This window comes from Flavobacterium sp. GQ95 (assembly GCF_059758655.1).
The window spans coordinates 1-57,671 of the sequence record NZ_JCAXEB010000017.1; the positions used below are offsets into that span (position 1 = coordinate 1).

32 protein-coding genes (1 of these 32 running past the window's edge) are annotated in these 57,671 nt (G+C 35.4%); 7 read left to right on the forward strand and 25 right to left on the reverse strand.

All coding sequences use genetic code 11. The annotated features are described in order from the left end of the window. Positions 1–2,028 precede the first annotated feature (2,028 nt). Both AC6CH4_RS23435 and AC6CH4_RS23440 read left to right on the forward strand, forming a co-directional pair. Positions 2,029–2,484, forward strand: coding sequence for a response regulator (locus tag AC6CH4_RS23435; protein ID WP_498107307.1), 456 nt, complete (start codon positions 2,029–2,031; stop codon positions 2,482–2,484). A gap of 69 nt (positions 2,485–2,553) precedes the next feature. Continuing rightward, positions 2,554–5,919, forward strand: coding sequence for a CheR family methyltransferase (locus AC6CH4_RS23440; protein ID WP_498107309.1), 3,366 nt, complete (start codon positions 2,554–2,556; stop codon positions 5,917–5,919). A 359-nt stretch (positions 5,920–6,278) separates the two neighbouring features. Here the strand turns inward: AC6CH4_RS23440 and AC6CH4_RS23445 are convergent, their stop codons facing one another. After that, entirely contained in the window at positions 6,279–6,470 is a 192-nt protein-coding gene (locus AC6CH4_RS23445) for a cold-shock protein (protein WP_498107311.1), read from the reverse strand. A gap of 316 nt (positions 6,471–6,786) precedes the next feature. On the opposite strand from AC6CH4_RS23445, the gene AC6CH4_RS23450 reads away from it, so the two are divergent. From AC6CH4_RS23450 to AC6CH4_RS23465, 4 genes are all read left to right on the forward strand, one after another. After that, positions 6,787–7,740, forward strand: a complete 954-nt coding sequence (locus tag AC6CH4_RS23450) for a hypothetical protein (protein ID WP_498107313.1) — start codon at positions 6,787–6,789, stop codon at positions 7,738–7,740. Positions 7,741–7,881: 141 nt separating this feature from the next. Continuing rightward, a complete protein-coding gene (locus AC6CH4_RS23455) occupies positions 7,882–8,067 on the forward strand; it encodes a hypothetical protein (protein ID WP_498107315.1) in 186 nt (61 codons plus the stop codon). Positions 8,068–8,576: 509 nt separating this feature from the next. Then, positions 8,577–9,059, forward strand: coding sequence for a CAP domain-containing protein (locus tag AC6CH4_RS23460; protein ID WP_498107317.1), 483 nt, complete (start codon positions 8,577–8,579; stop codon positions 9,057–9,059). 331 nt (positions 9,060–9,390) lie between these two features. Further along, entirely contained in the window at positions 9,391–10,149 is a 759-nt protein-coding gene (locus AC6CH4_RS23465; protein ID WP_498107319.1) for a GH12 family glycosyl hydrolase domain-containing protein, read from the forward strand. A gap of 197 nt (positions 10,150–10,346) precedes the next feature. Here the strand turns inward: AC6CH4_RS23465 and AC6CH4_RS23470 are convergent, their stop codons facing one another. The 19 genes from AC6CH4_RS23470 to AC6CH4_RS23560 form a co-directional block, all read right to left on the reverse strand. Further along, on the reverse strand, positions 10,347–12,170 hold the full coding sequence (locus tag AC6CH4_RS23470; protein ID WP_498107321.1) for an alkaline phosphatase: 1,824 nt from the start codon (positions 12,168–12,170) through the stop codon (positions 10,347–10,349). A 229-nt stretch (positions 12,171–12,399) separates the two neighbouring features. Next, positions 12,400–13,935 (reverse strand): RagB/SusD family nutrient uptake outer membrane protein, encoded by a 1,536-nt coding sequence (locus AC6CH4_RS23475; RefSeq protein ID WP_498107323.1) that lies wholly within the window; start codon positions 13,933–13,935, stop codon positions 12,400–12,402. A 19-nt stretch (positions 13,936–13,954) separates the two neighbouring features. Continuing rightward, complete coding sequence (locus AC6CH4_RS23480; protein WP_498107325.1) at positions 13,955–17,344, reverse strand: SusC/RagA family TonB-linked outer membrane protein; 3,390 nt, start codon at positions 17,342–17,344, stop codon at positions 13,955–13,957. A 71-nt stretch (positions 17,345–17,415) separates the two neighbouring features. After that, positions 17,416–18,336 carry a FecR family protein gene (locus AC6CH4_RS23485; protein ID WP_498107327.1) on the reverse strand — a complete coding sequence of 307 codons (921 nt, stop codon included), beginning with the start codon at positions 18,334–18,336 and terminating at the stop codon, positions 17,416–17,418. A gap of 114 nt (positions 18,337–18,450) precedes the next feature. Continuing rightward, positions 18,451–19,008 (reverse strand): RNA polymerase sigma-70 factor, encoded by a 558-nt coding sequence (locus AC6CH4_RS23490; RefSeq protein ID WP_498107329.1) that lies wholly within the window; start codon positions 19,006–19,008, stop codon positions 18,451–18,453. Positions 19,009–19,475: 467 nt separating this feature from the next. Continuing rightward, complete coding sequence (locus AC6CH4_RS23495) at positions 19,476–21,707, reverse strand: DUF6055 domain-containing protein (RefSeq protein ID WP_498107331.1); 2,232 nt, start codon at positions 21,705–21,707, stop codon at positions 19,476–19,478. A 185-nt stretch (positions 21,708–21,892) separates the two neighbouring features. After that, positions 21,893–24,103 carry an alpha-galactosidase gene (locus tag AC6CH4_RS23500; protein WP_498107333.1) on the reverse strand — a complete coding sequence of 737 codons (2,211 nt, stop codon included), beginning with the start codon at positions 24,101–24,103 and terminating at the stop codon, positions 21,893–21,895. Positions 24,104–24,124: 21 nt separating this feature from the next. Then, positions 24,125–25,336: a M24 family metallopeptidase gene (locus AC6CH4_RS23505; RefSeq protein WP_498107335.1), complete on the reverse strand. Its 1,212-nt coding sequence runs from the start codon at positions 25,334–25,336 to the stop codon at positions 24,125–24,127. Positions 25,337–25,380: 44 nt separating this feature from the next. Beyond that, positions 25,381–27,582, reverse strand: coding sequence for a family 43 glycosylhydrolase (locus AC6CH4_RS23510; protein ID WP_498107337.1), 2,202 nt, complete (start codon positions 27,580–27,582; stop codon positions 25,381–25,383). Next, the gene (locus tag AC6CH4_RS23515) at positions 27,560–29,662 is read right to left on the reverse strand and encodes a beta-galactosidase (RefSeq protein ID WP_498107339.1); all 2,103 of its coding nucleotides are present in this window, start codon (positions 29,660–29,662) and stop codon (positions 27,560–27,562) included. Before AC6CH4_RS23515 ends, AC6CH4_RS23510 begins: the two co-directional genes overlap by 23 nt. Positions 29,663–29,669: 7 nt before the next feature. After that, positions 29,670–32,360, reverse strand: a complete 2,691-nt coding sequence (locus tag AC6CH4_RS23520; RefSeq protein ID WP_498107341.1) for a DUF5695 domain-containing protein — start codon at positions 32,358–32,360, stop codon at positions 29,670–29,672. A gap of 85 nt (positions 32,361–32,445) precedes the next feature. Then, positions 32,446–34,137 carry a DUF885 family protein gene (locus AC6CH4_RS23525; protein ID WP_498107343.1) on the reverse strand — a complete coding sequence of 564 codons (1,692 nt, stop codon included), beginning with the start codon at positions 34,135–34,137 and terminating at the stop codon, positions 32,446–32,448. Positions 34,138–34,245: 108 nt separating this feature from the next. Further along, a complete protein-coding gene (locus AC6CH4_RS23530) occupies positions 34,246–37,299 on the reverse strand; it encodes a beta-L-arabinofuranosidase domain-containing protein (RefSeq protein ID WP_498107345.1) in 3,054 nt (1,017 codons plus the stop codon). Between the two features lie 59 nt (positions 37,300–37,358). Beyond that, the gene (locus AC6CH4_RS23535) at positions 37,359–39,608 is read right to left on the reverse strand and encodes a S9 family peptidase (RefSeq protein WP_498107347.1); all 2,250 of its coding nucleotides are present in this window, start codon (positions 39,606–39,608) and stop codon (positions 37,359–37,361) included. Between the two features lie 241 nt (positions 39,609–39,849). Next, positions 39,850–41,265, reverse strand: a complete 1,416-nt coding sequence (locus AC6CH4_RS23540; RefSeq protein ID WP_498107349.1) for an APC family permease — start codon at positions 41,263–41,265, stop codon at positions 39,850–39,852. A gap of 264 nt (positions 41,266–41,529) precedes the next feature. After that, a complete protein-coding gene (locus tag AC6CH4_RS23545; protein WP_498107351.1) occupies positions 41,530–42,765 on the reverse strand; it encodes an NAD(P)/FAD-dependent oxidoreductase in 1,236 nt (411 codons plus the stop codon). Between the two features lie 72 nt (positions 42,766–42,837). Then, positions 42,838–43,848: a 4-hydroxyproline epimerase gene (locus AC6CH4_RS23550; protein ID WP_498107353.1), complete on the reverse strand. Its 1,011-nt coding sequence runs from the start codon at positions 43,846–43,848 to the stop codon at positions 42,838–42,840. A gap of 3 nt (positions 43,849–43,851) precedes the next feature. Further along, positions 43,852–45,420, reverse strand: a complete 1,569-nt coding sequence (locus AC6CH4_RS23555; protein ID WP_498107355.1) for an aldehyde dehydrogenase (NADP(+)) — start codon at positions 45,418–45,420, stop codon at positions 43,852–43,854. A gap of 20 nt (positions 45,421–45,440) precedes the next feature. Then, entirely contained in the window at positions 45,441–46,355 is a 915-nt protein-coding gene (locus tag AC6CH4_RS23560; RefSeq protein ID WP_498107357.1) for a dihydrodipicolinate synthase family protein, read from the reverse strand. 137 nt (positions 46,356–46,492) lie between these two features. Between AC6CH4_RS23560 and AC6CH4_RS23565 the strand changes: the two genes are divergently transcribed. Then, positions 46,493–47,338: an AraC family transcriptional regulator gene (locus AC6CH4_RS23565; protein WP_498107359.1), complete on the forward strand. Its 846-nt coding sequence runs from the start codon at positions 46,493–46,495 to the stop codon at positions 47,336–47,338. A gap of 277 nt (positions 47,339–47,615) precedes the next feature. Here the strand turns inward: AC6CH4_RS23565 and AC6CH4_RS23570 are convergent, their stop codons facing one another. From AC6CH4_RS23570 to AC6CH4_RS23590, 5 genes are all read right to left on the reverse strand, one after another. Beyond that, positions 47,616–49,220 (reverse strand): RagB/SusD family nutrient uptake outer membrane protein, encoded by a 1,605-nt coding sequence (locus AC6CH4_RS23570; RefSeq protein ID WP_498107361.1) that lies wholly within the window; start codon positions 49,218–49,220, stop codon positions 47,616–47,618. Positions 49,221–49,231: 11 nt separating this feature from the next. Next, on the reverse strand, positions 49,232–52,231 hold the full coding sequence (locus AC6CH4_RS23575; protein WP_498107363.1) for a SusC/RagA family TonB-linked outer membrane protein: 3,000 nt from the start codon (positions 52,229–52,231) through the stop codon (positions 49,232–49,234). Positions 52,232–53,039: 808 nt separating this feature from the next. Then, a complete protein-coding gene (locus AC6CH4_RS23580; RefSeq protein ID WP_498107365.1) occupies positions 53,040–53,444 on the reverse strand; it encodes a hypothetical protein in 405 nt (134 codons plus the stop codon). A 10-nt stretch (positions 53,445–53,454) separates the two neighbouring features. Further along, positions 53,455–57,117: a DUF6443 domain-containing protein gene (locus tag AC6CH4_RS23585; RefSeq protein WP_498107367.1), complete on the reverse strand. Its 3,663-nt coding sequence runs from the start codon at positions 57,115–57,117 to the stop codon at positions 53,455–53,457. A gap of 85 nt (positions 57,118–57,202) precedes the next feature. Then, positions 57,203–57,671, reverse strand: partial view of a hypothetical protein gene (locus AC6CH4_RS23590; RefSeq protein WP_498107369.1) — the end only. 3,080 nt of this gene lie beyond the right edge of the window; 469 of the gene's 3,549 nt are visible here — the last part of the coding sequence; its start codon lies off the right edge, out of view; its stop codon occupies positions 57,203–57,205.

A 57,671-nucleotide genomic window follows, 5' to 3' on the forward strand; every position in this document is an offset into this window, starting at 1 on the left:
ATAAGCATTTTTATTGCTTTGGCTAAATGCAGAAACTGCAGAAAAAACCAAAATTGTAATTATTGTTTTTTGTATCATTGTTTTGTTGTTAAAAAATAAATAAACCAGGGAGACTTACACTCCCTGGCTTAAAGCAAACTAAACTTAAATTTAACCATCAATTTAAAAGTTGTCTTCTTCAATGTAAATTGGGGAATTTCAAATCAACACTTATTTTATTTTGAAACCAACCTTAATAGTATTTACAAAAAATTAGTTTATAGAGAAGGATAGACTTATTTAACCCTATAAAAACTTCTATTAAAATGATGATTACTTTAATTCATTTTTAATAGATTAAATATAAAAAAAACACTTTTTTTTGTATTTAATCATTCCATTAAATTGCATGTACAAACCTCAATAAAAACTTCATTACTTCAAGGTACTCATTTGTATCAAAAAGCTATCCCATTTGTTGCAATTTGCAGAAGTAATAGTCTTGCAAAACCAAATCTTTTATTTTTTTCCATTTTGTAAGAAACAAAATCAAGCAGGAACAGAGCTGTCGAAAATACGTAAGGTCTTTATATTATTTAGTATACTTTGGCTACTCTGTTCTTGGAATAGTCTTGAAAGCACGATACCATTGGGATTAAAATAAGGTTTTGCAGAGCCTCTTTCTCCGGTGATAATTTATTCAGTAAATTATGTTTTTTGCTTAATTTTGTTTAAAAAAAAAGAATTATACAACTCATTTACAATAAGTTAAATAATTAAAAGGGATACTTTTTTTGCCACAAAAACTTAAGCCGGTATTTTATTTTCTGCTGTTATACAGGATACGCACCTATTGATGCTCTATCTCTGACAGGTGATAATCTTACTTCTGACAATAATAACGATTTATGGATTAAAACTGCCAGAGCCAAAACTTCTATCAATTCGAATGTTCCCATTCTTCCTCCAGTACAAGAAATAATTGATAAATAAAAGATAGACAGACCGGTCTTATACCGCGCATATCGAATCAAAAAATGAACAAATATCATAAGGAAATCGAAGTTATGTGCAGAATCAATAAAAAATCTTACCTGGGTATACGGCCAGACATACATTTGCCACAACGGTTACTTTAGGCAATGGAGTTAGGATAGAAAATGTCTCTTCCATGATAGGGCACACTAATATTTTGCAGACCCAGCATTATGCAAAAATCTTAGACATTAATGTAAAAGAAGATATGATTAAAGTAATAGAAAAATACAAAAGCTTCTAAGTCTGGATTTTTTTGTTAAGAACCTTAACTCTTTATATAGGTTTTCTGACCTTAATTCAAATTCATAATACTCTGTAAACCAAAGTAAATTCTCTAAATATTAGTACATTTGAGTTTTGTGGTAAAATAACAAGCAGTCTTATTACTATTCTGTGAAAATAACTTATTAAATGATAGAATTACTAAAAAATCTAAAGAATTCTATTTCAAAGATTAGATAATCATTTTAATGAATATCATTATTAAAGTTAAGTATACACAACTTCTGAACAAAATGTACCAAAACATTTTTGGAGTGAATACCTTTTTTGCCACAAGAAGTTAAGGCGGTATTCTAAAATATTTTACCAGTTGAAATTTAGTGGAAGAATCGTGGCACAGTGTTTCTTTTAAGGATAAACTTTACTTTTTAGTGCCGTCATACCGCCGGCAGAGGTACTGATGACAATTACCTGCCCTGATAAATTGTTTAACTGCGCCGTCATAATCTATATGGATTAGCTTATTTACATAAAAGTAGGCATTAAAATGATATGATCACGCCCTATGTTACTTAGGTATTAAACAAAAAAAGTAGTACAAAGACTGTTAAATCAGTTATGTTGTTAAATAATAAATCATTTATATATGAGCAAAATTGTCAATGATATAGCCGATTATTTCCAATAAACAACTAAATAAAGGGATATTCCAGTAATAAATCATAAGTAAACCAATTGTATTTATCCCTGCCATTTTAATAAAGACTACATTTGGTATAAATGCTTCAAATGATGAAAACTAAAGAGAATATAAGAATTTTATTTACTGATGATGATGAAGATGACAGGGAATTTTTTGCTCAGGCTATAGCGGATCTTCATCTTAATTATCCGGTTGAATTTTGTGAAAATGGTCTGGAGCTTCTCGCACGTCTAGGAGATAAAAATACTGATATCCCGGATATCATTTTTTTAGATCTTAACATGCCCATATTATCCGGTTTGGAAACCTTACAAAAAATCAGAGAAGACGACAGATTTAAAAATATTCCAATAATTGCCATTTATTCCACTTCCACAACAATCGATGAGGTGAGAAATACTTTTGGACTGGGAGCCAATGTGTATATTGTAAAACCGATTTCCTTTGGCGATTTAAAAAAAATAATCCTAAAAGTGATTGAAACTGACTGGAAAGAAAACTCTCAAGATGCTAAAATTGAATCTTTTGTGCTTACAATTTAATATTCAAAGGATGATACCCTTTTCGATTATGCATCGATTCATGTTACGTACTATTTAAAAATTAAAATCATGCATACCCAGAAAAACAATTTGCCAAAGCCCACCCGACAGGATTTCCCCGTCATTGGTATCGGTGCTTCTGCAGGTGGGTTGGAAGCTTTTAGACAGTTTATTGAGGCAATTCCTTATGATTCTGAGATGGCCTATGTTATTGTACAGCATTTGCATCCGCTGCATGATAGTATGCTGACTGAACTTCTTTCGCGTGTGGCCAAAATTCCCATAAATGAAATCACAGACGATATTCATTTGGCACCCAACAATATTTATGTCATTCCAGAGAATAAAATGCTTACCTCTTTTGATGGGGTCCTAAAGTTAAGTGCACGCCAGAAAGACACAAAAAATCAGGCGATAGATGTTTTTTTTAATTCGCTGGCCCAGGTGCACCTTGATTTGGCTTATGGCGTTTTGCTTTCCGGAAATGGATCGGATGGTACACTGGGACTTAAAGCTATCAAAAAACATGGCGGTATTACTTTTGCACAAAATACTGAAGCTTCAAACAACGAAATGCCGCAAAATGCAATCAATGCCGGGGTTGTCGATTATGTATTATCACCAGGACAAATTGTACAGAAATTAATTGACCTTTCAAAAGGCAGAGATTTATTCAGCAACGAAAACGATCCGAACAATGAGGATGTATTTCAGGAAATTATCAAAATTCTGCGCCATCACAGCGGAGTAGATTTTACCTATTATAAACAAACCACTATACGCCGACGCATTGCAAGAAGAATGGCTTTGAACAAAATTTTGACTTTAAGGGATTACTTAAAAGTACTTCAGGGCAATAAACTGGCCCCTGAGGATTTGTTCAATGATTTATTGATACCGGTAACGGAATTTTTTAGGGATACTAAAATATTTCAGATCATGAGAGAAAAAGTTTTTCCCTTACTGACAGGAAGAGTAACTGAAGGAAATTCAATACGCATCTGGATTGCAGGCTGTTCTACTGGTGAAGAAGCCTATACGCTGGCTATTGCGCTTCATGAATATTTAGGCGAAAACCTGGAGGGAAAAGAAATTCAGATTTTTGCATCCGATATCTCAGAAGTGGCTATTGCCAAAGCCAGAATCGGGTTTTACAGAAAATCTCAAATGCGAAATATATCTGAAACCATTCTGACCAAATATTTTACATCCCATACAAATGGTTATAAAATTAAAAGACAAATTAGAGATCTGTGCATTTTTGCCGTTCATAATTTTTTGACCGATCCTCCTTTTGCAAAAATGGATCTCATTACCTGTAGAAATGTATTTATCTATATGGATTCTATTTTGCAGAAAAAATCACTTGCAACTTTTCATTACGCTCTAAAAGAAAATGGATTTTTACTTTTAGGGAAATCAGAAACCGCCGTACCTGCAGCGGAGCTTTTCCAGCCATTTGACAAAGCCGGAAAAATTTATACCCGAAAACAGGTTTCAGGCAGATTTGTACATTCCAGTATGGGAAGCAATGATAAATTAAAAAATTCAAAAACCCCGATAGTGAGAAAAGAAATCATAAAGGAAGATTTCAGGAAAAGTGCTGAAACACTATTGCTTTCAAAATATACCCCGGCCAGCGTAATTGTAAATGACCAAATGGATATTGTTCATATTAATGGTTCTATAGCCGACTTTATCGGGTTTTCGACAGGAAAACCTACTTTCAATTTACTTAAAATGGCGCGTGAAGGATTGGCTTTTGAACTCCGAAATACCTTTCATAAAGCCAAAGAAAAAGGAACTCTTATAAAAAAAGAAGGCATTCAGCTTAAAAATAAGGGAACAATCAGCGAAATCACCATTGAAATTCAACTTTTGGAAGATACCTCTGAACCTTATTTTTTAGTTTTGTTTTATAAAAGCATTATCATAAAAGAGGATTTGCCTTCCAACGAATTTTCTGCAGAAGAAATCCGCGAACATCCCAATTTACGAAGGATTGCACAACTTGAGAAAGAACTGGCCAAAATACACGACGATGTAAATGCCATAAGCGACGAGCAGGAAGCCTCTAATGAGGAACTACAGAGTGCCAATGAAGAACTTCTGAGCGGAAGTGAAGAATTGCAAAGCTTGAATGAGGAACTTGAAACCTCAAAAGAAGAATTACAATCCAGCAACGAAGAACTTTTGCAAATTAATCAGGAGCTTTTAAACAAACAGCAGCAAATTAATATTTCAAAAAATTATACCGAGGCTATTGTAGCTACTCTTCGTGAGCCTATTGTTGTGCTTGATACCAATTTAAGGATAAAAAACATCAACAGGGCGTTCTCAAAAAAATATAATATTGCCAAAGAGGAAGCCACAGGAAAGCTAATTTACGAAATACAGAATCACCTTTTTGACAATATTCCCATGCGGGCCATGCTTGAAAAAGTACTTCCGGAAAAAACACAGCTGGAGGATTACCAGATCTCGGTTAACCTTTTGCCTTATGGCGAAAGCATTATGTTGCTTAATGCCAGACAGGTTACCAGTGAAACCAGTAAGGAACAATTAATTTTACTGGCTATTGAAGATATTACTGAAAGAAGGATTATTGAAAATAGATTAAAAATTCTTTCTGACGGATTTGAAGCCAATGTTCAGGAACGTACCTCTGATTTATTAACCTCTAACACAGAGCTGGAAAACACTATCAAAGATCTTTATCATGCAAATGTTCAGTTACAGGAATATGCTTATGTGGCAAGTCATGATTTACAGGAACCATTGCGCAAAATCCTGATGTTTATCAGCAGATTGCTGGAAATGGATGAAAATATTTCAAAGGAAGCACTCGTGTTATTGGAGAAAATAAGTAAATCCTCCACCAGAATGAATACCCTCATTCGAGATTTGCTTGCCTATTCGTCTCTTAATAATCTTGACAGTCAATTTGCAGCAAGTGACCTAAATGTGGTTATCAAAAATATTCTCGTTGATTTTGAATTAATGATAGAAGAGCGTAATGTCCAGATAAAACTAGGAAAATTACCGGTTATTAATGCTGTTTCATTGCAAATGAACCAGCTCTTTTACAATCTCATCAGTAATGCACTTAAGTTTTGCAAAAACGACGGCTCAGTTTCTAAAATAGAAATCAGTTCGCACAAAATTTCGAAAACACAAATTAAAAAATATCCTGTGCTGGATCAAAATTTAGAATACTGCGAAATAATAATTAAGGATAATGGTATTGGTTTCGATAAACTGTATGAAAATAAAATTTTTACCATTTTTCAAAGGCTGCATAGTAATGAAGTTTATAACGGTACAGGTATAGGGCTCTCGATTGGCAAGAAAATTGTGGAAAATCATAAAGGACTAATTTTTTCAAAAGCAGAAGAAAATGTAGGAGCAGCATTTCATATTATACTTCCTATCTAGTTTATTTCAATTCTTATCTGATGGGTATGAAAATCTCACCTGATAAGTATTCTAGCTGACAGAGAAAACGAAAATTTTATAAATTTGCCCCAGCCATGAAGAAATTTGTTTAAATAATGGCTTTTGATATGCAGGAAAAACTTCGAGCCCATATAGAACAAATTACAGCCTTGACAGATGATGAATTTGCGTTTGTCTATCAACATTTCAGTGTAAAAAAGTTCAAGAAACATCAATTTTTGATTCAGAAAGGAGATTCTGTAAAGTATTGCTTTTTGTTCTTGTGTTTTTACATTAAGAATAAAGGATAAAAAAAGGATCTGCCTTGAGCAGATGCTTTTTTTATCCCTTCTTGTAAATTAAGCCACAACTACGTTTACTGCGTTAGGGCCTTTTTTGCCTTCTGTTACGTCATAACGTACTTCATCGTTCTCACGAATAGTTTCTGACAGACCTGAAGCATGGACAAAAACTTCACTCCCTCCATTTTTTGGTGTTATAAATCCAAAACCTTTCTCTTCATTATAGAATTTAACTGTACCTTCTTGCATATTGATATATTATTTATGAAGTATAAATATAAGGTATTCAGGCACGTACAAACTGTAAAAGAAATAAGATAATTATACATAAATGGAAATTATGTAATAACGTGTAAAAATTATATAAATAACTAATCGGGCAATATACCAAATTTGAAATATTTTTAAAAATATTATCTCACCCTTCATAATTTCAAAATTATTGAACACTCTGCAGCAAATCATTATGAAAGTCAGGCCATTATTTGCTCTGGCAATATATCAGTACTATAATATTATTTTTAATGAAACTTATGAAAATCTCTAAATTATCCATATTGAAACAATGAAAAAACTTGTATTTCTCATATATTGCACAGTTCCTATACTATGCTATCCGCAAGTACAACATCATACACCAAAAGTCAAACTTGCTATTGAAACATACGCTTTCTTAAAAGGTCAAAGTGCTGCACTTAAAATGATTGCCTTGCAATTCCCCGCGCTTAAATCTGATGTTGCAGATGTAGAAAAGAGCTCAGGAATTTTGTTTGGGCGGGCTGAGCGAAATATCGAGCGTTTTTTAGAAGATGAGTTGGGCAATTCAGGGTTAACTTTTCTACGGGATCGTATCGATTCCCTCCTAATTGACCAATTGAAAAATCCAATTGAAAAGGAAAAATACGCGCTGGATTTTCTCAGAAAAATTAGGGACCGATCACGTTTTTCACCTCATACAGTGCTATTAAAAGAAATTTTGTCGTTCGCCTACCATGATACTCCACATCAGGAAATTACCGACGGCCATCATAAAATTTTCACCACTGAAGGACATCCAAAGGCACAAGAGGCCATTTTAAAAGTACCAATCCCAAAAAGCTGGTGTGCTGAGGAAGCAACAATGCCCGAAACAATTCAACAATTTACCAGTCATTGCGGAAAAGGCGATGAAAAAATACTAATTGTAGTCTACGATTTACCTGCAGAAGAATCTCACATCATTCTTGATAAAAAATCAATTTCAGAAATGATACCTCCGGAGTCTAACCTTATTCGTACCGATACTGTGACAATAGACGGCAGACCCGGGATGATGATTGAAGTTGAGGAAACCTTAAATTCAACTGATAATAAAATGAAAATACGAATGTTGCAATTTATGTTCACCCAGAAGCGAAAATTATTTTGCCTTCAAGGAAGTATTGGCCCAGTTGAGGCTAACAAAAATCTTGAATTTCAAATAAAAAAATATGAACCTCTGTTTCGACTCATTGCCGCGAGTACTCAAATTGATAATTAAGTACTTAATTTTAAAATGACAGAATTTTTCCATTGAAGAAACATGAGAATTTGATAAAAACATATTGATATTGATGTAACAAATCCCTTTAACATTTTATATAATTTTACCTTGGATATAAATTCAAAAAAAGAGCATTTCATGAAAAACTCAAACAATCAAATAACCGGAAAATTTGAAAAATGTCCGTATCAGGTTTTGGCTTATGGCGAAAACAATTGTGATGTGATATACCGTACTCCATATAAAGGAGATTGGGGAGACTGGGATGAACCAGTGCAAGAGACTCAGCCTGATTTGTCAGATGCGGAAGTTGTTTTAAATTAAATATATATATCAAATAAAAAATTTCCTTTACTTGAGAGTTGCCGAAGGGATGGCTTTTAATAATCGATAAAAAAAATCTGCTTAAGTGTAGATTTTTCTGTTTATACAACTTGTATTATCTATAAATGAATCTTGGGAAAGAATAAATTTCCATTCGTAAAGTAGTAGTTTCAAAATTATTTAAGAATTGTTTAGTTCGTATTTAAGCTGTTTATTAGCTTTAGTATTACTGCTTAAATCAAAAGCTTTAAATTAAAATTTGGAGTTTTTTGATTTAAAATTTTCTCTCTGACTACGATTTTAATTTTCGCCTTTTTCTCATAGATTAACTATTTTTTTGAACAGACAAATAATTAAGAAAATGATAAGATTTATGGACAAACCTACAAAAGCCATACAAATGCCTACATAGAGAGTAAACCATTATCCCAAATTCAGGAATCCAAACTTTGAAAAGTCTTAAAATAAAAAACGAATATCTTTACAGTCTAAATTAATAATCGATTGCTATGACTTTAAAGCACTTTATTTACATCAGTTTGACAACCTTATTATTTATCTCGTGCGATAACGACAATGATACTCCTGCTCCTATTGATACAAATGTTACAGACTCTGTTTTGATCGAAATAAACAAACTCAGAGTGACGGGTTGTAAATGTGGTGCCAATGATATGCCTCCTGTACCCCCATTGGTGAGCAGTTCGATATTAACACAAACTGCGATCAATTATGCTCATGATATGAATGTACGAGATTTTTTTTCGCACATATCTCCGGAAGGCACAAGTCCCATACAAAGAACTTTTGCTCTTGGTTATACCGGTACATACGTAGGCGAAGTAATTGCCCGTAATTATAATACTCCTGCAGAAGTTGTAATAGGATGGAAAAATAGTGAAGACCATTGTAAAGCTATTATGAGCATCACTTATGTTGAGATGGGTGCCGGAAAATCTGGAAGTATATGGGTAGCGAATCTAGGAAAGTAAACTATTTTTCTTCACCTAATCACGATCTAACTCTAATAACGAAATAAAAACAATTTTTTTCTCCACAAATAATCCAATTCGTAGAATTATTCTTACTGTATTTAAGAATAAGTCCATTTTATTTTTTATAAATTATAATATTCTCAGTTTTTCATTTTAATTATAGTCATTTTAACCATAAGTAAAAATAAATTTTACATTTTAACAGGTTATAATTATTTTTTTATGATTATAATTGAAAAATGCATGAGTTTTTTAATAACAATAGCACTAAATACGTAATTATCAATACATTAGTGCAACTATTTTAATTAACCTTAAACTGAAATTTATGAAAAAATCAATTTTATTTGTAGTATTAAGTCTTGTGTTTATAAGTTGTGAAACAACTGAGACAAATAATGACTCAGAAGTTAAAGCTGCATGGTCATCGTCAGCTCAATATGCCAGCTGGTCAAATGGTGGTTATACCGTTTACAACAACATATGGGGTTCTGGCGCGGGAAGCCAATCTATATGGGCAAATAGCTATAGTAATTGGGGGCTTTGGGCAAACCATCCTAATACAGCGGGTATCAAATCATACCCAAATTCATCCAAATATGTAGGTAAAGTATTGAATACCATCAATACACTTAGTACTAGTTTTAATGCTACTACACCTAGCGGAGGTGCGTGGGTATCAGCCTATGATCTTTGGGATAGTAATAAAGCTAATGAAATAATGTTGTGGTTGAATTATACAGGAAATTCAGATGGTTCGGGGAATGTAAAACCAATTTCTTATAATTATTCATCAACTGGTGCTGCTGTTCCGGTATATACAAACCAAAGTATTGGTGGTCACACCTGGAACGTATTTCGAGGAAACAATGGTTCTAATAACGTGTACTCCTTTTTACGCACAACAAAAACCAATAGTGGAACTATTGATGCAAAAGCAATTTATAACTGGATAAAAAACAAAGGGTGGTTTGGAAATATCACTGTTGGAGATATTCAATATGGGTTTGAAATCTCATCTTGTTACGGTACAAATGGAGCTGGGGTAAATTATACCTGTAACAGCTACTCTGTAACGAGCAATTAATTTATACGAAATTATTAAAACAGACTCAAAAGCTCTTTAGCAAAATTGAGGTTTTAGTGGAATTACCTTTTTAATTCTATTTTGTTTTAGTCGAAACTACTCGTTTTTTCAGAACAAAGTACGAATCAAAAAACCTCCAAAATCATTTTGATTTTGGAGGTTTTTAATTTATATCTAAATACTACAGAACTCTATAATTACTTTGCAAAAAGAACTTCTACTATTTTAGTATAAATTTCTATGTTTTGATAAACACCCATAAAATTCTGAGCTCCCGGTCCATAAGCAAAAACAGGAACGGGAACAGCCGTATGATCGTTTGTACTAAAACTTCCGTGTACATATCCTTTTTCTATATTTCCGTCGATTAAGGAGAGTCCGCCTGTTTCATGATCGGCTGTAACAATTAAAAGTGTTTCCGGATTTTTGTCTACAAACTCCATTGCCTGTCCAACTACTTTATCAAAATCCAGCATTTCCCGTACCACATATTCTACATTATTTTGATGTCCGCCATAATCGATTTGTGCACCTTCGGCCATTATAAAAAACGGATTTTTAGACTTTGCGAAAGTACTGGTGGCTTTCGCCAAAGATTTAGCCAAAAATTCACCTCTTCCTGCTTTCATAGAAACTACCGAAGCATCGTCTAAAACAATAAATTTAGCGTTTTTGATCGTGTCAAGACTGCTAAATTTATCCGAAAAAGTATATCCTTTTTCAATTAAAATTTTAGATAAATCTTTACCATCTTTTCTTGAATAAAACTCCTTTGGTCCTCCTCCAATCAGGATATCTGACGGATTAGCCAAAAAATCCTGAGCTATCGGTTCACTATAACTTCTCTCCGGTTGATGGGCATAAAAAGCAGCCGGAGTAGCATCAGTAATATTTCCTGCTGAAATAATGGCCGTTTTATAATTTTTCCTCGCCAGTTGTTGTGTAATTAACTCCAATGGTTTTCCGTTTTCATCAACACTAATAAATCTATTATTGGTTTTATGTCCCGTTGCCATTGCCGTTGCACCGGCAGCCGAATCTGTAATATAACTGTCTGAAGATTTGGTTATAGACAATCCCTGTGTTGGAATATTAAATAAACTCAGCTGTCCTTTATTTGCTGTATAACCCGAATATATTTGAGTTAATCCCATACCATCACCAATAAGCAATATTATATTTTTAGGTTTCTTTTTAGAAAATGAAGATCCATTTTTAGGTACATACGCCTGATGAAATTCCGTGTTTTGATAAAAAGTTGTTTTTATATTATTAATGAATTGTGTCAGTGCCGGAACATTGTCCGTAGCAATATAATCCACTTTTAAAGTCATCAAAGTCATCCACGTATTTACATTATCCTGAGTTCCCCAGAATCTGATTTTTTTATTCTGATCATGAACTTTTTTAATGATGGCTTGCACTTTTTCAGAATCAGCTTGTGTCATTACACCTTTGCCATTCCAAACCGTAATTTCTTTTAAATCCTCACTAATCATTTCGACACGAGCTAATTGCTCTGAAGTATAATTTTCATTCAGTCTTCCGTCAAAATAAATAAATTCAGGATAATCCTTCCAGTTTGCCGGAGAAGGTCTGTTTCCTGAAATAACCACTTTTAGATTTTTGTTCGAAATAAGATCTGGATATGTTTTTAATTGCTGAACAATTAATTTCAGGGTTGCATCCGCTTCTGACTTAATATCTATCATTAAAATTAAAGGTTTATTGTCAGGATATGCTTTATCTCCTAAATTCTTTAGTTTATTGGATAAAGGATCTAAATACAAACTTCTAAGCGTGTTGTAAGTCGCAATTTCTTTTGAACTATGCGCAACTGGCAAATCGTTATTTACTATAAAAACATCGGCTTCGATAACGCCGGATTCATTAGAATAAGCTTCATAAAAAGGGAGTTTACCCGCATAATCATTATGAGAATGAATATTGGCAGAACTGTATTCCTGCGCTTGTGCAAACAGGAAGAAATGGAGGCAAAAAAGGATTATTATTTTTTTCATTGAAAGTTGATTTATAGATGTCTAAAGTCGTAGGTAACTTTATAACGAAAGTAACTTGTTGTGGTTACATTATTTTTATGAATGCATTAAGGTTGCATTATTAAATACAAACCAGCCTTTTCTAAAAAAGGCTGGTTTTTTTATATAAAGTCATTTGCCCTTTTTTTACAACTGCAAGCCCACAACTAAGCTTGCAGCGAAAAAAAACAAAACAAACTGAAACTACAAATTACCAGCCTTTATTTTGTGTAAGTGCTCCTTTGCTCACTGCAATTTCATCTGGTGGTATTGGCCAAACATTGTGAATAGCAGGATTGAAATTACGGGCAGGATAAATCACACTTCCGTTATAATGGTGCAAAGGTTTTGCGTAAGTCGCCTGAGCATCGCCCCAACGTACTAAATCAAAATGGCGATCTGTCCATTCTCCTGCCAATTCGCAACGTCTTTCTCTTTTTAAATCTGTTAATGTCGCTCCCGAAATACCTGGTAAACCAGCACGATTACGAATCATGTTAATTTCGGTGTCAGCACTTAAACCTTTCATTAATTTGGCTTCTGCCAACATCAAAATTACATCGGCATAGCGTAAAAGAGGTACATTCAAAGCTGTTGAAGGTTTGTCACCGTTTGCATTTACATAACGAATATCAATTCCTCCCGAAGTTGTTTTTGGGTAACCAAACGGCTCCATATATTTATTGAATTGATATCCTGTTCTATTACTGGAACTTACAACATATTTTCCTTCGTTAAAAGTTACTAATTCACCAAAATACATAAACTTATCTCCTTTTTGCAAAATTGTAGCGCTGCGTCTTTTATCTGCCGGATCATAAGTATCAAACAATTCTTTCGTAGGATAAAAATTGCCCCAGCCGTTGTAAACTCCCCATCCTTTATCTTCCAGACAAACTCCAGGAAAAATAGAACCCAAACCTGTGTTTTCTGAGCTAGAAGTTACAGACCAGATATACTCTGTAGACCAGTTGTTTTTAATTTTAAACACATCTTCAAAATTATCCAACAACTTGTGTTTTCCGCTATTAACAATCATATTGGCGTATTTAATAGCATTGTCCCAATCTTTTGCATACAAATACGTACGCACTAAATATCCCCAGGCAGCTGTTTTATGAGCACGTCCGTAATTATCAGGCGTAAGCTCATTAAAATACGGCAATAAATCGGCAGCTTTAACTAAATCGGCAGCGATGTATGCGTAGTTTTCAGCCACATTTTTTGCACGAGGCACATATACATTTGAAGGATTTTCTCTGTCCTGAATTGGAATTCCGGCGCGATCATCTCCATAGTGATATGCTAATTCTAAATGCATTACAGCATGATTGAAGTATGCTTCGCCCAGCATCATATTTTTTGTTTTTTCGTCTAACGAAATCTTCGGAATATTACGAATCACATCATTACAACGTTTCATTACTTCGTAGTGCAATCTCCAGATATCTTTAGTATCAGACTCCGCTCCATCAACAATAAAATTCTTGATACGTTCTGCATTTTGTCTTGGTTTGGTTCCTATATCGTCACTTGCATTATTTAGCCAGAAAAAACCACGTCCGTACATATTATCATCAGAATACAAGGCATAAATTGCATTTACCCCTGCTTTTGCATCAGCCGGCGTTTTCCAGAAATTTCCGCTTGACGGCGCTCCCTGAGGCACTAAGTCAAGTTCACTTTCACAAGCCGAAGTGCCCAATAAAAGCACAAAACTCAATAATAAAAGACTTAAATTTTTCATTTTATTTGTTTTATATTTTTTAAAAAGTTGCATTTACACCCGTCATATAAATACGGGAAAGTGGATATTTTCCTAAGTCCAGGCCAAAGTTGCTAAGTCCAACTTCAGGATCCATTCCGGAGTAATTTGTAATTGTAAATAAATTTTGTCCTGAAATAAAGAATCTAAGTTTTGCTTTTCCGTTCAGCCAATTTTCTTTAACAGTATAACCAATCGAAACATTTTTTAATCTTATGAATGAAGCATCCTCGATATAAAAATCAGAGATTCTCCCAAAGTTATTGTTATTATCTGTCGAGGAAAGAACCGGAATATTGGTATCTGTATTTGTTGGCGACCATGCATTTTTAGAATCAGCCAATAAATTATATCCAGGGAAAGAAGCGTTTAGACCTGTATATTTTACGGCATTAAAAATCTTATTTCCTGCTACTGCGTTAAAAAAGATATTCATATCAAAACCTTTATATCTAAAGTTGGCATTTAGGCTGTAAGTCGTTTTTGGAAACGGGTTTCCAAGTATTACTCTATCGCTGTTATTAATTACGCCATCTCCGTTTACATCTTTAAATTTAATATCTCCGGCAACTGCATTTGGCTGATACACTGTACCAGAACTGTTTACATATCCTTTTGCTTCGGCATTACTTTGAAATAATCCGTCTGTAGCGTATCCGTAATAAGCACCAACCGGACTTCCAACCTGATAAATATTGGCTAAAGGCAAACTACGAACACGGCTAATGTTTAAAGGTTCAAGAGACGTTAAACCATCTTTAATAGAAACAATTTTGTTACTTAAAAATGCAGCATTTGCTGTTACGTCAAACTTAAATTCTCCACGCGTTTTTTGGTACGTCAAACTAGCTTCAATACCTTTATTTTCAACATCTCCAGAGTTTACAATTCGACCTTGTGGAGTTCCTGAAACACCCGGAAGCTGATCACGAACCAACATGTCTTTGTTTTTCTTTACGTATGCATCTACAGATCCTGTAAGGGTATTGTTGAACATTGTAAAATCCAAACCAATGTTTGTTTGCTCTGAACTTTCCCATTTTAAGTTAGGATTTGATAATTCACCTTCCGCATAACCATAATTAATTACCGGAGTTGAACCAATTAAAGCCTGAGTCTGATTCAGTGGAACACTAAATTGGTATGGTCCAAGATTTCCTAAATTTCCTATTTGTCCCCAGCTTGCGCGCAGTTTTAAATTGCTTACGATTGGGCTAATATTTTTCATAAATTCTTCTTCAGAAATTAACCATCCTGCAGAAACAGAGGGGTAAACTTTCCAGCGATTCTCTGATAAAAGTTTTGAAGTTCCGTCACGACGAATGATTCCTGAGAATAAATATTTTTGATTAAAATCGTAATTTAACCTCCCAACATAAGATGAAATAATTTCGTCAGATAATCCTGCTGCCGTTTGCTGAATTAATTTCGCATTTAGCAAATAACGTTGCGATGGATCTTCGTTATCAAAACCTGTTCCTTCAATCGTATAAAATTCTCTTTTTGTTTCCTGATAAGTATATCCGGCTAAAGCTTTGAAATTGTGTTTTCCTAAAGATTTTTCGTAAGAAATTGTTTGTTCACCTAATAAATCAGTGGTTGTAAGTGACTTTTGCGTTAATCGGTTAAAGTCAAATATTTTTCCCGGCTCTGTAATTTTTACTGCAAAATCTTTTGCATTATCCTGGATTCTGGTGTAACCCCAGTTTGTTTTTACTTTCAAACCTTTGATAATTTCCCATTCTGCATAAGGGTTGATCAAAATAGTCGACACAGGATTTCTGTTATCCAGTCTTTTCAAATAAGCAACAGGATTGATAACATCTCCATAAGAACCAATATATTTTTCCGGAACTCCACCAAATTGTCCTGAACCATCTTCTCTATATATTGTTGCATTTGGCGGATAAAAAATGGCTGCCAAAATTGCTCCTGTATAACCACTTGATGTATTGGCGCTCTGACCGTTAGTTAACGAATAGGATAAATTTTCTCCAATTGTAAAATTTGGCGCTAATTTAAAAGAGGAGTTTGCTCTTGCTGTATAACGCTCACCAAAAGTATTTAATAAAATCCCTTCGTTTTTTCTATAACTTCCTGAAACAAAGAAATTAGATTTTTCTGTTTTACCGTTTATAGAAAGGGACAAATCCTGAATTTCTCCTGTGTGAAAAATTTCATCCATCCAGTTTGTTTTTGTCGTTCTCGCCGTTGGTTCAAATGCCGGATCAAAAGCAGGAATTCTTGGCATACCTGCATTATCTCTTGCCGTGTTCATTGCGTCGGCATATTCGGCAGCATTAAGAACATCCAGTTTTTTAGCTACATTCTGAAAACCTCCCTGATAATTTACATTTACATTAATACGCTCCGAAACTCCTTTTTTAGACGTAATCAAAATTACACCTCCAGAAGCTCTTGCTCCGTAAATTGCTGCAGAAGCCGCATCTTTCAAAACACTTATCGAAGCAATATCATTTGGATTTAAGGTATTCAAAGAACCACTGTAAATAATTCCGTCCAAAACAATTAATGGTGTTTCAGCATTCAAAGAACCAATACCACGAATATTAATTGTTGGTTCAGCCGTTGGGTCACCACCATTACTAAGCACCGTAACACCGGCAACAGTCCCTTGTAGTAATTCAGCGGCGCTGTTGTATGTCCTGCTCGAAGTTTCCTTCATAGAAACAGATCCTACAGATCCTAAAACTTCATTCTTTTTTACACTACCATATCCCATAACTACAACTTCCTGCAGTTGTTTCATATCGGCTACTAATTTGATAGTAATGTTTTTGTCGGCTTGTGTTACTTTAACTTCCTGATCAACATAACCAACATACGAAAAAACAAGTATAGCCTCAGCTGCGTTGATTTCAATCTTAAAAGTTCCGTCAAAATCTGTTGTTGTTGCTGCATCAGAACCTTTATCTTTAATCCCTACGCCTGGCAACGGCATTCCGTCATTACCTCCGTAAACAGTTCCTGAAATGCTGATTTTATTTTGATCGGCATTCGAAACTTTTTGGCTTTTTTTGATTACAATATTATTGCTTACAATTTCATATTTCAGGAAAAAATTGCTGCATATTTTATCTAGTGCCTGCTCTAGTGTAACATTATTCAGTTTTAAACTAATTTTTTGATTGGTATTAACCTGGTTCGTTTCGTACATAAAATGCACATCAATTTGTTTTTCTATCTTCTGAAAAACATTCCTGATACTTTCATTTTCTACTTTTAAGGTAACTCTTTTGCCTATATCTACGCTGGCTGCTTTTGCAGTTAATCCGATAAAAAATAAAGCCACAAAAAGAAGTGCTTTGGTCATTACGGATTTTTTAATGCTCTGACAGTTTACAACATACCGCATTTGTTTTTTAGTCATGTTTTTGAGTTTTAATTGTTCTTGATTATGATTGGTTTTCTACGTAGATTGATTCGTTTGATTTTAAAAAGTTATCGTATGATATAAGTTCCCGATTCCAGTTTATAATCAGCATTTATGATATTGCATACCAAAGCGACAACCTGTTCGACGGGAAGCTCTTTGAAATAGGCGCTTATTTTTAGATTGTTTAAATTCTTGTTTCCAATTTCGATCGTAACATTATATTTGCGATTAATTGTTGCAATGACTTCGGGCAAAGGAGCATCTTCAAAAACAATGATGTTTTTTCGCCATAATGAAATAGAATTCATGGGAATATCTGTAAAGGCCTTCAGTTTATTGCTTTTTGATTTAAAAACTACTTTTTGCCCCGGAGTTACATATACATTCTCTTCTGTAACAGTCGATTTTACATTAACTCGTCCGGTTAAAACCGAAACTTCCTGCGTAGCATGATCCGGATAAGCCTGAACATTAAAACTAGTTCCTAAAACTTTGGTATCCATTTTATTAGTATGAATAATAAAAGGATGTTTTTTGTCTTTGGCAACATCAAAAAAAGCTTCACCGGTTAAATAAACTTCTCGTGTATCTCCTTTAAATTTGGCAGGATATTTTAAAAGGCTTCCGGCATTTAACCAGATTTTAGTTCCGTCACTCAACATTATTGCAGCGTGTTCTCCCGGCTTCGTAGCGTATTGTTTCGTTATTGTGTTTACAGATGATTGATAAACAAAAAAAGACAAACTCATTAATAATAACAGAGAAGCCGCTATAGTCCAATTTCTATTCTGAAGAAAAAACACCTTTTCTGATTTCTTTATTTCTCTAATTTCTTTTTTTAGTTTCGAACGATCGGATTCAATAATTAGAGCAGGGTCAAAAAAATCTTTCTGGTGGTCGTACCACTTATTCCATATTTCTTCTCCTTTTAAGGAAGGCTTACCTTGTAAAAAAAGTTTTATATCTTGATGTAATTTTTCAGGCATTATAATTTATTTATCTCTTTAATAGTATGTCTTAGAAATCTTAATTTCAGGTAGGTTGATAAGGTTACGCTTTTGTTAAGAAAAAAGCGTATATCAAAATTTGTAAATCTGTTGTCAGTTGAATTCGCTCAAATAGCTTCGCATAAATTTTAGTGCATAAGCAATATGATACTTTACGGTTTCGTGCGAAACATTAAGTTCTTCGGCTATCTCTTTGTTAGTGTAGTGTTTGATGCGACTTAAAATAAAAACTTCTTTAGATTTTTTTGGAAGTAACAAAGCGGCTTTATCTACCGCTTCTTGTAGTTCTTCATAATAGATAGCATCTTCAGTAGTGCTGGTACTGCTGTAGTTATCATTGCTTCTATCGACAACCTCCTTGATATATTGGTCGGTAATAGTGTGTGATTTTATATAATCTAAAGTCGTATATCGAACCGAAGTATAGATATAGGCCGAAAATTTCTTTTGAATAACCAAAATCTTTCGGCGTTCCCAAATTGTGGTAAAAACCTCCTGAACAATTTCTTCAGAAACAGGAACAGATTTCATTCGCATATAAACAAAGCGAACCAATACATCCCGATACCGAAAATACAATTCATCAAATGCCTTATCTTTTCCTTGTCTTAATAATTCAACAAGCTCTTCATCTGTAAACCTCTTATACATAATAGGTCACTTTTGTATTATTTAGTGAATGAACGGCGGTTATTAAATCACCAATCCCGATTGTTTTTTTTCGATGTATTCTTAATTTTAAAAATGACATATTCTACAGTGTGTTGTTTTATAATATGTCTTCAAAATTAAAATCAGGGTAGGTCGATAAGGTTACGTTTATATTAATAAATCAGTCTGATTATAAAACATTGCATTAACATTTCACATGGAAAATTACTTTTGCATCTAATTGATGAAATCAAAACAGATTTACAACAGGCCTTTGATAAGATAATTCGAATAACAGTAGACAGGAATCTGAAAGCAACTATAAATTGGATGTTACAGAAACTAAAAAAGAGCCTGCAAAATAAATATTTTGCAGGCTCTTTGTCTGATAGTTACCATGTTCCTTGCTTTTGTTTTTATACTAAATCTCTCAGGCAAATAAATGGCACGTTAAAAATACTAAATAGCTATTGCTTAATAAATGATTTATTTACAATAGTGTTTCCGGTTTGAATGCGTAATAGATAAACACCTTTAATCAAATGGCTGCAATTGAACGGAATTTCAATTCTGCCAACTTCATAGATCTTATCCGTAATAACATTTAGCTTACGTCCACTCATATCAAATAATGAAATGGTTACCTTTTGCTGCTCGGTTTGCAGAAAAGTTATATTGATGTTTGCCGATGTTGGATTGGGGTAAATACTCAAATCTTCTTCTGAATCAAGAGTTGCCTTATTTGCGGCAAGCGTACTTACCGTACATGTTGGTGTTGTACTAAAAGCCATTTGTGCAGCTGTAAAATTTGTAAATGCCGGATTTATATCGATATTAGAAGCATCGCTAGCTCCTTTACCATCGCAATCAGTTCTGCCGTTTCTCCAGTAAGGAAATTGCAAATAAACACCAGGCGTAGAGCAACTGCCAATTTCTGCATCTCCTCCCACTACAACTGAGCTACCAAAATTACCGGCAAACAGCATGGCATTTCCTTTAATATTGGCTGTATTAGAAACTGATCCTCCTTCCATCCAGGCATTACCTTCAACAATGGCACTATTGGATAAGGTTGCATTGTAAACACATGCATTTCCTCTTACAATTGCATTACCATTTATAGTTCCTCCATCTACCATTGCATACTCCTCTATACGGGCATTTCCAGAAATACTACCGGCTCTGACAACTGCATAAGGACCAACATAAACTGTTGATGCAACAGTCGCATTATTGGATACCCATCCTCCTCCGTTAGTATGTAAATGTCCATTTGTTTTAAGAAAACTTCTAAAACTGGCTGCCGGCTGATATCCTTCCGGAGTGGCATTTGCAATTTTTAGTTCATAAGGATATCTTCTTTGCTTAGGATAACCCACATCCATATTGTAATTAACATGAACTTTCGGTGCCGAGAAAACTACCAGAAAAATATTTGATTCTGTAGCTGTACTAAGAGTAAAAGAAGCCTCACCATCAGTTTTGTACATGGGACTGTAACGAGATATTGTACCATCTGTTTTTGTGGTAACAAAACCATATCTCCAGCCGGCCTGAGTTGGATTAACCTCTGTATGTCCTTTGAACTTAATCGTAACTTTCTTTTGAGTTCCCGCACATGTTGGGTATAGCGGAATTACATTCATTCCGTAATCCTGTGGAGCCCAGTCATTATTGGTATAATATTGATCTGTGGTACCTGTAACTTTAGTTAACAGCGTGTATTGCCTGCTGGTATAACGCGGCATATTGGTCTTTATGCTATTGTAAACGTTTCTGATTGTCTTTCCAAAATTACTGGTCGTATTTATTTGGGAATTCCATTGAATAGGATAGTCGAATGCAGGCTGTCTTTGTGCATAACCCCAAAGGTAATCATCGAGTTGTTCTTGCGTAAAGCCTTTTAGTCTCTTAATTGTTTGAAGTGGATGTTCTTCATTGATAGATTCTGCCCACATACGTCTTGTAAAATCAAAACCCTCTTTTTCCTGAACATAATACATCAAATGAAAATTCGTGTAATGATGTCGATTAGAGGACCACATAAAATGTTTGGTCTGTATCCACCTGGTTAAAGTGCCGTCAATCTCTGACCATTGAGAATACGCCTGAGCCCGCATAAAATTAGCATGGCCTTCAAAAAACGGACCCGCCCAGTCATAGCCGGAGAATGCAGTTCCGTTGCCTGGATTTTCCTGAATATGCATCATCATCTGCAGCGTGTGTGCAAACTCGTGCGATAATGCCCCGCCGTCTCTGGTGGCTTCAGGATGTACAAACATGGCACCAATGGTATTACTAAATGAACTAGCCTGTGCAAAAGCCTCTAACCTCGGATCTGTAGAATTCCAGGTGTTCATCATCATAATAATGATTTTGTACTTGCCAAAATTTGTGGTTGGAGCATTATTAATAAAGTGCAAATCGGTTATATAGCGCTTAAAGCTAGTTTCAAGGGTATCTGTAACCGATTTTGGTGTAAACCTTAATGCTGGATCAGAATAAGCAGCCGGATTTGTACCCACTTTATCACCCCAATAGAGTACAAAGTTCGTAGACTCATACTTTCTGGAGCTGGATACTTTATTATAAAACTCATTATTTGGATCACTCCATTCTGTGGGAGTAAAAAGCGTTTTCTGGGCAATTGCAAAATGACTTGCCAGAAATACGACAACTAGTAGTAAAAGTTTTTTCATAGTATTATTAATTAATAGGTTAAGAAATACATTGTATTGTAAATATAATCCTGAAATTATAGTCTTTATAAGACAATATTACCTTCAATTAATACTATTTTACCTATTTATTAAACATACAAATCTGTTACACAAATAGTTACAAACAGCAATCTGTCAAATTGCAAATTTTATATTTTATTACGTTAATTTTTCACTTCTGTATCTATAATCTCTAATACAACACTACTTTCCTGTTTGGAAGAAGAAACTTTTAATCCAATTTTCATTAGGAAATCGCCTGAAAATACACTGCCTGATTCTTCAAAAGTGTTTTTGCTTTCGGGCATTATATTAATTTCTTTTACTTTATATTTTTTTGAAGGATCAAGTCCTTCTAGCCGCACCAAACTGTAATTAGGATCCGTTAGCGGATGCAGGGTATAGGAAAAAACTACCGATTGTGTTTTATCCTTATTTACATACATTAAAACTGCTCTGGTATCTTCATAAGGCGAAATTAATCGCCACAACTCTCCTTGCCATATTACCGGACTTAACCGTTTGTAATTAGCAACAGCTTCCTGGCAAAATTTTAATTCGTTTGGCTTTAATTCTCCAACGTTAATATCAAAACCCAGTTTCCCCATCATAGCAACATCAGTCTTAAATTTTACAGATTGATTTCCCATCGAAGTTACATGATTACAGGTCGCCAATGCAGGATAAAAATTAGAATATCCCCACTGTATAAAAACACGATCAAAAGGATCTGTATTATCACTTGCCCAAAACTCTGTAAAATAGTTTAACATTCCATAATCCACCCTGCCACCGCCACCAGCACAAAGCATCATGGGAAGGTTGGGGTATTTGGATTTTATTTTGTCTAAAACCTTATACAAACCCTTTGTATATTCTATAAATAAATGTGATTGTTGATTTTTTAAATAGGATGAAAAAGCACTGGTCATCATTCGATTGCAATCCCATTTAAAAAAGGCGACACCAGACTGGGTCTGCATAATATCATCTACCACCTTAAATACAAAATCCTGAACTTTTGGATTGCATAAATCCAGAACCAATTGGGTGCGATAAATGCTCTTTTCACGATTAGGCAAACTTAGAACCCAATCCGGATGTTTTTCATATAGCTCGCTTTTTTCATTGACCATTTCCGGTTCAATCCAAATACCAAATTTCACATTGGTTTCTTTGGCTTTTTCCATCAGATAACCAATTCCATCAGGCAACTTTGTTTTTGTGGCCTGCCAGTCTCCCAGTCCTGATACGGAACCGCTTCTTGGATATTTATTTCCAAACCAGCCATCATCAAGCAAAAACATATCAACTCCCAGTGTTTTGGCATCTTCAAACATCCTGGCCAATTTAATCTGATCAAAATCAAAAAAAGTCGTTTCCCAATTATTTAATAAAGTTAAACGTGGTTTTTCACCATCTTTAAGCCCGTATTTTCTTGCCCAGGCGTGTAAATTTCTACTCGCCTGCCCTTTTCCTTGATTCGAAAATGTATAAATAAATGGAGGTGTTTTGAATATTTTTCCGGGTTCTAAATTGTATTCTGATGCAAACTCATTGATTCCTGAAATAATTCTTAGTTCGTTATTATTGTCAATATCAAATGTATATTTAAAATTTCCAGACCAGGCAATTGAACCTGCAATGACTTCACCATTATTTTCTGTTGATTTTGAATTTAAAGAAAGAAAAAAGCCCGGCGATGCAAACATGTTGGTTCGAACTCCTAATTTTGAGTCAATGGCTTTACTTCCTCTTGTTAGCTGGCTTTCTTCCATTCTCATCTCTTCCACAACATCGCTGTAAAATTGGGTTAGCCAATATTTATCCGCATCCAGGTGTAAGGCCGATGAAGCATAATTATAAAGCGTAACAGCTTTTTTTTCCTGATGTTCTATTTCTGTCCAGGACTCAATCACATCTTCTTTATAAAATATTTTGTAATGAAGATTAACAAAAACAGGATATTGAGGATCTTTTAATTTAATAATGGTTTCTCTAGCATTAGCATCTATTTTTTGAGAAGTATGACTTTGATATTCTAATTCTAATGAAGGATTTCCGTCGTTATGCGTTATCCTGATAGCGGGTTCAAATAAATTATCTGTTCCAAAAGTGGGATAAGCTGCATGACGCAAATCAATTAAAGGATTACCATCATTTACAACAAACTTTTTTGTATTTTCTTTCGAAATAAATTCATATTCTAAACTACTATTCAACTTTGTTCCAAAATAGGTTTGGTAGAGTTTTTTGTTTTTACCTACTTTTAAAACCAAAGCCGAACTTTCAGTTTCAATAGTAATCATAACACTTTCCTGTGCCTGAACAGTGCAATAAACAATTGTGAGGAATAACAGTAGGAATCGCTTCATCTTTTGTTTTTTATTACTAAATTAATATCCAAATGGGTTGTCAACACTTTGCATAGGTGTCGTGAACCATTTTGCTCCTTCTCCAGTCATGTAAAAATGATCTTCATGTCTGATTCCAAATTTTCCGGGAATACAAATCATAGGTTCGTTACTCACAACCATACCTTCAGATAGTTTTATTTCGCTTCCGCGGACTAAATACGGATATTCATGAATATCAAGTCCGGTTCCGTGCCCTACTCTGTGGGGTAATCCCGGTAAATCATAATCCGGACTTAATCCGGCTTCCGCCAATGTTTTTCGGGCTGCATCATCTACTGATCCGCATGAAGATCCAATTTTTGCGGCTTCAAAAGCAGCACGTTGTACGTCTTTTTCTAAATTCCAAATTGTTTTATATTCCTCCGAAGCAGTTCCATAAACATACGATCTTGTAATATCTGAAAGATATCCTTGCAGCCTGCAGCCTGTATCAACAAGAACGGCTTCATTTTCTTTTAAAGGCTGAGGTACTGAAACTCCATGGGGATATTGTGTATCATCTGCAAACAGAACAATACAGAAATAAGAACCGGAAGGTATTCCTGCTTTTATATGCGCTTTGTTTATAAAATCTGTCACTTCGCTAACTGTGATCCCAGGTCTTAGTATCCTTGCAGCAGCTCGTTGAACTTCAATTGTAATATCCTTTGCTTTTTGAATAATGGCAATTTCATTTTTTGATTTTTGCATTCGGCAGGCTGAAGTAATATTTTGCGCCGTTATAAAATCATAACCATTATTTGCCTTTGCAATTCCATCAACTAAAAAATAAGAAGAAGACTCATCAATGGCTATTGATCCACTGTCAAAATTTTTATCTTTCAGTAACTTTCCAAATAAAACATAAGGAGATTCATGTTCTTCCCAACAATTAATCTTGGATTCAACCTGCATGTATTTTTTAAAAGTACCTTCTTCAAATTTTGGCACTATATATTCTAAAGAACCGTCTTCAAAAAGTAGTGCACCAACCATTCTTTCAGAGGCATTCCAAAGTGTTCCTGTAAAATAATACAAGTTTGTTCCGGCGTTAAGATATATCGCTTTAACAGAAAGCTTCTTCATCAATTGTGCTGCCTTTTGTATACGTTGCAAGTATTCCTTTAGCAGAATAGGTTGTACATCCAGAGTTCTGTTTTCTATTTTTTCTAATTCAATTACTGCAGTAGAACCGCCAATACCAATTGCCATTTTTTTTATTTTTTCGTTAAACAGTAAAATTAATCAATCTTAATTTATTCTATTTTAGGTTTTGTATTTTTCATCAGTTGAAGTAATTCTTCCTGATTCAAAGCATAATCGTAAAGTCGTAATGAGGCCATAAAACCAGAGAAATTTTCCCCAATATCGGATCCGCCAATTATAATTTTGGCTTTATCTATTGCCGAGGATAATAACATGTTTTGCGAATTATCTAAAATACCATCTACATACACTTTCTCAACAACTCCATCAAAAGTTAAAACAATATAATGCCATTTATTCGCTTCGGGGATTTTACTAAACTTCATATCAAAATGACCGTCTAAATGTACTCCTGCACCATAATTGCCGCTATTGTACGCCAACGCATTGTAGGAGTTTGCCAGACCAAATGCGGTTCTGTCACACCAGGAGGCCAAAATTTCTCCTTCGCTTGCTATTTCAGGATTTTTAACCCAGGTTGCTACTGTATAAGAGCCATTCCAGGCCAGGGTTTTGGGTACAGCTTTATCCAGGGTCAAAGTTCCATTTGTAAAACTGAAAGCTTTTATTCTTTCCGTTTTTTCTAAAGATACAGTGCCGCTTTTTGCGAAAACTCCACCAACAGTCCCTTTATTAGAAATGGTATTTAGATCTGAATTACCAGCCATTTTGCCCGCGTCTAAATCAACTAAAAGTTTCTTCGTACTTTTTACAGCGGGAACAGTATTGGATGCTGCATTTTGTAATTGTAAGGGAATATCAAATAAGGAACTGTACACTTTGATGTTCCAAACTGCGGGGTAAAGTCCTGTTTTTTCGGTCGCTAAAACGGTTAGTTTTATATATCGTGCCGTTACATCGTTGTCATCAATCATTGGGCTTCCCGCTGTACGATTTTTAGATTTATCAACATACTGCTGCCATTTAGTCCCGTTCAAAGAATACTCCAATTTATATTGGTAATAATAACTGGCAAATTCAAATTGGGTCATTACCCTTTTTATCTTTTTTTCTGAACCCAAATCAACAATTAAATATTGAGAGGATGTATTATCAGCTGCTTTCCACATTGTGGCATTATTATTATCAGTTGCATACGATGGCTTGTAGTCATAATCATATTGAGTCGATTTTAAATGATAAAAAGAAGAAGCAGTAGTTTTTGTTCCAAAAGCAATATCCTGAGAAACTTCAGACTTTACCAAGTCATTTATTCCTTTATTTGAAGGCACAACCGTTTTAATTGTCGAATCGTTTTCAAAAATCATTTTATCAATACAAACCTGTCTGGCGAGCCCGCCTCTGGTCATGGGATAATCGTGTTTGTGATATACAATGTAGTAATCGTCATTTTCCTGTAAAACAGAATGATGCCCGGGACCGTGGACTGTTTTATCTTCATTAGTACTCAAAATCGGATTATTTTTTCCAGGCGTAAAAGGTCCGTAAGGTGAATCAGAATAAGAGTAACGAACGTTGTAGGTTTCATCATGACAAGACGCTCCGGAGTACATCAAAATGTACTTGGAGCCTTTCTTCATCATATAAGCAGCTTCAAAAGGTGCCGGAGTTTGGGCTAATGGTATATTAGCTGAATGAATCATGTCACTCATTGTTTTTTTATTCAATTCTCCAACTGCGTATCCTCCATTGTAATGCACCCAGGTTCCCCAATAGCCATAAATTTTGCCATCGGTATCTTTAAAAAATTGTGCATCCAGAGATGGAAAACCTTCTCTGGGATATCCGTTTGAAATTACCGGAGTATCATTTTCGCTTAATTTTTTCCAGGGACCAACAGGCGAATCGGAAACATATCCATAAATATTACAGCCTATCTCACAGTTTCCAAAATACAAATAATATTTACCATCATCTCCCTGAATAATATCAGGAGCCCAAAAATTAGTTATGGATTTGGCCGAAAACGATGGGATTTCCATAATATAATTGTACCAATTTTTAAAATCCTTGCTATACCAGACTGTCGGTGCGCCAGAGGCCAGCATTTCGTTATCAGTAGTAGCGTAGATATAATAAATATCTCCAAATTTTTTAATAGTAGGGTCAGCAAACCAGCCTGGTAAAATAGGATTTCCTGCACCTGGAGAATTTACATCAACATCTTTTTGAGCAAAAATGGTTCCTGTAAAAACAAGTATGATAAGACTATATAATAGTTTCTTTTTCAGCATTGCAATTGTAATTAACTTGAATGGCTTATTGCTATTAATATTTCCAAACCAGTACATCAGCAGTTTTTATTGCTGTAGTTCCGATAATAATTTTAGCACTTTTTGGTAAATTGATATTGTAGATTTTATCTGAATAATTGACTGCAATACCAAATCCATCGCGATAATCAACCATAATCCCTTCAGGATAATTTTCTATAGCCGCATTTTGTTTCTGGTATAATTTCCTTAATACTTGTTTTTCAAGTTCACCATTTTTGGAATCTACGCCAATGTAGGTAACTGTTCCTTTACCTAAATTACGTGAAATAATAGCGGGAGTTCCAGAGTAGAAATCGCCGTCATAAGTTCCCCAAATTTTTGTTTCTTTATTTGGTTTTAATAAATCTCCCCAACTTGTCCAGCCAAATTCCTGATTATCAAATTTTATTATACCCGGAGACTGTGGCATTAACAAATCATAAGATTCTATTTGAGAACCAATTAAATTCCACATGGGTTCATAAAATTTCGCTTCCCAAAGATGGCCTTTACGATTTTGAATTCCGGATCGACAACTCATGATTAGATTGCCTCCGTTTTTGGCATACAACGTTAGTTTATCAATCATTTTTTGATCGATCATCTGATAAGCAGGTACTATTAAAAAAGGATAGTTTGAGAAATTAGTAGTATCCCTAACAAAATCAACTGGCGCACCCATCGATTTTGTTGCTTTATAATATTTTAAAAAATGTCCTATGGTATTCCACTCTTTTGTTTGTTTGTTTAACTCAATGCCCATAACATTATCTGCATTGAATAGAATTCCGGTTTTACGTTTTAAATAGTAATCCGGTAAAACTGCTTTGGCATCATACTTTTTTCGTAACGTATCAATTTCTTTTATAAACTGGGCAAATTCGTTTCCGCCAATGGTTGGCGTAACGCCATCTGTACCGACAATACCATAATGAAATTGTTCATAACCATACAGAGGGGCCCGAAAACGATACGTACACGCAAATTTACTACCTCCTGCAAAAACATGCCATAGCCACATACGGATACTTCCAGGCAACGGCTGCGGATTAATGCTTCCCCAGTTTACTTGTCCCGGCTGCAGTTCCATACAACCGTACATTCCTTTTAAAGGTCGAAAAAAATCATTAGACATTCCGATACTGGTATAGTCTCCTAATCGATATCCTTTCGGGCCAATTCCAAGACTTCCTCCATAAACTAAATACCTTGTGTAACAGTCAAAATCCAACTCCTTGCTCATTCCAACAAAGCTTTCACCATAGCTGGACCTGTAATTAGACGTAATCCATTGGTCTTTTGTTATGTTTTTACGTATTGTAATGGCCTGACTATCCAGAAATGTTGCCGTTTCCTGATCTGCAAATCGATAATGATCTAATTGGGAGTGTAAGTTCATTCCCCATTCCTTATGTAACGGAATATTTATTTGATCAAAATTACTGTAAGTTCCACTCCAGAAATTGTTTCCCCAGGCTTCATTTAAAGCATCAATAGTTACATATTTTTCCTTCAACCAATTCCGATAGCGTTGCAGTGCATCTGGTCCATAATCCAGAAAACGGGAAGGCTCATTATCTACCTGCCAGCCAATAATATTTTTATTGTTGCCATATCTTTTCGCCAATTGTTCAATCATTTTTAAAGAATAGCTTCGATAATAATTACTCGAAAATGATGCGTGCTGCCTGGAACCATGATCTGTTTTAGTGCCGTCTTCATAAGTAGCCAATATATCCGGATGCTGGCGAACCAGCCATACAGGAGGTGTAGCTGTTGAGGTACACATGACAATTTTTAAATTATATTTTGCAGCAATACTAACAGCTTTGTCCAGCCATTTAAAATCATAAACACCTTCCTGCGGTTCTAATTGTGCCCATGCAAATTCGCCAAAATGGGTAAATTCAAAACCCATTTCCGCAATTTTTTTCAAATCACGATCCCATTGACTCTGGTCCCAATGTTCCGGATAATAATATACTCCTACTGTTGTCAGGTCTTTTTTTGGAAAGTATTTGTCAAAATTTTGAGCACTGGAACTTAAACTGATTAGTATTCCAAATAAAATAAATATTATTTTATTGAAGAGGTGTTTTGTTGATTTTTGCTTCATTTCATACTTATAATTTAATTTGAACAGCCTTACTTTTCAAAGCGATTTTATAGGCGCCTCTAATTTTTTCATAAGGTAATTTTACCTCCTTGTCTACTCTTAAGTAGGCATTTTCAGTATAAGGTGTTTTAGCATCTAATGTAATTATAATACTATCTGTTTTAGTATTGTAGCTTACCTTTTTAAAAGTTCCTGCATCTAATGTCAGCCAAATTTTCTTTGGAGCGATGAATACTTTGGATTTTGCTGCTGTCGTAATATCTACCTCAACCTCATCTCCTTTCTCTTTTAAATTACCTCCAAACGCTACCCAGCCGTATTCTTTTTCATTGGTAATAAAAGTCGCAGTGTTTACAGCGTAACCAAAGAAACCCGAACCATAATCTCCTGATAAATAATCAATTCTTAAAGTTTCAGGATAAGAATGGAAAGCCGCAGCTCCAAAACCATCTTCGGTAATATTTGAAATTCCGCCTAATAATCCGCCATAACCAACTTTTAATAAATGAAAATCATCAGGGGTTTTTCTGAATTGTTCCAAAACCGGAATCGCATTTAAAGCTGAACCATAATGATGTATCTGACGTTCTACTCTGGACAATTTACCACCGTATAAAAAATCCCAATACCTGCGGGCATTTCCATTATAAGCCCAGTGTGGCATTGTAGGCATATAGGCTAAAATGGCATCCAGCGTTATTTTCGCTTTATCGGTATATCCAAAATAATCAGACCACATATATACTTCCTCCTGACCTGTAGAATCCCAAGGCATTTCACTTCCAAAAGGATAATTAAGCGTTCTCCAATGATCGGCTCTTACCTTCATTTTAGCCTCTAAAGTATTGGCCATTTCAGTATATCCTTCTGTTTTTAAATCTTTTAAAATCAATAAAAAGACCGTTCCTTCCATTTGTCCAAACTGTGCATAATACGGCGCTAATCTTGTCATCGCAATACTGGTTTCATAAGCATTTTTTAAGTACCAGTCCCAGGCATGACTGGTAACCAGCCCATCATGATATCTGGCCAAACGATACATGGTCCAATATGCGGCTGCCACGTGCGGATAATTGTAGGATCTTCCCGGATCATCAGAACCTTTTTTGTCCCATGCTGCCCATGTTTTATAATTAACATCCTTACTGTATGTTCCTTCTGGCATTAATTTAGGTTCATAATAAAAAACACTTTTTTTAACTCCGTATTTAAGCGTGTCAGCTGTGTTATATTGAATTCCGCCCCACAGTGTTTTATCAACAAACTGTTGTAGTTTTTCTATTTCTTCTTTATTCGGGTCTATTAATTGTTTCATTATCGCCCCAAGCCAGCCTCCTGCTCCACCTTCGTCACTTAAACCTGAAATCCAGACACGACTGTCCTGAACAACTTGTTTTTTAGTTTCATAATCATACGAGATTACCGAAGGGTTTCTATGAAAAGGGTCATTTTTTTCATCAAACCATTGGGCAGTTGTCAAAAAATGTCCAAAATCAGCTACTACATTTGTTTCTGATTTTATCACTTTATAATTGATTGTTTGCTCTAATCCGTCATCATAAAATACCGTTAATCTTGCTCTTCCCCATTTTTTTCCGTGAACAGAATATTGAAAATAACCATTTTTATTTTTTGATTTTTCCTCTACTGTCAAAGCTCCTTCCGGTTCAATTTTAAAAGATTTAACCGCTTTTTTATATTTCAGAAAAAGTTGACCATCTACATCCTGAGGTAAAACGTAACCCGGAACTCCAACCGCTACAGGGCGTTCGTTTTGAATTAAACTTGATTGAATATTTTCAATTTGATCCACCAATACAAACTTCAATGAAAAACTTTTAGCCTCTCCGGGCTGAAGTACCAATGAAGTTGGCGTATTCCATTGTTCAGCCGTTTTCCATTCCTGATCAGCATAGGCTTTACTTAATGGCATCCATTCATGGAAACCTTCAAAAACAATACTTCTTGGTGTTTCATCATCCAATAACGGACGATAGGCTTCAAAAGGCATATTGGCCTCTGGAAGCACTAACAATGCCGGTCCGTGACCACTTAATCTTTTTACTTCAAGATAACCTGCGTCTTTACCAATATAAGGATCAAAGAATACATTGTGAAGATGTGTTTCGTCTAATGTTTTTCCTTCCAAAATGTTATTAAAAACCATCGGAACGCCTAATGCACCTATTTCCTGAGCGCTATTTGATTTGTTTGTGATTTCGAAACGCAATATTAAATTCCCTTCTTTTTCTTCGTAAAAACGTTTTATAGTTAAAGGAATTTCGGCTGGTAATGTATTCGAAAGATCAGCTGCAGCCAATACATTTCCTGAAATAGTCAAAGGAATAATAGCAACTCGCTTAGCAGCTGTAGAATAGCTTTTCCAGCTTCCGTCTGCGGCTTTAATTCGAAGATTGATATCTCCTAATTGATATAGCCCGTCTTTATCACGAATAGAGAGTCGTTCTCCAGGTGTAAAATCAAAAGTTTTATCTGTAAGAGGAGACAAGGCCGCAACAGTCTGAGAAGATTTCAATAATTTTAATTCGAAAGATTTTGTACTCAAATTAAGAAATCCTTTTTCTACCTCAAGCGTTGATTTTTTCGCTTTAATTTTATCCCAATATTCTTGCGCCTGTAAATTATTTGAAGCAATGAAGCAACAAATCATCAAAGTCAAAAGTTTTATTTTTTTCATAATTCTTATTATTTTTTAAGATCTAAATAGAGTCTATTTAGCTTCTTTGTTATACTTTTTTAATGATAAAATTTAACTACTTTAATTATTTGAAATCGGTGGAAAACTTCCAATTCGTCTTATAATCTTCTGAAACAGGCAAGTCTTCAACTAAAACCCGTAACATTTCTACCGGCATTATGTTCTCTTTTAAAACGCGGTCATGAAACTGTTTTTCTGTCCATCCTTTGGCCAGCAATTCATTTCTTAAAGCATAAAACTGCAAACCTCCCGTCATGTACGCTACCTGATATAATGGCGCGTCGCCGCTGGCAAACGAGCGTCTGACTTCGGCCTCTGCATTGGCTTTTTCATGTCCAACTTCATTTACCAACAAATCAATACATTGCTGTGGGGTCATTTCTCCTAAATGATATTTTAATGAAAATATGATTCGGGCACAACGGTGAATTCTCCAGAATAACATTCCTAATTTTTGTTCAGGAGTTTGCGGAAATTGTTTGTTCCAAAGAATGATTTCCCAATACAAAGCCCAGCCCTCCATCCAAAAGGGAGTATCAAAAGGCTGACGATACGATTTGTAGCGGCTGTTCATGAAAAACTGCAAATTGTGTCCCGGAAGTAATTCATGCTGCACCGTTGCAAAAGAAAAATTGGGGTTGTTACCTCGCATACTCATCAATTTATCTTTCTGATCCATATCTTGGGTTGGATAAGAAATACTGATTTCCCAGCCTCCTGTAAAAAACGGATTTATTTTTTGTCGTTCCGGTGTCATCATAATCATCTGCCAGGTTTCTTTTGTCAAATCCGGCAACGTAATTAAATCTTTGTCTTCTATAAATTTTATCGATTGATTGTACAAATTAGTAATTGCCTGTGGCTGTTCGCCTGCCGGAACATAAGTATCTTTAACATGTTCTAATGCCTTTTTCCAATCATTTCCATAACCTAATTCTGTAGCCGCTTTGATCATTTCTTTTTTGCACCATTCAAACTGATTTTGTGCTGCCGCAATCAATTCTTCCGGAGAATATGGAATGTATTCGTATGCTAAACTTTTGATGACGGCTTCTCTTCCAATTGGTTTTCCTACGATCCCGCTTCCATCATCTTTTATACTTGTTTGGGAATAGTTTGCTTTTAAAAAATCTTCATACGTTTTGAGTTTCTCCGATAGTTTTTTATACGGTTTTTCCATCCACCAGGTAAAATCAGGATCATAACTGTAATAAAATGCATAAGCTTCTTTTAAAGATTGCTGAAAATAAGCAACAGCTCTTGCAGCTTTATCTGCTGCAAACCAATCTTTAAAAGGTTTAGTTTTTAATAACTCTGTTTTTTTATCAATACTATTTCCGGCAACATCGAACGCTTTGGCCAATTGATTGGAAACCGGTTTTTTCCCTCTTCTTCTTTCTTGGATAAACAGCGAAATATCAGTTGAAAAATCTAAAACCGAAGCCACTTCTTTATAGCCTTTGTATTCTATTTGTAAAAAATAATTTTCTTTGTCTATCAGATTTCTCAATAATAAATAATCTACTTTTCCATCTTTGGATAAATTTTTAAAGTCAATATTTTTGACTGTTTTTGACCAATCGGCATAAAATTTAGAAAACCGTACATAATATTCTTCCGACTCTTTATTGGAATAAAAACTTTGCAGCGCTGTTTTATCTGCCTGAAAAGTATTCACAACGTCTATAAGTTCGCTGGAAAATGAAGGCGTTACCATTGCAAAAAATAAAAAAAGAGTTATAAAATATTTTTTCATAGTATTGATTTGATGATTCTAAATGTTATGTTTTTTGCCACGAATTGCACTAATTTTCACTAATTAAATTCGTAATAATTCGTGGCTAATTTTTTATACAAATTGTAATTATTTTAATGTAACATCCAGATAAACCGAATGTCGTCCGTAAGTTTCATAAAAAGGTTTATACGTAACTCCGTCAATTATAAATTGCAGCTTTTTAGGATCTCCTTGTATAGATTTGCTTATATCTTTAACATCCAAAGTTACTTTTCGCCAATCTTTAAGTGGTTCAGTTTCCTGAGCGGCCAATAATATAGGTCCATAAAATAAACTGGCGATATTTTGCTGATCCATAACTGGTTCTAAATGAAATTGAAATGGCATGCGTAACTCAATTACATCCCCGTCTTTCCATTTTCTATTCAAAGTAAGATAACTTCCGGGCTGTGCTTTTATTTTTTCGGACTTGCCGTTTATCTTCACAAAAAATCCTTTGGCTGCCCAATGTGGAACGCGCACTTTAAGGTCGAACTTGCCATTTCCTTTGATGGTCAATTTGGTAAAATCTTCATTAGGAAAATCTGTTGTTTGTTCTACAGTTATATTTTTTTCTGTCCAATTTAAGGTTGATGGAACATACAGATTTACATACAACGCATTACTATCAGCACTTTTAAAATAAATTGAATTTTGGAATTTTGTATTGCTCTCAATAGCAGTTCCGTTACAACAGGTAAATCCTGTCATGTGCGCATTACCAAATTGTTTTACCGATCCTGGTCTAAGCGGCACATGGTACGTATTTGCTGGACTGTTTTCGGCTACCGAAGAAAGAATATGATTGTATAAACCGCGCTCATAATAATCCATTAACTCTGCACGCTGATCATATAGAAACAAATCTCCGGTTAATTTAAGCATGTTGTAAGTCGCGCAGGTTTCATTTTGACCTCCTGATGAAAAACCGTTTTCATAAATCGTCGCGGGCTGACTGATAAAACATTCTGCATTTACCGGATTACGTGCCCCTGCAACTCCTCCGATACTGTACATATAATCGTTTACGGTTTTGTACCAGAAATTATCAGCAATACGATAGTAGTCCGGTGTATTAGAGTCACGGTACATTTCGAGCGCTCCCATAATTTGCGGAATGTGTTGATTAGCGTGTAATCCTCTAAAAGTATCTACATTTTTTGCCAGGCCGTGTGAATGGTTGGCATCACCATAAAATACTTTGATGTTGTCAAACAATTGCGCTACTTCTAAATAATGAGGGTCTTTTGTGATTCTGTACAATCTTGCCATAGCCTCATTCATTCCGCCAAATTCTCCGGCGATATAGCGGTTCCACATACTGATAAGGGTTTCTGTTGGCAGTTTTTTCATACGGGCATAAACCCAATCTCCCATTCCTTTAGCCGTTTCCAGTGCTTTTTCATTTCTGCTTACTTCGTAAACATCCATCAATCCGGCAAGAATTTTATGTAACGTATAATAAGGTGCCCAAATTTGAGTTTTCTGTCCCCCGTAAGTTGCTCCATTTTCTAACATTATAAATTGATCCGGAGGATAAGCACTGATAAATCCTTTTCCCCAATTTTGATAGTCGGTACGAATTCCTTCCGGACTCAAATCTGAATCATAAGTTGCTTTCCCTGGTCCTGGTGGCACAGCTGTTGGATCTGACACAAACTTTCCTCCTGCTTCTTTCTGCTTTCCGGAAAGCTGTGCTAATTGATACAGCGTATTGACCATATACTCCATTTTATTAGCAAAATTAGCCTGAAGTGTTTTATCATAACCTGTACTCGCATAAGCCTGAGCAATTGCGGTCAGGTAATGTCCTGTAGCGTGTCCGCGTAATTTGGTTTCCTGAGTATCCCAAACACCAAGCGGTTCTGCTTCTTTTGGTTGTTCTTGTCCGAATGCATTGCGAAACATATACAGAAAAGAATCCGGATCTGTTGTTGCAAGTGTGGTCAGGAACTTATCACGATTCTCTATAAATTTGGTTTGGTGTCCTTCATGATCAGCATTCAAAACCACCTGATCTAATTTGAAAACTTCGAGTTTACGCTCTGGCGTCGCACTTTCTTTCGCTTCCTTAACATTTACTATTGCTTTTGGCTTTAAATCTGTGCCCGAAATGCTTCCGGTTATTGTATATTGTCCACTTTTAAGCACGTCACTATTATCTTTCGGCGAAGGCCAAATCACTCTTACCTCAGGCCCTTCAATTCCATTCGTATAAACTCCTTTTATATAAGTCGGTAATTTTGGAAGTGTTCCCAAAACTGTTTCTACTTTTACTTCAGAGACGCTCTTCAGGAACTGATTATAAAGTTGTGGAGTTGTTTTAGGAAAATTTGGTAAATCTGCCGTTTGTTCTTCTCCTGATTCTTCTTCCTGACCTTCTTTTAAGGCATTGTTATAGATTCTGATAATTTGTTTATCCGTTAAAGGAACTCTGTAAATTCTGAAATCATGTAACTTAGCATTTAAATAAATATTCTCTTCTGAAAGCGATTTCCCGATGTAAAGTATATTTTTTTCTGCCGAATTATAATCGAATAATTTTGCCAAATCCAGTGCTGCATTCTTGGTTTCGCTCACCAATACTCCATTCACGTAAGTGCTAATTAATTTTGAAGGAATATTTATTACGACCGCCACATGGCTCCATTTGCCGGTTTCTATAGCTGGGGCTTTTGCGTTGTATTTTATTCCAGTTTCCGTAGCAACTTCGGTCTGAATTCCGTTTTCTTTTTCTGTTCCAACTGGGGCAAGAAACAAATGTGAATTCGTGTTTTTTCCAAAATCAAAAAATCGCTGATCTTTTTGTGCAGAACGTAAATAAATCCAACCTGAAATACTTAGTGATTCTTCTCCAATTAATCCGTCGGCGGGAATTGAAACAAAAGCTTTACTGTCTGCAGGCAAAGAAAGTACTCTGCCAAATTGCTCGTCATTTACAAATTTGGCTTTGACATCTTCAATTTTACCGTGCAGGTTATTTCGTGACCAGTCTTTTGCATCGCCATCAAAAACATAGCGGGCAATCAATCCTGTTTCTCCAATTCCGTCTAAAATCTGATCACCATTTTGAGCCTGTACTGTTGTACTCAATGCCCAAAAACTTAGTAAGACACAACTAAATAACTGATATTTTTTCATCACTAATTCTTTTTCTTCTGATTTACAAAATCTTATTTTTTCTTCTTTTTAGGAATTTTCTAATTATAAATTTCCTCCCAGGTTGGCGGGATAACTCCTAACAAATGCTTTACAAAATAATCCCTGCGTTTGCGTTCTCCAAAATCTCCTCCGGCTGAATGTCCCATTCCGGGAACGGTCACTAATTCGAAATTTTTATTGGCTTTTACCAGGGCATTTGCAAATTGCATTGTTGAAGCCGGATCAACATTATCATCTAATTCTCCTAAAATCAACATCAGGTTTCCTTTTAATTGTGCCGCGTTGGCCGTATTGGAGCATGCTTCATATTCTGGTCCAACCGGGTAGCCCATCCATTGTTCATTCCACCACATTTTATCCATTCGGTTATCGTGACAGCCACAAGATGCTACGGCTACATCATAAAAATCAGAGTTAAAAACCAAAGCAGCTCCTGCATTTTGTCCTCCTGCCGATGTTCCATGAATTCCCACTTTATCAATATTCATATAAGGATATTTGGCAGCGGCTGCTTTTATCCAAAGTTTTCTATCAGGGAAACCCCCATCTTTTAAATTTTTCCAACAAACATCATGAAATGCTTTCGAACGATTTGAAGTTCCCATTCCGTCAATCTGAACCACAATAAATCCTAATTCAGCCAGGGATGACATCGCCCAATAATAAGGCTGAAAATTCTTTGGAACAAATGAATCCTGCGGACCTGCATAAATATATTCGATAATTGGATATTTACGATTGGGATCAAAAGTAGTTGGGCGTACAATAACTCCCCAAATATCTGTTTTACCATCTCTTCCTTTAGCTGTAAAAACTTCCGGTGCTGTCCAGCCTGTTTTTTGTAGTGCCGAAATATCGGCCTTTTGCATTTCTACAATTGTTTTTTGAGAGTCTATACTTTTTAGAACCGTAATTGGCGCTACATCTACTCTGGAATATTGATCAACATAATATTTATAATCCGGTGAAAAGGTCACTTTATGATTGCCGTTTTCAGTGGTTAATCTTGTGAAGTTTTTTCCGCTAAAATCAATTCGGCAAAAGTGCAGCAAATAGGGATCCTGATCTTTGTCTAACCCGCTCGCTGTAAAATAGATTTGTTTTTTCTCTTCATCAACTTTTACTACTTCCCTAAGAGGCCAGTTTCCTTTGGTAATCTGATTTTTCACTTTTCCGGTAAGGGCGTCATATAAATATAAATGATTCCATCCATCACGCTCTGAAGCCCAAATGATCTCATTGCTTTTTTTGATTGGGTATCGATATCCTTTTCCGCTGTATTCTATAAAAGTCGGACTGGTTTCTTCTATAATTACTTTTACTTTTCCAGTTGTGGCATTAACTTCTAAAACGCGATATACCTGATGTCCTCTTTGATTATATTCAAAAGTAAAGGCACTGCTGTCGTCTTTCCATTCGATTCCTAAAAGGTCATATTGCTGTTGAAATAAATCTGTAGCAACAGGAATTTGTTTTTTTGAAGCCACAACAAATAATTGCGGACTTTTAAAAGGCAATTGATCTCCGGGCTTTAGATAATCTCTGGTTTGCAGTTTTGGCTGAAACTGATCTTTTGGACTTGATTCTACAAAATAAATTTTATGCTCTTCACCCGGCCTTACTTTGTAAGCCATAACTATATTGCTATCAGGCGACCATTGTACATAGGATGAATAATAGAAACCTTTTGACCCATCATAACTTAATTGGGTTTCTTCTTTTGTTTTTTTGTCTTTTATATATAAATTATAATTTTTAATGTAGGCTACTTTTAGCGAATCCGGAGAACCTACTGGTTTGTTTCCGAATTCATCAAAATTTCCACCCCAATAATCCTCTTTTTTCAAGGGCTTTTTATAAGGACCAACTTTAGTTAATTCGTATGTATTTAAATTACAGGAAAACTTAAGTGAGTCTGTTGTAAATACTAAAATTGACAAGTTTTTATCAAATTCTAAATTCTCAATTGGAAGATCTTTGGACTTGATCTCTTTTCCTAAATTTTTTGAAAGTGACTGCCCTAATCTATTATGATCAAAAGCAGCTGTTTGTTTTTGCTGTTTGGTATCAGCCAAAAGAAATTCTTTTCCTTTCAACAGATTATTGCTATACCAAACATAATCATTCCCAATCCAATGAAATTCTTTGGGAGCGTTGACCACCTTATTCCTGAATAAAGAATCTACGGCATTTGCTCTTTTGTATTCTTTCAATGTGCCTTGCGCGTGACTGATCAAACACCACGAAAGTGTTAAAATTACACTTATTTTTTTGCTAGTTGTCTTCATAATTTAAATATTAATAAAAATATATAATATTGATTGACATCTATGGGTTAATATTAACAGATAGTAATATTATATTATCCATTGAAAATGAAATGTGAGGGAAATCAGTTATTAAATACTAATTATGGGTTGAAATCAAGTTTTTCTTAGCAGCATAAAAATAAGAAAAAGTAAATTTTAAATATTCTTTCGATAATTAAACCTGACAGGTTTTTAAAATCTGTCAGGTTTAAACTAAAAGTTAATTTGAAGTTTTTTCTTTGATCAGATAATAAATCGGAATACCCATCAGCATAATTAAAACGCCCCAGCCACAGGTTGAAAATTTTGTGAACAATAAAGAAACACAGACAGCCGATGCAATAAGAATATATAATAAGGGTAAAAATGGATATCCGATTGCCTTATAAGGACGAACTGCATCTGGCATTTTTTTACGAAGACGCATAATTCCGTAAATGGTCAGAATGTAGAAAATCAGGACAATGATAATTACAAAGTCTAATAAATCTCCGTATTTACCTGTAAGACATAATACTGAAGCCCAAATACATTGTGCCCAAAGTGCCCAGGCGGGAACACTTGCCTGATTCAATACTGCAGCTTTTTTAAAAAACAAACCATCATTTGCCATTGTATAATAAACTCTGGCTCCGGCCATAATCAATCCGTTATTACAAGCAAAGGTCGATATCATAATCATTAGCGCAATGATAAGCGTTCCGATATCTCCAAAAATATAATCCGAAGCGACCACTGCTACCCTATCAGATTTTGCTGTTGCAATTTCGCTAAGTGGAATAACCGCTACATACATTAAATTGGTCAATACATAAATAATGGTTACAATTAAAGTTCCGAGAAACATGCTTAAACCCACATTTCTTTTTGGATTTTTAATTTCCCCTGCAATGAAAGTTACCCCGGTCCAGGAATCACTTGAAAACAAGGTTCCAACCATGGCAGCAGATATTCCGGAAATTAAGGCTGTAGTACTAATTGGCATCCACGAACCTGTTTCTGTATTAAAAGAATGTGGCGTCCAGGCATCCGTCCAGTTGGCATTCCAAATAGAAGCTTTGGCGGCCAAGGTAAATCCGAAAATAATTAATCCTGAAATGGATACTATTTTTATAATAGTCAGAATCGTTTGCAGAATTTTGCTGTTTTTTACTCCTCGCGTATTTAAATAGGTCAGAAAAATAATCGTTACAATAGAAACTATTTGTGCTACATTAAGTTTAAAACTGCCTATTTCATATAAAACATTTTCATCACTAACAGCCGGAATCAAATAAGCTGCAAATTTTGAAAATGCCACTCCAACTGCTGCTATGGTTCCGGTTTGGATAACGGCAAAAAAGCTCCAGCCATACAAAAAGGCTATTAATTTGTTATAGGCTTCTTTAAGATAAACATATTGTCCTCCGGCATTGGGAAACATGGCACTTAATTCTCCGTAACTTACTGCGGCAATCATCGTAATGATTCCTGAAATGAGCCATATCAAAATAAGCCATCCGGTCGATCCAACCTGTCTGGCGATATCCGCACTTACAATAAATATTCCGGATCCAATCATGGAACCTACCACAAGCATGGTTCCGTCGAGAAGCCCGAGTTCTTTTTTAAATTCTTCCTGATTATTATCTGTCATTTTGGGTTTGTTTTTTGGTTGTTTTTTGTTTAGAAATGTGGTAATCTGTTTTTTCTAATTTTAAATGTGGTTAATTAGTGGCGTTTTTTTTCTCTCGCAGATTTGGCAGATTTAGCAGATTTTTAATAAATATATTTCATAATAAAATCTGAGGGAACAAACTATTTATATTCTTTATCGCTGGCAAACTTTAAATACAAATGAAAATCTTATTTAAATAAAAAAATTCAGCTTCAATTTTGGTTAGAAAATGAAGCTGAATTTTTAAAGTTGAAACATTTCTGTATCTACTGAAGTAGTTTTTCCGGAAATAATCTCTGTTACAATTTTTCCTGTTGCCGGTGCCAGGCTTAATCCCATCATGGCGTGTCCGGTAACCAGAGTTAGGTTTTTAAGCTTTTTATCTCTGGTAATTATTGGCATTCCAGAAGGCGTACAAGGCCTGAATCCGAACCAGGTATCTTCTTCTTTTGGTATTTCAATTTTTAAGTCCGGATAAAAATCATTGATGGAATTTACAATTCCCTGCAATCTGTTTTGATTAATTTTGGTGTCATTGGTGTGTGTTATTTCCATTGTTCCTCCAAAACGAATATCGTTATTCATAGGGGTTACGGCAACTTTTCCTTCACACAAAATACTTGGAATTGAAGGTTTGTGGTTTTGATCTTTTAATGTAAAGCTGTAGCCTTTTCCGGGTAATATTGAAATGCTGACATTTAATTTTTTAGCGATGTGCGGACTCCACGACCCTGTTGCCAAAACAACCTCATCTGTTGCAAAATTACCTTTATCAGTGATGATTTCAGTAACGGTATTATTCTTTAAAACAAAATCATTTACTGTTGTCAAAGGATGAATTTGTACCTTCAACTGACTTAATTGTTCTTTTAAAAACTGCATGAATTTCTGCGGATAAACATGCGCATCGCTTTTATAATGTACACCGCCGATGACGTTTGTAGCCGTTCCTGTTTCTAATTTTGAAACATCCTCTTTTGACAAAAAATCAACTTCTAAACCTAATTCTTCTGCCAATTTTCCTTCGTGATGAATTTCTTCGGCGGTTTTATCGGTTTTATACAGCATTAAAAGTCCTTTTTCTTCATAAAAAAAGGAGTTGTTTTCTTTTGCAAAATCCTGATACAACTCTTTACTCAAAAGAGATAAATCACAAAGCGCCGGCATTGCTTTTTCGACATGTTTTAAATTGGCATGTTTGTAAAACTGCAATCCCCATTTCATTAAATCCATGCTCAACCTGGGTTTAACATAAAACGGACTTTGACTATCAAACATCCATTTGATTCCCTGTGCAATCATACCGGGCTGTGCCAGAGGAATTATATGCGAGGGAACGATCATTCCCGCATTTCCGTAAGAACAGCCGTCATTCATATCTGATTTATCAAAAACAACTACTTCATACCCTTCTTTGGCTAGATAATAGGCTGAACACAGACCTATTATCCCTCCACCAATTATACTGACTTTTTTCATTAGTATTATAAATTTCAAATCATTGGCAGGAAAGTATTCTGTAAACCAATGTTTTTTTACATTATCATTTTTTTAAATCACCTGAAAACCAAATGCATACGGATCATCATCTTCATCAATAATGATATTGTTATAACCGTAAACTTTGGCCCAGCCCTGAATACTTGGTACTATGGCTTTGATATCTCCTATTGAAGTTTCTACTTCTACCCTCCCAATAAATTTACTTCCAATAAAACTCTCATGAATATAGTCTTCTCCTTTTTTGAGTTTCCCTTTGGCATGAAGCTGCGCGATTCTGGCTGAGGTTCCGGTTCCGCATGGCGAACGGTCAATGGCTTTGTCGCCATAGAAGACTGCATTTCTACCGGATGAAGCCTGATCAATAGGATCTCCTGTCCAGAGCATATGGCTCACATCACGGATGGTGTCATTTTCAGGATGAATGAAAAGATTTGGATATTTTTCATTAATACGTCTGCGGACTTCCTGACTGTACTGCACAATTTTTCCTGCTGTAAAATCCTGAACGCCGGAAAAATGCTGCTGTGGATCTACAATAGCGTAATAATTTCCGCCATAAGCCACATCAAAAACAATCTCTCCCAATTCCGGGCAATCAACAGTCAAACCTTCTGCGGCCAGATACGATTTTACATTGGTCAAGCGTACCCAATCTACTTTTTTACCGGTCTGCTGATATTCAATCTGAACTAATCCCGCAGGCGCTTCCATTTTAATTTTTCCCGGAATCTTCGGTATAACCAAACCTTCTTCAATCGCAATAGTAATCGTTCCAATGGTTCCGTGCCCGCACATGGGCAGACAACCGGAAGTCTCTATAAATAAGATTCCGAAATCATTTTCAGGATCACTTGGCGGATACAATATACTGCCACTCATCATGTCATGACCCCGGGGTTCAAACATAAGTCCTTTACGAATCCAGTCGAATTCTTTTAGGAAATGCTGGCGTTTCTCGCTCATGTTGTTTCCAATCAAATTGGGACCACCGCCAGCCACAACTCTTACGGGATTTCCGCAGGTATGGGCATCTACGCAAAAAAAGGTTTTTCTAGGCATATATTAAATGGTGTTGTGGGTTACTATGTCATTTACTACTCTATTAATTCCTAACGGATTTTTATCCTGCAATGCTTGCGGAAGCAACTCATCCGGCCAATCCTGAAAACTTACCGGACGAACCCATCTTTTGACTGCAGTTAATCCTACGGAGGTAAATTTGCTGTCTGAACTTGCAGGAAAAGGTCCACCGTGTGTCATTGCCGAACAAACCTCTACACCAGTAGGAACATTATTAAAAATTAATCGTCCGACTTTATTTTTAAGATTTTTAATTATCTCTTTGAAATCTTCGCATTCCTTTACATCAGCATTTAAAATAGTGCCAGTCAATTGTCCTTCCAGGTCCAGAATAATTTCATTAAGCTGCTCCATATTATCGCATTTAACGACAACAGAAAAAGGGCCAAAAACTTCCTTATGAAATGTTTTGTTCTTTAAGAAGATATCACCATCGACTGAAATTACGTTTTGCAATGCATAGTTTGGTTTTATTTCCCTGTTTAAAGTCGTTTGCTGCGCATATCCCTTCTGACCAAGCACTTCTGATTTCAGGGTTTCATATTGCTTTTTGATATTGGGATGCAACATGCAAGCTGGTTCTAATTTATCAATCTCCAAAGCTAAAATAGTAATAAAATAGTCGAGCTCGTTGCTTTTTATTCCTAAAATAAGCCCGGGATTTGTACAAAATTGTCCAGTACCGGCCGCAATTGATGCCGCATAATTTTTAGCCCATTTTTCAGCATCTGTTTTTAAGGCAGAGGGTAAAACAAGCACAGGATTAATACTTCCCATTTCGGCATATACCGGAATTGGAATAGTTCTGTTGGCGGCAATTTTACAAAGTGCTGTTCCGCCTTTTATACTTCCCGTAAAACCAACCGCTTTTATTGAAGGATGTTCTATTAAAGCTACTCCGACTTCTATACCGCTACTGTTGAGGTTGGAGAAAACACCATTTGGCATTCCTGTTCTTTTAGCTGCTTTAATAATTGCCGAGGCAACCAATTCTCCCGTTCCAGCATGCAGCGGATGTGATTTTACCACCACAGGGCAGCCGGCTGCCAGTGCACTTGCAGTATCTCCTCCAGCTGTAGAAAAGGCAAGAGGAAAATTACTGGCTCCAAAAACAGCTACAGGCCCAATTGGAATCTGTAATCTTCGGATATCTGGTTTGCCTTCTGTTTTATTGATGATGGCTTCTACCCAGGAACCTTCCCTCAGCATTGTTGCAAATGCCCTGAGTTGTCCGGTAGTTCTACTTCGCTCACCGTTGGCTCTTCCAGCCGGAAGACCTGATTCCTGAATGTAAGTTGCTAATAACTCCTCACCCAACGCTTCAATTTCTTCGGCGATAGCGTCCAGAAAATCTGCTTTTTTTACGTCTTCAATGGTTCCATAAATTTTAAAAGCTTCTTCGGCTAATGCTACGGTCTGAGAAATTTCATCTTCAGCGGCCTCAAAAAAAAGAGTTTCATTCTCCGAATTCTCTTCGGGATTGATGGTTTTGAATGTCGTTTTACCTTTTGCGGAAAGCACATCTCCAATATAATTTTTTCCTGTAGTCATCGCTTTCTATTAAAGTTTAATTAAATGTTTTTGTAATCTGGCAAAACGGGTCTGTTTTTCATTGCAAAACCAATGATCGCCAATACGCGTTCTCTCTCAGCTCCTTGTAACGGTAATCTTGGTGCTCTTACATTTTCTGTTCCAAGTCCTGTTGCTACTTCTGCCAATTTGATATTTTGTACCAACTGCGGCGAAATATCCAGTTCAAGTAATGGCATAAACCATCTGTAAATAGCTAAAGCCTGGTCAATCTTTCCGGCTTTTACCAATTTATAAATAGCAACGGTTTCTGCCGGATATGCCACTACCAAACCGGCAACCCATCCATCGGCTCCGGCCACCAGACTTTCAAGAGCCAGGGTATCCACTCCGCACAGTACTTTTAATCGGTCTCCAAAACGGTTTCTTATTCTTGTTACATTGCTGATGTCCCTTGTTGATTCTTTGACTGCCTGAATATTTTCCAGTTTTAAAAGTTCTTCGAACATGTCAAGGGTTACCTCAATTTTATAATCTACAGGATTGTTGTAAATCATAATAGGTAATGAAGTACTTTTTGCAATTTCTTTGAAATAGACCACTGTTTCATGATCTGTTGCCTTGTATCGCATTGGCGGCAAGAGCATAAGACCATTTACGCCTAATTCTTCAGCGCGTTTTGCCAAAGTTATCGCTTCACTTGTAGTCTGTTCTGCAATATTTACGATAACGGGAATTTTCCCTTCTACTATTCGTAAAGTGTTATTTATTAAAACCTCTTTTTCTTCTTTGGTTAATGTACTGGCTTCCCCAAGAGTTCCCCCTAGTATGATTCCATTAACTCCAGCATCAATTTGTGCTTTAATATTCTTTTCGAACATTACCAGGTCCAATTGACCTTCTGCTGTAAACTTTGTTGTTACAGCCGGCATTACGCCTTCCCAATTTATTTTCATATTCTCAATTTTTATCAAAAATAAAGCTTATACAAAAGAGCTCCTTTGTCATTATTAGCCTATATCAGGACTATATTACCCCATCTATTGTATAATCTGATTTTTTTGATAATATTTACATAACTAAAAACATTCCGTTGAAAATCCTGCCATTTAAAATACCTAAAACCGAGAGAGAAGCCCTTATTTATCAGGAAGATATTGAGCGCGTTTTCTATGACCAGCTGCATCAGCATGAAGAAATTCAGATTAGCTATATTGCAAAAGGTTCAGGAACTTTAATTGTTGGAGATTCGATAAACGATTATAAGGAAGATGATATTTTGGTAATTGGTGAGAATGTTCCCCATGTTTTTAGAAGTAATACTGAGGCCAGTCCCGAATCTGTGATGCTGACTTTGTTTTTTACCAAAACCTCCTTTGGAAAAGATTTTTTCAGTCTTAATGATATGAGCAGTCTCGAAGATTTTTTTAAGGAATCTGAATATGGTATGAAAATACTATCAAACCAAAAGAAAATAATTCATCATTTTACCAAGCTAAGAAAACAGAATAAAATACAGCGTATTGCTTCATTTTTAAAGATCATAAACATTATTATTACTTCAGAAAAAACACCTCTTTCATCCTTTGTTTACAAAAAGAAATATACTGATGATGAAGGCCGCAGAATGAGCGCCGTATTTGAATATGCAATCGAATATTATCATCAGAATATTACTTTGGACGAGGTGGCAGAAAAGGCTAGTATGAGTAAAAATGCATTTTGCCGTTATTTTAAAAAACGCACCAATAAGACTTTTTTCCAGTTTTTGATTGAAATCAGAATTGAAAATGCCTGCAAATTACTACACCATAAAAAAGATCTTTCGATAGCCTCAATATCTGAGCTTTGCGGATTTCAGGACATTGCCAATTTCAACAGAAAGTTTAAGGAGCTAAAGGGAATATCTCCTTCACATTATCGTGCCCAGATTAGTTAAATTAGAATTTAAAAATAGATTTTCTGATTTCTAACTGCAATTCGGAAGAGAAGGGCTACTCTGTTATTTCAACTTTTCTTTCTGTAAAATCCTCTTTTTTGCATTTGATTTTATCAGGCCCAGATCAATTTGAGGGCTTGCATAGCCTAAATATTTTGTATTTTATATTTCATAATGAGATGACTTTAAAATGAAAAGCCATCCCTGAATAGGAATAGCTTTTCACACACTTATAATTACAAGCAACCAACTTGTAAAATTTTTATATTCTTTAGTCTTAGTTTGTATATCCTGTATTCTGGGTCAAATTATGATTGGAGTCCATTTGGCTTTGAGGTATTGGAAATATAATTCTAAACTGACCGTTGGGTTTATGAGAAAACCATGATTTTTTAGTGTATACACCAAATCTTATCAAATCTTGTTTTCGGTGATGCTCACCGACAAATTCCCATGCTAATTCATCAAGGAAACCGCCGTATTGAACATCACTTCCACCTTCTAATTTTGTAATAGTTCCATTGGAATATTCTCCATATTTGTAAACACTGCCTCCCAATAATTTAGCTCCCGAAACGCTTGCTTTTGCAGGATCTGTTCTCTTGAATGCACGCTGTCTTATTTCGGTAACGATAGCCGCGGCTCCTGAGGCATTGCCGGTTCTTAAGAGGCATTCAGCTTTTATCATCAGTGCATCGGTGTACCTGTAAAAAGGTACATCATTTGCAGTACTGGCAACAGTACCTGACCCAATTTCATATTTTACAAAACGATATCCTTCATTGTATTCTGTACCGTTTACATCAGACATATAATTGATATAATTCAACTGCTGTCCACTTTCTAAAATCAAAGGTTCTCCAGACTTAGTATATTGCAGGCCTCCAAGCCATGAATCTTTCAAACGTTCATCATCGGAGTCATAGGTATCAATAAACTGAGGAATTCCACCGCTTCCTCCCCAAGGTGATCCGGACAGATCAAATGTGGCCTGACTTGCCCCGTAGAGGGTTTTATAGGGATAATAAGATCCTCCTGCAAATTTATCATCAAAAGGAATTGTAAATATTTCCTCAACTGATGCCTCGTTTTTTATTACAAAAGGATCAGAATAATTACTGGCCAGGCTAAATTTTCCGCTTGCGATTATATCATTTACCTGGTTTAATGCCTGATTCCATTTTGCTGTTCCGGTATATACCTCAGAATTCAGGTACAACTTTGCCAGCGTCATTTTTGCTGTCCATTTGGTAATCCTGCCGTAGGTTGCCTGTGTATTGGCCTCACTTAAACTTGGCATAGTTTCAAGGAGTTCCTTTTCGATAAAATCATACACTTCCTTATCTGTATTTTGGGTTGGTAAATATCCTTTAGGCAAATCATAAGTGGTAACCAGCGGCACTCTTCTAAAGTTATCGTACAACAAATAGTAGTACATGGCTCGTAAAGCCCTAAGTTCGTTGATATAGACTTCTTTATTTTCAATACCTTCTAAGTTTTCGATTTGATACATGGCTCTATTAGCACTGTTTATTCCAGCATAAGCATTGTACCATAACCCATCAATATGTCCTAAAGTCGGTCCCCAGGTATGCATGTGCATGGTAATGTACAAATCGCCCCAGCCGATTCCATTTCTGAATGGTGTTACAATCAAATCCGATGACTCTTCATAAAGATCAAAAAGCCCGTTCCATCCCCAATAAACATCTCTGAATTTGCTAAAGGCAGGACCAATAATATTGGTTAAATCCTCTGCTGTTAATTGTGTTTTTTCTGCCGAAATATCACTGTATAGCGTTTCATCTAAATCTGTACATGCGGCACAGGAAAGGAATACAGAGAAGAGCGCAATTTTATATTTGTTGTTTGACTTTTTCATAATACTGTTAATTAAAAGGTTACGTTAATTCCCAATGTAAAGGTGCGGCTTGAAGGATATTTGTCACGCCCGTCATTCCCCCATGATAAGACATCTTGAGGATTTCTTATAATCTCAGGATCAATTCCTTTATACCCCGTAATAGTTGCAAGGTTCGAACCTGACGCATATACTCTTGCGGAATTGATGAATTTTAAGCCTTTTAGATCAAGAGTGTATCCCAGTGTAACGTTATCCAGTTTCATATAGTCCCCGTCTTCTATATAATAACTTACATAGGTTTGAGAATAATTAAGCTCTGTTTTCCCGTATACCTTATCATGCGCAGAAGTCAGCATGTTATAGTTGATCGTAGGGTTTTCATAAAACATACGCTGGAAATTCAGGATTTGGAAATCATAAGCCCCATTTAAAACAATACCTAAATCAAAACTTTTATATTTAAACGTATTGGTCCATCCTGTATAATAAGCCGGAATACCGTTTCCGAGATATTGTTTGTTTTCATCATTGTATAAATCCGGTGTTAAGGTTTTTCTTGTTCCGTCTTTAGTTTCGATGATCCATTTACCATCATCTGTAATATCAACTGATTTTAATCCCCAGAAATTACCTATTGACTGCCCTACTTCTAAACGGTGAGTTGAGAATGAAATTGGATCTCCTGCATCACCTGTATTGATAAAGTTACCTTCTATTTCATACAAATCATTTGAAAGGCTTGTCAGTTTGTTTTTGTTGTGGGAGAAGGTCATTGTAGAAGTCCATTCAAAATCCTTGGTTCTTACCGGCACTATATTCAGCAGCACTTCAATTCCTTTGTTTTCCATTTCACCAACATTTGCTGTTATACTTGGATATAAGTAAGGAGGCGTCGGAACGCTGTAGTCCCAGAGCATATCTTTTGTTTTTTTGTTGTAAATATCTACACTTCCGCTTATTCTGCTGTTAAAAAAGGCAAAATCTACTCCCAAATTTAGCTCTTGTGTTTTCTCCCAGCGCAGATCCGGATTTGGATTACTGGCAGGTTCGAGTCCCTGCACCCATTCTCCGTTGTTGAAAAAATATCCTTCGTATTGGTACAAGGTTTGTGACAGATAAGAAGCCCCCGGTATTACACCTGTTTCTCCATAACCTGCACGAAATTTTAAATTATTAATAACGGAGCTGTCTTTTAAAAATGATTCGTTGCTGATGGTCCATCCGGCAGATACAGAAGGAAATGTTCCCCATTTGTAGTTGGCACCAAATTTAGAAGAACCTTCCCTTCTTATACTGGCTAGTAAATGATATTTATTATCGTAGCCATAGCTTGCCCTTCCAAAGAAACCAACTAATTTATTGTCGTTCTTAAAACTGGACATTCCGGCAAGTCCGTCTTTTAGGGCTTTACCTGCGCCTAAATTATAATAGGAGTAGGCATCTGTAGGGAAATCGAAGTTGTTTGCCCAGAATCCTTCATTAGAATTGTATTGGTAACTGTATCCTCCCATAACACTGAAATTATGTTTACCTAATGTTTTGGCATATCTTGAAGTGAATTCAAGATTATCGGTTTGGCTTTCGCTTGAACTTTTAGAAGCAAAACCGTTTCTGCCCTGATTGGTATTGGAATAATGTTCCTTACTTTCTGAATAGCCACTGAAATCTGTATTTCTTTGAGTTGCCAGTAAAAGTTTGTTTTCCCATCCCGGTAAAAGGTTCAGGGTAATGGTAGAGCTCAGCCTTGTCCAATCGTTTTCAATCAGTCCATCGGTTTCCTCTATCATCGCTACGGGATTTGAGTATTGAAACCTGTCGGTCTGGGTCCAGCTGCCGTCATCGTTTTGTGGTCTGTCTGTAGGGTTTCTGATTAACGCCTGTCTGTAAATGTTGCTGTTGAAAGAATTCCCATCACCTAAAGCACCCATTTTCTGCCTGCCGCTTAATAAGTTCAGGTTGATTTTTAATAAATTGTCGAACATTGAGTGATTACCATCAAAGGATACCCTGAACTCATCATTATAAGACTTATTAAAGGTTCCCTCCTGTGTAATATAGTTTACGTTTGCTACATAATTTGACTGTGCATTTCCTCCTTTTAAACCCAGGTTATTGTTAAGTGTTACACCTGTTCTGGAAATTTCGTCTAGCCAATTTGTATCATAACCTTCATCTTTAAAAGGCATTTTTACACCATCTGCAAGCAATTGTCTCATTTGCGATGCATTAAGAAAATCGGCTCTTTTTGCAAAATTTGATAATGCCGTATACTGGGTAAAAGTCATTGTTGTTTGAATATCCTTATCTACTGTTTTTGTAGTGATCAAAATAACACCATTTGCTCCTCTGGTTCCATAAATAGCGGCAGCAGATGCATCTTTAAGTACATCTATCGAAGCAATTTCTTCTGGCGCTACGCTGTTTAAACTTCCTGGAATTCCATTAATTAAAACAAGCGGCGAAGTCCCTCCCTGCAAAGATGAAATTCCACGCAAGGAAACTGATGGTCCTGCCCCTGGATCTCCTGAGCCGTTTGAAATACTAAGACCTGCCACTTTCCCTTTTATTAATTCCGAAGCATCACGAATAGCGCCTTGTGTAAAATCTTTTGCTTTTACTGTCGCAACTGCACTGGTAACTTCACCTCTTTTTTGAGTGCCATATCCAATTAAAACAACTTCGGTTAACTCATTTACATCCGATTCCAAAATTACATTGAGAGTCTTTTTACCATCCGTTTTTAGTTCTTTGGTTTTTAAACCTAAATAGGAAAAAACTAATATCACGTTATTTCCCTTGGTCATTATTTCAAAATTTCCATCGAAATCACTTGCAACTCCATTGGTTGTATTTTTTTCCAAAACTGAGACCCCGGGAAGCGGGACATTATTTGCATCTGTGATTTTACCGCTAATCTTCTGTTGCGAGAAAGCGCTAAAAACAACAAACAGAAATAAAATTGTATAGAACATCTTATCTCTGTAACAGGATGTTGCTGTACTTTTAAAAGCTTGTGTGGTTGGTTTCATAATTTAACAATATTGGTTAGTGTATTATTGACACTTGTAAAATTATGTTAAATCAGAGTTAACGAAAATGTTTATATTACCACATGCTAATACTATATTATCCGTTTTTTACACTATATCTTGCTTAATGATGAATTTACATACAATTTGCTAATAAATTATAATTAAAACTTACACATTTACAATTTTAAGCCCAATACAGAATTATTTTAGCAACTAAAAGCACAGCATTAAAAAAGGTTAATTACAGAGATTTGTATCACTTTTTATAGCCATTTTATCAATCTTACAAAATCTAATGAAAATGTAGAATGCATTACTGAGTGTGTGCTTTTGAGAATGACTAAAGTTGACTTGGACTTTCTTGTTCAAAATAGTTCCTCATTTAGGGATTTTAGTATCTGGGTATTTCAGCAATCAATTACGTACAACGAAAACCGCTCAAAAGATTAGAATAATGTTAGCTAAAAATCGGTTTGTGCAGGTGGATTCAGAAAGTAAATGATTAGGTATAAAAGTTAAGGATTATGCAAAAAAATCAGATAATCTGACTAAGAAGAAATCTATTTTTCTTTTATAATATCGTTCTAAACTTATGTATCATTAGAGCAAAAGCCACTCCGTATTGAAGTGGCTATCTTTATTGATATTGAGAAGTAGCTTAAAGTTGGTCTAATTTATGATTTTTCTTTTGAAAGAAAAATCATAAATATTCTCCTTCCCTTCACAAGACTTATTGTTTTTTTTTCGTCAGCAAAATTTATTGAGAAAAAAAGATTGAAATTTTATAGTTTTTTACCGAATATCATTAGTCAGGGCTTCCAAAAAAGACAATATCAATAATTCTAGAATCATAAGCACCTAAGTGTCCCGTTTGTCCTAATTCAAACCTTCCTTTTATTTTAACTTTTTTATTATTAAATGTTTTCAATTTTGCGCCATCAAGAGCAGACCCATCAACAGCTTGTAGCTCATCAAAAGAATTAAATTCTAACCATACCTTTCTTTCTTCTATATTTAAGTAAAGGTTTTCAAAATCTATATTAAATACGCCAGTAATCTCCACTTCTCTATTATTAAATCTACTAAATAGTTCTTTGTTATTTTCTATTTTTTGATAATGCTCTAGACTTGTATTAGGCTTATAAAAAGCAAATTCTTGGCTACAAGCCATAAAAACAAAAACAAACAGAAATGCAAGTATCTTTTTCATTTGTTATATTTTAGTTTTTGAAAATATTATCTCTTGTGTCATATCTTAAAAATATTTGTGCAGGTCTATAGACTCTTGTTTTATCTGCTGAACTTGAAGTGGAAGGAGCAGAAATTGACTTATATCTCTCGTATTTGCCTAACGGAGCAACATAACCTTTAAAATAATCTGCTGATTTTCCTTCAAGTCTAGAGCCTAAATTATATTTAGAATATTGTGTTCTCATAGTAGATTCTCCATCGGATGCTCTTAGGTAGTTTTCAAAAATTACAGCATTTAGTTCTGTCGTTTTAAGTCCGCCTAAAATTGTTTGGGTCATATCGAAACCTCTGTCCTTATCATAAGCATGCCCCAATTCATGCCCCAGTTTGATATGGCTTTTGTTCATTGAAACTCCATCAATAAATCCAGAACCACTTTGTGAATATCTAATTTGGTTGTTTGCTGGGTCAAAATTATTTACCATCACTTTACCTGAATCGCCAATATCATAATTAGACTTTGACCTTTGTAACTCATTCACAATATGACCTCCTTGTTTAGTGTCTGCTATTGTATTCAAATCTGAAACAGCATTACTGACAAAACTACTATTTCCGTCATATTGTTTGCCTTTAGTGATATTTCCTTTAGAATCTTGAGAGTAATGGTATGCTTTACCGTTTTCATATAAAACAGAGTAAATCTGTTTACCATCTTTGCCATTTATTCCCATTGTTATATAATCACCATTATAATCAATATAATTGACAGGATTATTTGCCGCATATTGGTAAGTTGACAGTGGCATAAATGTTTCCGAATACCTATCCATATTAAAGAATCTTCCTAAAGCAGGGTCATAATTTCTGGCCCCATAGTCGTAAACTCCAAACCCCAGCTCATCCTGTAGCTCCTTACTGTTATACTTATATTTTTGCGCCGTTGCATTTCCTGTACCAATTACCGTTGCATTATTATAGCCTTTATGTTTTAAGCCAAACGGATAATAATTATTTTCTTCAATAATATTTAAGTTCTTGTCGTAACTCAAACGAACATTACCCAGATGATCTTTATACTGATAAATATAATCAAAAGTTCCTGAATTATAAGATACATATCCTTCAGGCTGGGAGAAAAACTTCAATTGATTGCCCTCATAGATAAAACCTTCTGCGTAATCAGTCACAATTCCATTTGCTGTTTTCTGTTGTTTGACACCTGTAGCATCATATTCATACTTTATATTTTGTCCTGCAATGGTTACCTGCATTGGCAAATTAAGATGATTGTATTGTATCGCTGTAATTCCTTTATTGGTATCACTTTTCATGTTTCCGTTAGCATCATAAGTATAATCAGTAGAGCTATCTGCTGTTGCCCCAATCTGATCATCCCTAAATCCATAAGTATCATTGGCACTATCAGATACTACTTGAAGCTGATTTCCAATATCATAGCTATACGTAAGATTATCCATAATGCCAAAGTCCGATGGATTAGTAATATAGGGTACACCGGCGACAATTTCGCCTTGACGTACAAGACTAGTAATGTTTCCATTTTGGTCATAATTTAAACTTTCTGTAAACTTGTTTAAATTATCAACCGCATCTGTTAACCTGTTTAATTTATCGTAGCTATAGGTATAGTTTTTTATACCTGCATCAGTATTGGCCGTTTTCCAAAAAGTCTGACTGATGTTTCCGTTAAACATTTTTTTATTGTTATCCGTAATGTCATTGTAATTGATTTGGAAAGCAAACAAATCAGTACCAATAGTGTTCACATCGTTAATATTTTTGAGCCATCCCCGGATATTATATGCATAATTGACAGTTTGCAAGCCTTGTATCGTTTTGCCTCCTACCTTTTTGATGATTAATTGCCCTAATTCATCATAGGTATTGGCAGCTATTATTTCAGGCTGAGTGGCTCCGTTAATGGCTTGTTCCTGTTTAGTGAGCCTCCCGGCATGATCATAGGTAAAAGTATCTTTTATGGTAGTAGTGACGCTATTTCTGATGTGCAGCGATGTCACATCTAAAGTTTTGCCAACAAAATCAAGCTGACTTTTCACAATGTTGGTAGTACCCAGATAATCATTTTTACTGTAACTGTAAATGGGCCTTCCTTTTTCATCATAGTAGTTCCAATTGGTTATCCAGTTGGGTTTTCCTAAAATACGCACTCTGCTGCCTGTTGGTAAACCTTTGACGTTGACAGTGGGCGTGATACCATAGGATATTACCGAGGTACCAGCAGGAAGAGCATCAAAATTATAATCATCATAGTAGTTGATGGTAAATAAATTAATATTTACATCATTAATGGCAGGAAAAGCATTGTTGGTGTAATATACTGTAGTTCCATTTATAACGTTTGCTGCTTGCCTGGTTTCAAAAACTGAGGTACTTGCAGCTGCCAGCAGCTGCATATCAACACGGCTTGTTTTTAAAGTATTCGTATATTCTCCTGTATAGACTGGTCTGCTAAAGGCATCGTATTTGGTAAATAGCCATTTTTTATCTGTTCTTAAATTGGCATCTTGAGTAAGGATAACCCTGTCCAGTTTGTCGTATACAATGTATTCCCAATCTTTGCCCGGTAATTTTTTCTCCACTAGGCGATTTCTATTATCATATACATATTGATAACACAATTCTTTTAAAACAGAAATTCCTGAGTTCACAATTTTAGCACTAAAGGTGCTGCCAGCATGGGCATGAAACCCGTCAAGGAGTCGTATAGAATTGGTGGCAGTTATATACAGTGGATTGCTGGATGAATTTATTTGTGATGTTGATGTTTCATCCGGCAGTACATTCATTGAACTATTACTAATTAAATCAACAGCTTTGGGAGGAATTACAAAAGTCAGATTTCCGTAAATATCATACACATAATAAGTATCATGAGCTACATTATTTTGAGAGGTACCATTTATCATAGACGTTCCATAGGTTCTTTTTAAAATTACCTGGCCCTCTTTATTTTTAAACTCTACCGTAGAACCATTCCCTTCAAGTGGCGAAGCTGCTGTGTTCTCATCATAGACTATAGTCTTGTAGAGTTCCTTCTCATTATAAAAACCATTATTGACTGCACTTTTTGATAATGTAGGAGTATAGGTATTGTTTGCTATCGTGAGGCTAACTTTGAAATTGATTACTTCACTGGCGGTATTGTTCTGGTAGTCGAATTTTATTTCATGACCTCCATTAATTCTCCAGTCATATCCCGGTGCCGCTTGTTTTAAGACGCGATCAAGAGGAGAAGCTTCTAGTTGTTTCTGGCTATAAGGATTGTCATTGGAAGCGCCGTAATTGGTTTGATACTGTGCTTTAAGGTTGGCAAGCAAAGTGGCAGGATCAGTATAGCCGGAATTGCTTTGAGTAGATGCATAAGGAAGATATTCTTTTTCCTGGCGCCCAAAAGCATCGTATTCTATGGGAACTATAATATCCTTTCCCATGGGTGATTGTTTACTGGCTATTTGCTGTACAGGCCTGCCCAGACCATCAAAATAAGTAATATTTTCACTCGCCTGATTAATTGTTGGTGATGCTATCACTGTAGGGCTTTGCGTTTTATAGGCTACAGTTTTTATATAATTTTCGCTATTTGATTGACCAGTAATTAGTATAGGAAATAAAAACAAAAACAGAATTATAATTTTTTTTATAATCATTTGGTTTACTTTTTTATATAATTAGTTTAGAATGTATTCTACTTTTTTTGCTCAGAATTCAAGTATATTATCATTTTTGAAATTACTATTGCACAAAAGGCTTATTATTGTAATTAAAAGATTTGAGCAAACTCTTTGCATCGGCTGTGTCCTTAAGATAAATCTCTTTAAGGCGGCCAAATCCATCGTAGTCATAATATTCAGCACTATTATCAGGTTTCATAATACTGGTCGGAGTCTTAAAAAAAGAATCATAAGTAAAGGTGGTCATATGAGCCTCTAAAGGGTACATTCTAACTTCATCTATATACGCGTATGAGCTACCAACTGTATATACGAACCCATTACTTGTATTTAAAACATTCTCCACATAGGTCCAAGGAGATGATACATTTGTTTTACCCCAGTAAGAAACAATAACTTGACTATACCCGGCAGAAGCTGGGGGTATGTTAATAGTATAAGATCCAATGTGGGATTTTTTGCCTGTCTTGGCGTAAACAGTATTTATAGCTTGTGTATCCTCTTCAAAACTGGTATGAAAAGGAATATTC

What these genes read in the sequence shown, in the direction of transcription:
- AC6CH4_RS23435 (WP_498107307.1), top strand. Translation starts at nt 2,029, where the DNA reads ATGATGAAAACTAAAGAGAATATAAGAATTTTATTTACTGATGATGAT.
- AC6CH4_RS23440 (WP_498107309.1), top strand. Translation starts at nt 2,554, where the DNA reads ATGCATACCCAGAAAAACAATTTGCCAAAGCCCACCCGACAGGATTTC.
- AC6CH4_RS23445 (WP_498107311.1), bottom strand. Translation starts at nt 6,470, where the DNA reads ATGCAAGAAGGTACAGTTAAATTCTATAATGAAGAGAAAGGTTTTGGA.
- AC6CH4_RS23450 (WP_498107313.1), top strand. Translation starts at nt 6,787, where the DNA reads ATGAAAAAACTTGTATTTCTCATATATTGCACAGTTCCTATACTATGC.
- AC6CH4_RS23455 (WP_498107315.1), top strand. Translation starts at nt 7,882, where the DNA reads ATGAAAAACTCAAACAATCAAATAACCGGAAAATTTGAAAAATGTCCG.
- AC6CH4_RS23460 (WP_498107317.1), top strand. Translation starts at nt 8,577, where the DNA reads ATGACTTTAAAGCACTTTATTTACATCAGTTTGACAACCTTATTATTT.
- AC6CH4_RS23465 (WP_498107319.1), top strand. Translation starts at nt 9,391, where the DNA reads ATGAAAAAATCAATTTTATTTGTAGTATTAAGTCTTGTGTTTATAAGT.
- AC6CH4_RS23470 (WP_498107321.1), bottom strand. Translation starts at nt 12,170, where the DNA reads ATGAAAAAAATAATAATCCTTTTTTGCCTCCATTTCTTCCTGTTTGCA.
- AC6CH4_RS23475 (WP_498107323.1), bottom strand. Translation starts at nt 13,935, where the DNA reads ATGAAAAATTTAAGTCTTTTATTATTGAGTTTTGTGCTTTTATTGGGC.
- AC6CH4_RS23480 (WP_498107325.1), bottom strand. Translation starts at nt 17,344, where the DNA reads ATGACTAAAAAACAAATGCGGTATGTTGTAAACTGTCAGAGCATTAAA.
- AC6CH4_RS23485 (WP_498107327.1), bottom strand. Translation starts at nt 18,336, where the DNA reads ATGCCTGAAAAATTACATCAAGATATAAAACTTTTTTTACAAGGTAAG.
- AC6CH4_RS23490 (WP_498107329.1), bottom strand. Translation starts at nt 19,008, where the DNA reads ATGTATAAGAGGTTTACAGATGAAGAGCTTGTTGAATTATTAAGACAA.
- AC6CH4_RS23495 (WP_498107331.1), bottom strand. Translation starts at nt 21,707, where the DNA reads ATGAAAAAACTTTTACTACTAGTTGTCGTATTTCTGGCAAGTCATTTT.
- AC6CH4_RS23500 (WP_498107333.1), bottom strand. Translation starts at nt 24,103, where the DNA reads ATGAAGCGATTCCTACTGTTATTCCTCACAATTGTTTATTGCACTGTT.
- AC6CH4_RS23505 (WP_498107335.1), bottom strand. Translation starts at nt 25,336, where the DNA reads ATGGCAATTGGTATTGGCGGTTCTACTGCAGTAATTGAATTAGAAAAA.
- AC6CH4_RS23510 (WP_498107337.1), bottom strand. Translation starts at nt 27,582, where the DNA reads ATGTACTGGTTTGGAAATATTAATAGCAATAAGCCATTCAAGTTAATT.
- AC6CH4_RS23515 (WP_498107339.1), bottom strand. Translation starts at nt 29,662, where the DNA reads ATGAAGCAAAAATCAACAAAACACCTCTTCAATAAAATAATATTTATT.
- AC6CH4_RS23520 (WP_498107341.1), bottom strand. Translation starts at nt 32,360, where the DNA reads ATGAAAAAAATAAAACTTTTGACTTTGATGATTTGTTGCTTCATTGCT.
- AC6CH4_RS23525 (WP_498107343.1), bottom strand. Translation starts at nt 34,137, where the DNA reads ATGAAAAAATATTTTATAACTCTTTTTTTATTTTTTGCAATGGTAACG.
- AC6CH4_RS23530 (WP_498107345.1), bottom strand. Translation starts at nt 37,299, where the DNA reads ATGAAAAAATATCAGTTATTTAGTTGTGTCTTACTAAGTTTTTGGGCA.
- AC6CH4_RS23535 (WP_498107347.1), bottom strand. Translation starts at nt 39,608, where the DNA reads ATGAAGACAACTAGCAAAAAAATAAGTGTAATTTTAACACTTTCGTGG.
- AC6CH4_RS23540 (WP_498107349.1), bottom strand. Translation starts at nt 41,265, where the DNA reads ATGACAGATAATAATCAGGAAGAATTTAAAAAAGAACTCGGGCTTCTC.
- AC6CH4_RS23545 (WP_498107351.1), bottom strand. Translation starts at nt 42,765, where the DNA reads ATGAAAAAAGTCAGTATAATTGGTGGAGGGATAATAGGTCTGTGTTCA.
- AC6CH4_RS23550 (WP_498107353.1), bottom strand. Translation starts at nt 43,848, where the DNA reads ATGCCTAGAAAAACCTTTTTTTGCGTAGATGCCCATACCTGCGGAAAT.
- AC6CH4_RS23555 (WP_498107355.1), bottom strand. Translation starts at nt 45,420, where the DNA reads ATGACTACAGGAAAAAATTATATTGGAGATGTGCTTTCCGCAAAAGGT.
- AC6CH4_RS23560 (WP_498107357.1), bottom strand. Translation starts at nt 46,355, where the DNA reads ATGAAAATAAATTGGGAAGGCGTAATGCCGGCTGTAACAACAAAGTTT.
- AC6CH4_RS23570 (WP_498107361.1), bottom strand. Translation starts at nt 49,220, where the DNA reads ATGAAAAAGTCAAACAACAAATATAAAATTGCGCTCTTCTCTGTATTC.
- AC6CH4_RS23575 (WP_498107363.1), bottom strand. Translation starts at nt 52,231, where the DNA reads ATGAAACCAACCACACAAGCTTTTAAAAGTACAGCAACATCCTGTTAC.
- AC6CH4_RS23580 (WP_498107365.1), bottom strand. Translation starts at nt 53,444, where the DNA reads ATGAAAAAGATACTTGCATTTCTGTTTGTTTTTGTTTTTATGGCTTGT.
- AC6CH4_RS23585 (WP_498107367.1), bottom strand. Translation starts at nt 57,117, where the DNA reads ATGATTATAAAAAAAATTATAATTCTGTTTTTGTTTTTATTTCCTATA.